This is a genomic window from Desulfovectis peckii (assembly GCF_055391705.1).
On the sequence record NZ_AP042409.1, the window covers coordinates 863255 to 919949 of the forward strand.

A 56695-nucleotide genomic window follows, 5' to 3' on the forward strand; every position below is an offset into this window, starting at 1 on the left:
CATAAAAGTTTTCATAACGGTATGCTTCGCTGAAATACTGCAGCGCCCGACAAACAAGAATGGCCAAATCAAGAACGCGGTGCAGCGGCAATTCTTCAGATTGTCTGGACCATCTATCCCCGGTGTGTCTCCATACTTTGGCTGAAATTTCTACTTTACCGCGGTCATTCCACTGGGCCAACCCCAGGGATAGCCCTTTGGCATCGGAATGATAAGCATACCTGCCGTCAACATTTTCGTAGTTTTCACAGACAATTACCGGTTTGTGCTTTAACGTAGTCGGTATTTTCATTTTTACCCCCCATATAACCTTTATGTAATTACTAAATTAGTAAATTACTAAATTACTAAGCACAATATATTTCATTCATATTAAAATGTCAAGCATTATGATACTGAGGCAGCCGAGAAAGCATACAAAAGCCTCCCATGATGGGATAGGGGGGCTTTTTTATTATAAAGTTGCAGCTGATTATATTACTTTAAAGTTTGATTTTTTTCGTTGATAGTAATAGAATTAATTTATTCGATGAAATAAACACAAAAAGAGGTAAAACTATGAAGGCAAAAAAACCAAATGAACAATTGATTGGCGTTGTTGCTGCCATCGCTGCATATTTATTATGGGGTTTTTTACCGATTTATTGGAAACTGATTGAACAAGTTCCGGCTTATGAAATACTGGCCCACCGATTTGTGTGGTCTTTTGTTTTTATGGTGCTTGTTTTACTGATCACGGCTAAAGTAAGTAACTTTTTTACAGAAGTACGGGAACTGCTGCGCCAACCCAAACAATTTTTATGTGTGGTTGTGGCGGCGTTAATTATTACCGTAAACTGGGGTACATACATTTGGGCGGTAAACAACGAACATATTGTTGAAGCCAGTCTAGGATATTACATAAATCCGTTAGTTAGCGTGTTATTAGGAATAATTGTGCTCAAAGAAAGACTTTCCTTCTGGCAAACGGTTTCTTTTATTTTGGCGGCAATAGGCGTATTAAACATGACGGTTAATTTTGGCTCTGTTCCCTGGATAGCTTTAACACTGGCTTTAAGCTTCGGTTTTTACGGATTGCTGAAAAAAACAGTCAACTTAGGAGCGATTTCCAGCATTACTTTAGAGACATTGTTGATTACACCCTTTGCCTTAAGCTATTTGGCTTTTATTCACCAAAAGGGCAGCGGTGCTTTTAGTTTAGCAGAACCAATTTTGGCACTGCTTTTAATGGGTGCAGGTGCAGCTACCGCAACTCCGCTGCTTTTGTTCTCTAGCGGAGCAAAAAGCCTACCCCTGTCAGTATTGGGCTTTATTCAGTATATTGCACCGACAATATCCCTGATTATCGGTGTATTTTTATATCACGAACCCTTTACATCGGTACATGCGGTATCATTTGCCTTTATCTGGACTGCACTGCTCATTTTTTCACTGGCCAAAACCAAATTGTTTGTCCGGGGAGAAGCGATAGTGCATAAAAAATTGCATCACCGGGTAAGCAATTTGACACTAAACAAACACAATTAATCAAGGGCTGAAGCACAACGAACTAAAGGTTTGTAGCGCTTCAGCTTTTTTGTGTACAGGGGCGGGTTTCATAGCTTCCGCCTGCGCCCTAGGGGCTTGCCGGAACCTAAGTTTTCTTAACGGAGCGTAAATACCTTGGCGGCTGCATCTATAAAAACGGGCCCATGCTTCTCGCCTCTACTTATTTAGAAAAAAATAACTTTCAAACCATAATAATCACAAGTGTCAGTCACATATAAAAGCACGAAAGAATCATAATAATAAAGTGCAAAGTTTGGAGGTTTAAAAGATGAAAAAGCTAATATGCTGTATTCTGTTATTGTGCTTTAGTGTGATGCTGCCTACGGATGTAACGGCACAAACCGATAGGGAAACTCCGGCGGAAATAACTGAAAATGATGATCAAAAGATATTTAAAAACAACTTTAAAGGCATGGAAAAAGCCTATCAAGGGCCATTGCCCTGGGAAAACAATGACCAGTTTCAGGCAGCCTTGGCAGAACTGCCCGGTGCCAAGTTAATGGCTGCTTATAAAGTGTTACTGCCTGAGCCGACCGAGGGGGAAGAGTCTAACATCGCTCTGGCTGTAAAAAAATTGGCCGGGACGGTAGTAAAGCCGGGTGAAACATTCTCTTATAATAATACCGTCGGTCCTTTCACTGAATACCATGGCTTTCAAAAAGGGTCAGGCTTTGTGGGAAACCGCATTGTAACTATGACCGGCGGTGGGGTTTGCAAAGTGGCTTCGGTGTTATACAACGCGGTTACCTTTTGCGACTTGCCGATCATTATGCACAGCACTCATTCTATGACGGTGCCGTATGTGCCGCCCGGGCAGGATGCCACTGTATGTTATGGCGCTAAAGATTTGCGCTTTTTAAATAACACCGAAAAACCGATTTTAATTTGGTCACAAAAAGTAGATAACGCCCTTTATGTTGGTTTATACGGCTATAAAGAACCGCCCGAAGTAATTTGGCATCATAAAATAATCAAAGAAATTGATTATTGGACAATAACCCGCATAAATCCTAATCTTAAAGCCGGAGAACAAAAGGTAGTAAGACCGGGTAGCAAAGGCTTGATTGTAAAATCCTGGGTAACGGTAAAAACAGCGGACGGAAAAGTAAAGATTAAAGATAAGGGTAAGAGTTGGTACAATGCCTGTCCGGAAATAATTGAAAAAGGGCAGTAACCTGATCATTCGGTAAGGCTAGAATGTTGGCATTGCTTGCAACATTGTAAGAAAAAGTCTTGACTGTTCCAAGACGGCACGGTCAAGACTAATTTAATCCTTACTAACCGCTAACTAACCAACTAATAGCTGATAATCGACTCCCATCCACTTTGTAGCAATTTTTGTTGACAAAATAAACCTATACTATATAATAGTCTATGTTGCATAAATAATATTCAACATAAATTTTGGAGGATTGTTATGAATGTTTCTGAATTTAAAGACAAAATTTGGGATTACACCAGACTAATCAGCGAAAACTCAAACCAGGTTTTTAGTCCAATAGTTGAGCAATATGGGCTGACTATGCTACAGGTAAGAATTTTGCTGGAACTACATCGAAATGACTGGCACAGCATTGGCAGTTTGGCTGACAGTATCAATATTGCCGGAGCAAATATATCTGCAATGTGCAAAAAGCTGGAAAACAAAGGACTGTTGGAACGAGTCAGAGATCAATCTGATGAAAGGGTAGTAAAGGTTACTATAACTCAAAAGGGTAGCCAAACAGTATCAGAGATAGAACAAAGACTAAACGAAAAATTTTTACAAATAATTAATAGCGAAACAGAAGAAAATCTACGCGATATTGTTATCGGGATGGAGAAATTAAACAACCTGCTGGTTAAGATTCAGTCGCTAGACAAGTCAAATTAAACCCAATTGAAAAGGAGACGTGAAATGAGAGAAGAAAACAATTCGAAAAAACCGCTGTTAAATTATCTGATAATTGCTATTGCAACTGTAATTCTATTAAATGCTTTTATTTTTCCGATTCTGTTTAGTAAGCAAATTACCCAAGTTGATTATGGAACTTTTTTAAAACAAATTGAAAACGGCCGAGTAGAAAAAGTTGAAATCCGAGAGAATAAAATTGGCTTTGTAGTTGGCAACCAGTTATATGTCACCGGCCGCATGGATGACCCGGATTTGGTCAATCGTTTATACAACGCCAATGTTAAATTTAATAAGGTTATTCCCAGAGAAACTTCGCCGCTTTTAAGCATTATATTAGCGTGGGTTTTTCCGCTGCTGCTGTTTTTTGCATTTTACAAGCTGTTTTTCAGCAAAATGCAAGGCGGCGGTGGCGGCTTAATGTCCTTTGGCAAAAGTAATGCCAAGGTATACGTTGAAGCGGAAACCGGCGTTACCTTTGATGATGTTGCCGGCCAGGAAGAAGCAAAAGAAGCCCTGCAAGAAATAGTGGAATTTCTGCATAACCCCAAAAAGTACAAGGAAATTGGGGCAACTATTCCCAAAGGGGCACTGTTAGTGGGCCCACCGGGTACAGGGAAAACACTGCTGGCCAGGGCGGTAGCAGGAGAATCAAAAGTTCCCTTCTTTTCCATTTCCGGATCAGAGTTTGTCGAGATGTTTGTCGGCATGGGAGCGGCAAGAGTGAGAGATTTATTTAAAAAAGCGCATGAAAAGGCTCCCTGTATTGTATTTATTGATGAAATCGATACTATCGGTAAAAATCGTAATTCATCGTTGAGCAGCAGCGATGAAAGAGAGCAAACGTTAAATCAATTGTTGACTGAAATGGACGGATTTCAACCGGACAAAGGAGTAGTGATTTTAGCCGCTACCAACCGGCCGGAAGTTTTAGATAAAGCACTGCTTCGCCCCGGAAGGTTCGACCGGAGAATCCCGGTGGAGCTGCCGGATTTAAGAGGGCGGGAAGCTATTTTAAAGGTACATGCGAAAAAAATTAAATTAAATTCAAACGTTGACTTAAATGCGATTGCCCGGGCAACACCGGGAGCCTCCGGTGCAGACTTAGCCAACATTATCAATGAAGCGGCGCTGCGGGCAGTAAAACTGGGCCGTCAAGAAGTAACTCAAAATGATTTAGAAGAGTCAGTAGAGGTTGTTATTGCCGGATACGAAAGAAAAAATGCGGTACTGACGCCGGAAGATAAAATGACTATTGCTTATCACGAGATAGGGCATGCTATAGTGGCGGCAAAGCAAAAGCATTCTGCGCCGGTGCATAAAATTTCCATTATCCCCCGTACTTCCGGAGCATTGGGTTACACCATGCAGGTGGAAGAAGATGAAAAAGTGCTTTTAACCAAAGAAGAGGCTTTGGATAAGATTACCACCTATATGGGCGGACGGGCTGCAGAGGAAATTGCATTAAATACCATTACCACCGGTGCATCTAATGATATTGAACAGGCAACCAAAATTGCCCGCGCGATGGTTACCAGATTTGGCATGAGCCAAAGGTTCGGCATGATGGCTTTAGAGACGGTGAACAATCCTTACTTAGGAGGAGATACTTCCCTTTTGGTAGCGGCCGAAACTGCCTCCCAAATTGATGAAGAAGTTTTGCAAATTATTAAGTCCGCTTACCGGCGAGCGGTGCAGATATTAGAAGAAAATATAGATAAACTGCACGAACTGGCTAAATATCTTTATGAGAAAGAAACAATTACCGGAGAAGAATTTATGACCATTTTAGCTGAACAGGCAGAATCAGCTAGCTAACTAATAATCTTATTAAAAAGTCAACCTTATAGGCTGCTGCAAAATCATTTGCAGCAGCCCTTTTGTTTAATCAGACCGATATTATTGCAGCTTGCTGTTAGGAGGCATTGGGCGGTCACCCCAAATATCAAACCGATTGTCAATCAGATGATTCATGCCACGAACCAAGGTATCGTCTTCTAACACACTGTAAAGATGGTAAGCTAAATCTTCCCTTTCTACGAGTACTTCTTCTAAAACTTGAACGGTACCATAATCTTGAAGTTCATGGGCGCGGGCTATTTGTTTGCGGATCATTTCCTGAATTTTTAATTCATGCTCCAGGTCGTTGCGCAGAAAGTCGCGCATTGTGTAGCGCCCTTCAGGTTCATGCTTAATGTAAGAAAGTTCATGCTGGGTTACCGGATGAGCGGTGGGCACCATTCCCAGACGGGCAACCCTTTCGCCAATCATGTCAATATGTTTTTTGGTTTTTTCAATGTGTTCATCAAGCAGGTGATGTAAACTAAGAAAAGATTCAGCACCCTCCGTTAACCAATGGTGCTTGGTATATTGATGCAGAGCCACATGTAAGGCGCACTGATGGTCATCTAACATTAAAGCCATCTCAAAGCGCACTTCTTTCGGCAGGCCGACACCCGCTCCAACATCCTTAACGGTTCGGGGCTGTTGCCTTAAAATCATTGAATGGTCGCTGGAATGACCGGGCATGCTCGGGTCAAATCCGGATTTGTTAAGATTAAATTCGCCCCTAAAATTGCTCATCTTACCCATAACATGGTTTATTTCTTGAGGCGGTTGGTTTATAGGCTGCATGTTTTCCATGGTATACCTCCTTTATAAAAACGCTTATAATTTAGGTTATTATTTCTAAATAATTCCCAAGGTATACATTTATCAGCAGCAATTGACGGATGCGGCTAAAGAAAACCGTTGACGGTTGATAGCAACTGCACTTATCCTTATAGAAAATCGGAGGTGTTTTCTATGCCCATGTCTGCGGAAGAGCTGAAAGCAGCCATTGAGAGTACTAAATTAGAAATACACCGACTTAAGGATAAACTTGAAAAAACTACAGATCCTCAAGAAGTACGCCGCTTAAAAAAAGAACTCAAAGCACTGCGCTACAAACAATTCTGGCATCTTAGTCAAGTAGGCTGAAGGGATTGCTAAACCGGCGTGCCCGGTGGCTGTAATAAAGCCTCTGGTAGCAATAGACCAACAGTTGCTACGGGAGCGAAAGACTGATTTATTTTTGGCATAAGCTTTTCTTTGATACCTATTCCCAGAAGTGATAAAAGAAGAATAACAAAGCTGGGGTAGAACGAATAGCTGTATCAATTAGCTATGAGGTAAAATGCTTAGGTTGAAAGCCAAACTGATATTTCAATAAATATATAATGTGACAAAAAATATATCAACCTTTATCTTCATCTGCCGAAAGCTGGGTTTTGTTTTATATGGTCCTGGTTATAGCTATTAGATTAAACGGGTTAAAACGATACATATTTTATTTGTTGGATAAAAAGTTAGAAAAATTACCATTCAACAAAAAACAAAAAACCTCCGGAAACCCGGAGGCCTTGTTATTATTGGCGGGAGTGTGTGAGAATCGAACTCACCAGGGACGGGATCGCCGCCCCACGACTGGTTTTGAAGACCAGGAGCACCACCAGGCACCATCCACTCCCATGGCAAATTTCATTATACCTTGTTAATTAGAATGAGTCAAGTGAGGGTGTTTGCTTTGCCATCATGGTTTTGCTCCGTGGAAATATGTGTTATTATATAGAAGATACTTTTTGATTTGCGGCCGGTATATATAAAATGAGGTGGTGCGAAAGTGGAAACAAAAACCAAGGGTCAAAAAAACCGAGATGGTGGCCAAAGGAAGCCGATATCTTTAACTACCAAAACAATTACCCGCGTGGGATTGATTGCGGCAGTATATATAGCAGTAACTTTTGCTTTAGCTCCCATTAGTTATGGGATGGTGCAGGTGCGGCTCAGTGAGGCTTTGACGGTTCTGCCTATTATCATGCCGGAGGCGATTCCGGCATTGTACATCGGCTGTCTTTTAGCTAACATTTTGGGCGGCATGGGCCCGTGGGATATTTTTTTAGGCAGTTTTATTACGCTGCTGGCGGCTTTGGCCACCTATGCTTTGCGCCGTTCATGGCTTGCTTATTTACCGCCGGTGCTGTTTAATGCTTTTGGGGTTGGCGCTTATATGGCGTCGCTTACCGGCATACCCTATTGGTACTGGGTTGCCGGTGTAGGTGCAGGTCAAACCGTTGCTGTGGCTGTCGGAGCGCTGCTTTTAGTCAGGTTTAAAAAGTTTATTAAAAATTAAATTAAGTTCGTTTAATAAAATGGACACAAGCCATGCGGTAAGGTGAACTTTGCAAAACCAAGTTTATTAACTGCCGGGAGCTAATGTATTTAAGGATTTCATAAATACTTATCTCCCGGCGTATTTTTTTATGCCTTTTGACATATTCCGGTATAGCTTTTACGCAAATGGTTTTGCTTTCTTTTTTGCCGATAACATTAACTAAAAAGATACAGTCTTGGCAGGTGTGCCGCACTCTTTCCTGCATTTCCGGCAGCATCATGGTGTGGCTGCGATATAAAAAGTTGTTACGATAATAGCGTTTTATTTTGTTTGTGCTCATAATATACACCCAAGTCTGTCAGTGAAACCGCTCTTTTAATGGCATTGTAGCCAAAGCGTTTTTTAATGCCGTCACAGGCTTTTTCCAGTTTTTCTTGTTTTAACATATTGTTAAATATATTCAATTGCTGCTGTCCGGCCGTAGTTAGGTTAGAAAGGCTTAACCCTACCAAACGCACTTTAATGTGCTCGTTCCAATGCTGTTTAAGCAGTTTTAGCGCCCCGCGGTAAACTTCATTAGTTATGTTTGTAGGCTGTTCCAGTGTTAGGGCATGGGTTTTGCTGGCGAAATCCGTGTTTTTTAAGGTCAGTGATACAGTTTTGCCGGCATAGTTTACATTTCGGGCGCGAAAACAAACTTGTTCGGCCAGCTCTAAAATAACCACCTTTATTTCGTTAAGTCCGACGTAGTCGCGGGGCAGGGTAATTTGATTGCCGATACTTTTAATATAATTTGCGTTTCCCGGTTCAACCGGGCTATAATCCAGACCATTGGCTGAGAGGTGAAAAATTTCACCCATTAACCCAAACTTAAGTTTTAAAACATCTGCGGGAAACTTGGCTAAATCACCAATAGTTTTAATATTTAACCGTTGAAAATGCTTTTCGTACCTGCTGCCCACGCCATACAGACGGCGTACCGGCAGCGGCCAGATTTTTTTTGGCACTTCTTCCATGGTAATGCTGCTTAAACCGTTTGGCTTTTCAAACTCGGAAGCCATTTTAGCCAGCAATTTGTTGGGGCCAATGCCTATGCTGCAGGTAATACCAAGCTCTTCTTTAATCCTCCTTTTCATTTTCAAAGCTATTTCTCTAGGCGAGCCAAATAAACCGATTGATCCGGTAATGTCTACAAAAGCTTCATCTATGCTGTAAGGCTCTACTAACGGGCTGAAGTCGCGCAGTATATTCATTGTCCGTGTGGAAAAATCAACGTAATGCTTAAAGCAGGGTGAAACAAAAATACCGTGCGGACATAACTTTTTTGCTTCGTTGACGGTCATGCCCGTTTTAATGCCGTATGGCCCTTTTGCTTCGTAAGATGCAGCCAGCACCACACCGTGTCTTTTTTGCGGATCGCCGCAGACAATTACCGGCTTGCCCCGAATGGCCGGATTTAAGGCTTGGTGCACCGAGGCAAAAAAGCTGTTCATATCAATTAACATAATTACTTTTTTCTCCATAACTGCATTATATACCAAACATATGTTCTGGAACAAGAGGGGGTAAAAAATAATAAAACCGGTAAAATTAACAAGCGGGTAATTAGAATTGGTTTATATTTTTAAACAACCGATTACTAAATTAAACCCATTATTTAAAAATGAAATTATTAGTTGACACTTGTAAAGTAATAGCATAAAATAAATGCAAACAATTATTAAATAAAGTCAAGAGTAAATTTTCAGACTATTATGGTTTATCAAACAGGGGGCGAAACGAAAAAAATGTCACTAGGAGAACGGATAAAGCAAATACGTGAAAATAACAGCCTCAGTGTCCGACAATTGGCTAAAAAAGTAGGCGTTACCGCTAGTTTTATTTACCAGTTGGAACAAGATAAAGTTTCGCCGTCGTTTTCCACTTTAAAAAGTATTGCTAATGCTTTGGAAACTAATATCAGCTTATTTATTGAAGATGAGCTTCCTGAAGAGTGGGTAATTATCCGGAAAAACAATCGCAAAAAAATTGCTACCGGCAGTGAAAATATAAAATTAGAAATGCTGACATTTTTAGGAACCAGAAATAAAAAGATGCAACCGTTGGTTTTTGAAATTCAACCGGGGGAAGAAAAACTGCAACTGCCTTCTTTTAGTGGTTCCCATGAAGACTTTATCTACATAATTCAAGGCGAAGTATTAGTTACAGCCAATAATCTTGTTTACACCATGAAGGAGGGTGATGCCGCCTATTTTATGTTTGACAGTCCTACTGTAATTAAAAATGTGGCGGATAAGAAAGCAGTAGGCTTATGGGTGGTCAGTCCGCCCGGAATATAAGGAAATCTTTATCTAAAAATAAAGGGGGATTAACAATGGGATCGCCGCAAAGAAAATTCCAAAAACTGCAAGAAATTATTGATCGTTATGAGGGGAAAACGGCTAACCTGATAGCTATTTTACAGGAAGTCCAGGATGAATATCGTTATTTGCCGGAAGAAGTGCTGACTTATATCGCTACCGCGATGAATATTCCGCCGGCAACGGTATTTGGGGTTGCTACCTTTTATGCCCAGTTTTCGCTGATTCCTAAAGGTAAGTATGTGATTAAGGTTTGTGACGGTACTGCCTGTCACGTTAGGGGATCAGAGCCAATTAACTTTGCTATTAGGAAAGAATTAAATTTAAAAGACGATCAGCAAACCACCGATGACATGCAGTTTACTTTAGAACGCGTGTCTTGTTTGGGGGCATGCGGTTTAGCTCCGGTAGTTACGGTGAATGATGATGAAGTATATGGGCAGATGACTCCGGAAGGTATTGTGGATGTAATTAACAAGATTAGAGAATCGGATAATCAATAGGCCAGGAAAAAGGGGGCTTTTAAAAATGCTAAAAGTTCTTGAGGATTTAAACAAACTGCAGGCGCAGGCCAAAGAGGCATTAAGTAAAGAAAAAATGCGCATCTTAATTTGCGCCGGTACCGGTTGTGTGGCTAACGGTTCTTTAAAAGTATATGAAACGTTAAAAGAAAAGCTTGTTGCTAAAGGTTTAAATATTAAAGTTGAACTAATGGAAGAAAAAGAAGGCGAGCAATGTGCCGTTAATATCAGCGGCTGTCACGGCTTTTGCCAAATGGGACCGCTGGTACGCATTGAGCCTGCCGGCATCCTTTATGTTCATGTAAAACAGTCAGATGTAGACGATATTGTTGAACAACATGTTTTAAATGGTCAGTTAGTTGAACGTTTATTATACCGGCACCCGATAACCGGTGAAACGGTAAAAACCCAGGATGAGGTTCCGTTTTATAAAAGTCAGGAACGGGTGGCACTGGAACACTGCGGCCGCATTAACCCCGATGACATATATGATTATATTGCCCATGACGGGTATCAGGCTATAGCTAAGGTTATTACTGAAATGAGCCCGCAAGATGTTATTAATGAAGTTTTAGAATCCGGCTTAAGAGGCCGCGGCGGCGGTGGTTTTCCTACCGCGCGGAAGTGGCAGTTTGCTGCAGCGGAAAAATCGGATAAGAAGTATATTATCTGTAACGGTGACGAGGGCGACCCCGGTGCCTTTATGGATCGCAGTTTAATGGAAGGTGATCCTCACCGGGTAATAGAAGGAATGATGATTGCCGGTTACGCCATTGGGGCGGATGAAGGTTATATCTACGTAAGAGCGGAATATCCGCTGGCAGTACAAAGACTGAAAAAAGCAATCGCTGATGCCGAAAAGCTGGGAATGCTCGGTGAAAATATTCTCGGTTCGGGCTTCTCGTTCAAATTGCATATCAAAGAGGGAGCCGGTGCCTTTGTTTGTGGTGAAGAAACGGCGTTAATCGCTTCTATTGAAGGTAAGCGAGGCATGCCTCGTCCGCGTCCGCCGTTTCCGGCAAGCAAAGGGTTATGGGGTTACCCGACTGTAATTAACAACGTCGAAACATTGGCTAACCTGCCGTCTATTTTGCTGCGGGGTGGCAGTTGGTTTAAAGATTTTGGCACAGAAAGCAGTCCGGGGACCAAAACTTTTGCCTTGGCCGGTCAAGTTGCCCACACCGGATTGGTGGAAGTTCCCATGGGGGCGACATTGCGGGAAGTTGTCTTTGACATTGGCGGCGGCTTAAAGGAAGGTAAAAAATTCAAGGCGGTACAAATTGGCGGCCCATCAGGGGGATGTTTAACTGCCGAACACTTAGATACCAAACTGGATTACGATGAATTGAGAAAATTAGGGGCCATGATTGGTTCCGGCGGTTTGGTGGTCATGGGTGAAGATACCTGCATGGTAGAGACGGCAAAATTCTTTATGGGCTTTGTGCAAAGTGAATCCTGCGGTAAATGTGTACCCTGCCGAGAAGGTACCAAGCGGATGTTAGAAATTCTTACCGCAATTACTAAGGGTCAGGCCACGGAAGAAGATTTGGCATTGCTGGAAGAATTGGCTTATGTTGTGCAGGACGGTTCACTTTGTGGGCTTGGCAAAACAGCATCTAATCCGGTATTAACCACACTCCGTTATTTCCGTGATGAGTATATTGCCCACGTGCGTGATAAAAAGTGCCCGGCCGGGGCCTGCAAAGACTTGCAGGATTATCATATCGATCCGGAAAAATGTAAGGGCTGCGGCTTGTGTGCCCGGGTTTGCCCTGCCGGTGCAATCAGCGGAGAAAAGAAACAACCTCATCAGATTAATCAGACTAAGTGTGCTAAGTGCGGAACCTGTATGGAAAAATGTAAGTTTGACGCCATCTATTTGGCTTAAATGTACATGATAAAGGAGTGTGAAACCATGAATACGGGAAAAGTGACAATAGACGGTAAAGTCGTAGAGATAAACAATGCTAAAAACCTTTTGGAAGTGGTGCGCAACGCAGGCATTGAACTGCCGACGTTTTGTTACCATTCGGAATTAAGTGTTTACGGTGCCTGCCGGTTATGTATGGTAGAAGTAGAAAAAATGGGTTTGGTAGCAGCCTGTTCAACAAAGCCGACAGACGGTATGGTAGTGCATACCAATACCGACCGGGTACGCCGTTTGCGCCGGATGATTATTGAGCTGTTATTGGCCAATCACGATCGCGAATGCCCAACTTGTGGTAAAAGTACCACTTGTAAGCTGCAAACACTGGCTAAGCAGTTTGGCGTGACAAAAGTACGCTTTGGCAGCCGCGATACAAAATTACCAATAGATGATTCAAGTACCAGTATTATTAAGGATCCTAACAAGTGCATTTTATGCGGCGACTGTGTTAGAATGTGTAAAGAGATACAAGGAATCGGCGTTTGGGATTTTGCCAACCGCGGCAGTAATACAGTAGTAACTACCGCATTTAATAAGAAATTGTCTGATGTAGCTTGTGTAAACTGCGGTCAATGTGTAGCTGTATGCCCAACAGGGGCGCTGACAGTAAAATCAGAAGTTGAAAAGGCTTGGCAGGCTATTTTTGACCCCGAAAAAACCGTTGTCGTGCAAATTGCTCCGGCAGTGCGGGTAGCATTAGGTGAAGAGTTTGGCATAACCGGTAAGAGTGAATTTGTTACCGGTAAAATGGTAGCGGCATTAAAGAAAATGGGTGTAGATAAAGTTTTTGACACCTTGTTTGCTGCCGATTTAACTACCATTGAAGAATCAATGGAATTTCTGAACCGACTTAAAAACGGTGAAAATCTCCCGTTGTTTACATCATGTTGCCCAGGCTGGATTAAATATTGTGAGCAAAACCATTCTGATTTATTAAACAATTTATCCAGCTGCCGTTCGCCACAGCAAATGTTTGGTTCAGTGGTGAAGAAACACTATGCTAAGAAAATCGGAAAAGATCCCAAAGATGTAGTTTGCATTTCCATTATGCCTTGTACAGCTAAAAAATATGAGGCTAAGAGGCCGGAATTTACCACAGACGGTGTTCCCGATGTTGACATTGTGCTCACTACAGTAGAACTGGCACAAATGATCAAAGAAGCCGGCATGCTGTTTGAAGAATTAGAACCGGTCGGGTTCGACAATCCGCTGGGAATGGGTTCAGGTAGTGCTTTAATATTTGGTGCTTCCGGCGGCGTTATGGAATCAGTAGTGCGCTTTGTAGCCGGATATACCGGCGGAGAAGATGTTGGCCGGGTGGATTTTGAACCCGTTCGTGGTATTGAAGGGATCAAAGAAACAGAATTAGAAGTTGCCGGAAACAAATTAAAACTTGCTGTTGCAAACGGTATCGGCAATGCAGAAAAACTTATCCAAAGGATCAAGAGCGGTGAAGTTACCTATCATGCCGTTGAAGTAATGTGCTGCCCAACCGGTTGCATTGGCGGCGGCGGTCAGCCTGAAGTCAATGATACTGCAGCCAGAATTCAGCGCATGAAGGAGATTTACCGCTTGGATGCTACTAACCAAGTGCATAAAGCGCAAGATAATATTTATGTAAATAAAATATTAAATGAATGGTTTGACGGGCCAGCCAGCCATAGCACACATTCTGATTTGCATACCGGCTACACACCACGCAGAAGAATTTCGGGTAAACCAATTGAAGTTAACGGAACTAAGGAGGAAGGCGCAGTGGAAGTTCAAGTGTGCGTAGGAACAGGTTGTTATCTGCGTGGTTCCTATGATATAATGAGCAAATTTAACGAACTAATAAAACAATTGGATTTAGAAGGGCAAGTACGACTAACCGGAACGTTCTGCTTAGAACATTGTGATAGAGGTGTATCCATTAAAGTCGGCGATGAGATAATCACCGGTGTTACCATGGAAAACGCTGAGCAGATCTTTAAATCGCAAGTGGCGATGAAAGTAAAGTTGGCTGAAGGCAACTAATTTGTAGCTTTCGACAAAGTAAATATGTTAAGATCGAATGGGTACTAACTAATTATCAGCCATTCGAAGGGAATGTATAAAAATGGATTTAATCACCACTGTTGAAGCCAAATGCAGAGACTGCTATAAATGTGTCCGTACATGTCCGGTGAAAGCAATTGCGGTAAATGACGTCAAGAACAAAGAATCAATGCATGTACAAATAATCAGTGAATTGTGTATTAAATGCGGTCATTGCATTTTAAGCTGTCCACAAAATGCTAAAAAGTTAATCACCTATGATTTTGAACAAGTGCAAAAGTTGTTAGAGGCTGGGGAGCCGCTGGCTTGTTCAGTGGCTCCTTCCTTCCCGGCCGCTGTACCGCTAGGCGATCCTTTAATGCTGCCTACCTTACTTCGGCGGTTGGGCTTTAAAATTGTCGAAGAAACATCTGTCGGCGCTGAGCTGGTATCCCGCCAACACCTAAAAATTGGGTTTGATAAACCAATAATCAGCAGTAGCTGTCCAACAATAGTTAATTTAATTGAGCGCTATTATAGTGAGCTGCTGCCGATGCTGGCACCGATTGTACCACCGGTAGTGGCTCACGCCAGGTTAATTAAAAGCAAACATCCGGGTTACAAAGTAGTTTTTATCGGTCCTTGTCTGGCTAAGAAAGACAAAGAACAATCTGAAGCCACCAAAGATGCCGTTGATTTCGCCCTGGGATTTGATGAATTGTGGGAACTGGCAAGGCTCATGGGTATCAGGCTGAATGATTTAACGCCGTCTAAATTTGACAATCCCCCTTCCGGTGTAGCCAGAATGTTTCCTTTGGAGGGCGGTATGCTGAAGTGTGTTAGCAGCGGTTTGGGAGACATTGAACGGGATTACTTTGCAGTCAGCGGTTTGGAAGAGTGCATCTCTTATTTAGAACGCTTGATCAGCGGTAAAGAAAAGTATATGCCAAAGCTAATTGAGCTTTTGGCCTGTAAGGGCGGATGTATTAACGGTCCGCTGATTTTGAGCCGCAAGGAAAGCATTTATTACCGGAAGTTAAAAGTTTTAGATTATCATCGGGCTTATCAGGATGCCCAAGAAGAATTCCGGGAAGAGCTGCCTGACGAATTAATGCAGTGCAAATACCGTTCGAAAGATATTTACCTGCCATATCCCTCTGAAGCGGAACTGCGAATGATATTGGAAAAAACAGGTAAATATTCACAGGAAGATGAGTTGAACTGTGGAGCCTGTGGTTATGACACCTGTCAAGAAAAAGCAATTGCCGTTTTTCATGGCAAGGCCGAACTGCAGATGTGCATTCCATACATGCGTAAGCGAGCTGAGTCTTTATCCTCTGTGGTTACTGCCTCTATGCCTAGCGGGTTAATTATTGTAGATCAGGACATGACGGTTTTAGAAATGAATCCGGCTGCAGAAAAGATGTTTAAATATCCGGCACGGCATTTGATAGGCAAAAAACTTGACAACTTAATTCCAGCTGATAACTTCATCAGGGTAATGAATAGCGGCGAATCACTGTCCATTTGCAGTGATTACCCGCATCGCGACCTTGTTACCCGTGAATATATTTTCCCTGTTGAAAATGAAAAAATAGTTGTAGGTATTTTTGTCGATATTACCGCCAACAAGCGGGAACGGGAGCAGTTTGAGTTAATTAAAAACCAAACCATTGCTAAGGCACAGGAAGTAATTGAAAAACAAATGACGGTAGCTCAGGAAATTGCCGGATTATTGGGCGAGGCAACTGCAGAAAGCAAAATCCATTTAACCAGATTGATTAATTTAATGAGAGCAGATCCTGCTCGAGAGGAGTAGGCTTTCATGAAATTATTTTACGATTTTGGCATTGCCCAATTAAAGAAATTCGGTGAAGAGCTATGCGGAGACAGCGTAGAGATTTTTAAAACAGATGAAGCAGATATTGTAGTTATGTCAGATGGCTTAGGTAGTGGTGTCAAGGCAAACATTTTGTCTACGATTACAGTGAAAACAGCCGGCACGATGCTGAAAATGGGTGGTCAAATTGATGAGGTAATTGAAACCATTGCTAGTACATTGCCGATTTGTAAAGAAAGAAAACTTGCTTACAGCACCTTTTCAGTGGCTCAACTGCGCAAAGACGGTCGCACCTATTTAGTGGAATACGATAATCCGGCTGCCTTTTTCGGCCATCGTCAAAGGCTGATTACCCCACACACTGTAACGCGTACCATTGGCGGTAAAAGAATCAATGAAACGTTTTACGGAATGCGTGACGGCGATTGGCTGGTCATTATCAGTGACGGTATACTGCATGCTGGTGTGGGCATGGTAATGAATATGGTGTGGGGCCGGGATCGCATCGGTAATTTTTTAGAACATACCGCTTCCCCTGAAAAAAGTGCATCGGAATGGGCCGAAGAAGTGGCTAATTTGTGTTATAATCTATACGGGGAAAAACCGGGAGACGATGCCACCGTTGTGGTAGTTAAAGCCCGTCAGCCCCGTTATGTGACAGTTATGATTGGCCCACCCCGGTTTAAAGAAGACGACCGTAAAGTAGTGGATATGCTGATGAACGGTCCGGGAGCCAAAGTGGTGTGCGGGGGAACAACCAGCAATATTGTGGGCCGTGTTTTAGGGCGCAAAGTTGCTATTGATTTATCCTCTAATGATAAAAATATACCGCCTTGCGGCATGCTGCCGGGGATTGATTTGGTAACCGAAGGTGCGGTTACGCTGGTATATGCTGTAGAACATTTAAAGTACGGCACTAAGATAAGCGAGTTGAAAAGCAAACGCGACGGAGCGAGTCGATTGGCTGTATTGCTGAAAGAGGCTGATAGTATTCATTTTATTATCGGTACAGCGGAAAATCCGGCGCTGCAAGGTATAGGCGTACCGGCAATTTATACCTATAAACAGCATGTTATACGGGATTTGATTTCAGTGTTAAAAGCACAGGGAAAAACAGTAAAGGAAACATATTATTAAGAGGCATGGCAGGGGATGATCTGAAGTCATGGTTAAATTTACAAAAGAACATAATTGCTGTTGCAAAACCGGAGCTGGTGATATCAGTAACAATGAGGATAAACCAATTAATGCTACCTCTAATGACTTAGACGGCGAACTGTCAGCCAAACATAAAATACAAGTATGTTTGGGCACATCTTGCTATTTAAGGGGTGCAAACGCGTTGCTAGATCGTTTAACGGCTGAACTGGGTGTCAACCCGGGGGAGGCAACCCCTGACGGCAACTTTGCACTGGAAGTAGTGCGCTGTTTTGGTGCTTGTGCTATCGGTCCGGTAATCGCCATAGATGAAGAACTGTATCCCAACTTAAGTCCGGATGATTTGTCGCAGTTAATTAACCGACTGCAAAAGCAGGACTGAAATTTTGCAGCTTTAGATGCATTTTTGATTAGTTTCTTCCTTGGGTTACCTATACCGCTTAACTGTCATCGTAGAACGGTACGTACACCGTTCTATTTGTTTTTAAAGAACAGGCAATAAGAGGTTTTACACTATTTTCGTTGTTTTGGGAGGATTTTTTCCATAAATAAGCGAATAATTAAATGTTACAGCAGAAAAGCTAGAATAGGTAAAGCAAGTAGGTGAATATTTACGTGCTGGGGATTTTTAAAGATATAGAGAAAGATTTGCAGTTGGTAGAAGAAAAACTACAGCAGGTTGTAAAACATGATAATCCTATATTAAATAAGAGTTCCATTCACTTGTTAAATGCCGGAGGAAAGAGATTGCGTCCGGCTTTTGCACTTTTGGCCGGTAGATTCTACAACTACAATATTGAAACGGTTTTGCCTTTGGCAGTTGCTTTGGAACTAATACACATGGCTTCATTAGTGCATGATGATGTTGTAGATGCAGCACTTATCCGGCGCGGAATACCGACAGTGAAAGCGAAATGGGGCAACCGCATTTCTATGCATACCGGTGACGTGCTGTTTGGCAAATCTCTGCAATTAATTGCCCAATACGAATCAAAACCTTTGGTAACCAAAGAGTTATCCCGGGTAGCCATAAAAATGAGCGAAGGAGAAATTCAACAAATTTCTACTGCTTACCAAAGTAAGCAAACAATAAAAGATTACTTTTATCGTATCGAACGTAAAACAGCACTTTTAATTGCCGTCAGCGGTCAATTAGGAGCAGTGGTTTGCGGTGCGCCGAAGGAAATTTATCTGCCGCTGCGCCGGTACGGTCATAAAATTGGTATGGCATTTCAAATAACTGATGACATTTTGGATATGGTTGCCGACGAGAAAAAATTAGGCAAACCGATTGGCGGGGATTTGCGTCAGGGTATTGTTACTTTACCGGTGATTTATGCATTGAATCATTCCGCTCAAAAAGAGCGTTTGGCAAAATTGGTGGAAAGCCGAGATAAAACTGATGCTGAAGTTAATGAAGCTATTAACATAATCATTGAATGCGGTGGCATTGACTACGCTAACAGAGTAGTTGATCGTTATATTAACCGTGCTAAGGACGAGCTTAAATATTTACCGGATATCCCCAGCAAGAAGGTGCTGCTGACAGTAGCGGATTTTGTCAAGCACCGTAAATTTTAAGGAGCGGATTTATCCATGAGCGTATTATATCCTTTGTTTTTGCGTTTAGAAGGCGAAAAATGTTTGGTGGTCGGAGGAGGAAATGTAGCGGAAAGAAAAGTGCTCAGCCTGTTGGAAAGCGGAGCTGAAGTCACGGTAGTCAGTCCGAAACTAAGTCCGGTTCTTTCCGAACTAAAAAAACAGCAAAAAATAACTCATTTAGAACAACAATACAGTGAAGAGGTCTTGGAAGACGTCTTTTTGGTTATTTGTGCCACCGATGTAGAAGAGGTTAACCGCGCTGTAGCACAAGATTGCTTTGCTCGCAAAATACTGGTCAATGTTGCCGATGATCCGCCGAAATGCAATTTTTTTGTGCCGTCTGTAGTACGCCAAGGTAATCTTTCGATAGCGATATCTACAAACGGGAAAAGCCCGCTTTTGGCCCGTACCATCAGAGAGCAACTGGAAAAAGTCTTTGGCCCGGAATATGGCGATTTTTTAGAGATTTTAGGGCAGGTGCGGATGGAACTCTTGCAAAATGAACCTGATCCCAAGCGGCGAAGGGCGGTACTGGAGCGGATTGTCCGCTCAGATATTTTGAAGTTATTGCGAGAAAAACGTTATGATGATATAAAGGAGCGGATTGAAAATGCTTATCGCGACAGTAGGGGTTAACCACCGTACCGCACCGGTAGAAGTGAGAGAAAAACTTTCCTTTCCTAATCATAATGTTTTAGAAAACTTAAGGCAATTATATGAACAACCCGGTATAGAGGGTTGTGTCATAATTTCTACCTGTAACCGAACAGAGATATATGTCACTGTTGCTGATTTAGACGAGGGCATTAACATTGTGTGGAATTATTTATGTAAGTATTCCGGCTTAGGCATTTCGGAAATAAAAAATTATACTTTTAGCTATACGCAAAATGATGCCATTATGCATTTGTTCCGCGTTTCGGCCGGTTTGGATTCCATGATTTTAGGAGAAACGCAAATTTTAGGACAAGTTCGTGAGGCTTATGAAAACTCGCTAAAAGCCAAAACCTCTAACACTATACTAAACACGCTCTTTAAGCAGGCTATCGTTGTGGGCAAAAGGGTGCGGACGGAAACAGGCATTGACAAAAATGCCGTTTCGGTAAGTTACGCTGCTGTTGAACTGGCCAAGCAAAAGTTTGGCGATTTGAACGGCAGATCGGTGCTGGTGGTGGGAGCAGGCAAAATGAGTGAACTTACCGCCAAGCACTTGGTAGCTAACGGTGTAACCGGGGTGATTGTTTCTAACCGCTCTTACGATCGGGCCGTCCAGTTGGCTGAAAAGTTTAACGGTCAGGCCGTTAACTTTGCCGAGCTGTATAAGCATATGAAATATGCCGACATTGTAATTAGTTCCACTGCCGCCCGCCATTATGTAATTAGGTATGTCGATATACTTGCTTTGCTGAATATCGTTCCCGGGAAAAAAATAATGCTGATCGATATTGCCGTACCCAGAGATATCGACCCGATGATTGGAAAACTGCCGGGAGTGTCACTGTATGATATTGACGATTTGCAGTCCGTTGTAGACAGCAACTTGGAAGAGCGCCGTAAAGCGGCAATCTTGGCAGAGGATATTATTGAAGAAGAACTGGAGGAATTCATGAAATGGTTATCCATCCAGTATGTGGTGCCCACAATTACGGCCTTTAGAGAGATGGCGGAAGAAATTAAACAAAAAGAGTTAACCCGTGCCTATAACCGCTTGGGTGAGTTGACTGATCGCGAACGCAAAGTAATCAGCTCAATGGCAAACTCTATTGTCAAACAGCTTACACACTTTCCTACAGTACGTTTAAAAGAGTATGCCCTCACCAACGAAGCACATATATACACCGAAGTGTTACAAAATTTATTTGCCCTGGAAGTGCCGCGGCAGCGAAAGAAAAATATAGTGCCGGTAGCTCTAAAAAAAGCGGAAGCGGTTGAAGTAAGGGAAAAAATCGGAGGGTGTCATCATTGAAACGAGAAATCATTGTAGGAACCAGAGAAAGTGCGCTGGCTATGTGGCAAACCAATTGGGTGGTTGAAAAGCTGCAAGCATTAAACCCAAACTTTGTGTTTAAAATTGTTAAAATGAAAACTAAAGGCGATAAAATATTAGATGTTGCCTTAGCTAAAATCGGTGACAAAGGTTTATTTACCAAAGAACTGGAAAAAGCAATGTTAAAGGGCGACATTGACATGGCGGTGCACAGCTTAAAAGATATGCCCACTAAATTACCGGCCGGTTTAAAAATCGGTGCGGTTTGTCAGCGCGAACACCCCGGTGATGTGCTGATAAGCCGAATGGGGCAGAAACTGGCGGAAATGCCTAAAGGAGCCCGGATTGGAACATCCAGCTTGCGGCGCTGCGCCCAATTGCTAAATTACCGGCCGGATTTACAGCTGGAATCTCTGCGGGGCAATTTAAATACCCGCATGGAAAAACTGCAAGCTCAGCAACTGGATGGAATTATCCTAGCTGCTGCCGGCGTCATCCGCATGGGTTGGGAAGGGCGCATTACCGAATATATTCCCTATGACGTTTGTCTGCCGGCGGTGGGTCAAGGTGCAATCTGCGTAGAAATTCGCGCTGACGATCGGGATATTGAAGACTTGGTGCGCACGATTAACCATCGGGACACCGAGCTGGCAACCACTGCCGAACGGGCACTGCTGCGCAAACTGGAGGGTGGTTGTCAAGTGCCGATTGGCGCCTTAGCTGAAGTGCATCAAGAGGAGTTGCACCTGGAAGCAGCGGTACTGAGTTTGGACGGTACGAATTCCGTTAGATTAAAGATGAGCGGCCACAAAGAGCAAGCTGAACAAATCGGTATAAAGCTTGCCGAAAGGTTGTTAGCTAACGGTGCGGATAAAATATTAGAACAAGTGCGCAAGGAGAATGAAGAATAATGATGGAAAAAGGGATTGTTTATCTGGTAGGTGCAGGTCCGGGTGACCCGGGCTTAATCACTGTTAAAGGGCGCGAATGTATAGAAAAAGCCGACGTAATAGTGTATGACCGTTTAGCCGGCCAGCGCTTGTTAAGCTATGCCCGGCCGGATGCGGAGTTAATTTATGTTGGTAAATCACCGCAGCGTCATGCCATGAAGCAGCAGGAAATTAATCAACTACTGGTAGATAAAGCAAAACAAGGGTTGACGGTGACCCGCTTAAAGGGAGGAGACCCCTTTGTATACGGGCGCGGCGGGGAAGAGGCGGAAGCACTGGTAGAAAACAATATTCGCTATGAAGTTGTACCCGGTATCACTTCCGCCGTAGCAGTACCGGCCTATGCCGGCATACCGGTAACCCACCGCAATGCCACCAGCAGCTTTGCCGTTATCACCGGCAATGAGGACCCCACTAAAGATAATTCCAACATTGCATGGGATAAAATTTCCACCGGCATCGGAACGCTGGTTTTTTTAATGGGTATGGGCAACTTGCCGCAGATTTGTCAAAAGCTAATCCAATACGGTCGTCATCCGGAAACCCCGGTAGCGTTAGTGCGCTGGGGAACCCGGCCGGAACAGCGTACACTGGTCGGCACACTAGGTGATATAGCCGAAAAAGCGGCACAAGCTAACTTTAAAAACCCGGCGGTCATTGTAGTTGGAGAAGTGGTTAACTTAAGGGAAAAATTAGCCTGGTTTGAAAATAAACCGCTGTTCGGCAAACGTGTGCTGGTAACCCGTTCCCGTGAACAAGCCAGTGTCTTATCTAAAAAGATTGAAGAGCTTGGCGGTGAGCCCTGGGAATTTCCTACCATTCAAATCGTGGAACCGGAAGATTACGCACCGTTAGACCGAGCTATCAGTCAGCTGTCTACATATCAATGGGTGATTTTCACCAGCGTTAACGGGGTAAAGTACTTTTTCCGCCGCCTGCGGGCACTGGAAAAAGATGTTCGCAGCTTGTACGGCGTTAAAATATGCGCTATCGGCCCGAAAACAAAAGAAGCCTTAGAAAAATGCGGGCTAATGGTGGATTATGTCCCCGGTGAATATCGGGCGGAGGAAATTGCTGCCGGTCTTACCGGCAAAGTAAAGCCAGGGGAGCGCATTTTGCTGCCCCGAGCGGATATTGCCCGTAAAGTTCTGCCCCAGGCATTGCGTGAAATGGGTGCTGTAGTGGATGATGTTGCCACTTACCGAACCGTTTTGGGAGCAGGAAATGCCCAGTTGCTTAGAGAAATGTTAGCACAGAAAAAAATACAGATTTTAACCTTTACCAGCTCTTCTACCGTGAAAAATTTTGTCAAAATGATTGGTTCAGAAAACTTAAACGAGCTGTTAGAAGGGGTAACGGTAGCCAGCATCGGGCCGATTACTTCTAATACCGCCCGTGAGCTGGGAATAAAAGTAACGGTGGAAGCGGAGGAATATACAATTGACGGTTTGGTACAGGCCATTATTAATAATTAGCTTTTCTTAAAAGAGAGGGGCACGCCGATTAATGATTAGTGTAAGTAAACTGCTTTATGATACAGAGAACTTTGGCGATAAATTGCGTTACGCCAAAGACTCGCACCGACAAAAACACGGTACCCATGGCGGTCACGGCCCGGTTGTGGTGTGGAATGTTACCCGCACCTGCAACCTAAAATGTAGACACTGTTATTCCAATTCTGATGCGCAAAAATATGCCAATGAAATGACCACTGCCGAAGGCAAGAAGTTTATCAACGACTTGGCTGAGTTTCGCGTACCGGTGTTGCTTTTTTCCGGCGGCGAGCCGCTGGTGAGGCCGGATTTTTTTGAGCTGGCCGCTTATGCCAGAGAACTGGGGCTGAGAGTGACGATATCTACCAACGGAACGCTGATAACTCCCGAAGTAGCACAAAAAATTAAAGACATTGGGGTTAGCTATGTGGGTATCAGCTTAGACGGCATTGGTGAAAACAATGATCACTTCCGCGGCAAAAAAGGAGCTTTTGAAGCTGCCTTAAAGGGTATCCGCAATTGTCTGGCTGTCGGTCAAAAAGTAGGGCTGCGCTTTACCATCAATCGACACAACATCAATGAACTAAACCGAATTTTTGATTTGTTGGAAACGGAAAATATTCCCCGGGCCTGTTTTTATCATTTGGTGTACTCCGGACGGGGCAGCGAAATGATCGACGAAGATATCAGCCATCAAGAAACCAGAGCTGTACTGGATTTAATTATCGAACGGACGGAAGATTTTCACCGCCGGGGATTAAACAAAGAAATCTTAACGGTAGATAACCATGCTGACGCCATCTACCTTTACCTAAAACTAAAAGAAAAAGATCCGCAGCGGGCGGCAAGAGCCTGGGAGCTTTTAAGCAGAAACGGCGGCAACCGCAGCGGTATTGCCATTGGGCAAGTAGATTGGGAAGGCAACGTGCATGCGGATCAGTTTACCCCAAACCATACCTTTGGCAACGTGAGAGAACGCAAATTTGGTGAAATATGGACCGATACCAGTCACCCGATTTTAGCCGGGCTGAAAAACCGCAAACCGTTATTAAAAGGGCGCTGTGCCAAATGCCGCTGGCTTGATGTATGTAACGGCAACTTCCGGGCACGGGCTGAAGCGGTGTATAATGATTTTTGGGCTCCTGACCCAGCTTGCTACCTTACCGATGAAGAAATAGCGGCAAATTAGCATTACTTTTGCCGCTTAAAACAGTACAAATTTGTTGACTGGAAAGTAGGTGAATTAACTTGGCTTTTCCTGATTTGCGCCTGCGCCGTTTGCGCTCCGGTGAAAACATGCGCCGCTTGGTGCGTGAGCATCATTTAAGAGTTGATGACTTGATCTATCCCCTGTTTGTCGTTCCCGGCATGGGTGTAAAAGAGCCGATTGCTTCCATGCCCGGCATTTATCGTTTTTCTATTGACCAACTGCTGCCGGCACTTTCAGAACCGATAGAACTGGGTATTCCCGGTATTTTGCTTTTCGGTGTACTGGACGATAGCCAAAAAGATGAAGTCGGTTCCGGTGCCTATGATGACAACGGCATCGTGCAGCTGGCAGTAAGGGCCATTAAAGAAAAATATCCGGAACTTTTGGTTATAACCGATGTCTGCATGTGTGAATTCACCAGCCACGGTCACTGCGGGATCATAAAAAATAATGATGTAGATAACGACCGGACACTGGAATTATTGGCTAAAACTGCGGTCAGCCATGCCAAAGCAGGGGCGGATATTGTTGCCCCGTCTGATATGATGGACGGCAGAGTGGCAGCCATTCGCCGGGCACTGGATGAAAACGGCTATCAAAACCTGCCGATTATGGCTTACTCCGCTAAATACGCCTCCGCTTATTACGGGCCTTTCAGGGAGGCGGCCTGTTCTGCGCCGCAGTTTGGCGACCGCAAAACTTATCAAATGGATCCGGCCAACAGCGATGAAGCACTGCGGGAAACGCTGCTGGACATCGAAGAAGGGGCAGATATCGTGATGGTTAAGCCCGGTTTGGCTTACATGGATATTCTGCGCCGAGTGAAAGACGAATTCCGCTACCCAACCGCGGTGTACAATGTGAGCGGCGAGTATGCGTTGGTGAAAGCCGCTGCGCAAATGGGCTGGATTGATGAAAAACGCGTGGTTTTAGAAACACTGACCGCTTTTAAACGGGCCGGGGCAGATATTATTATTAGCTACCATGCCGTGGATGCTGCCCGCTGGCTAAAGGAGAATGCTTAAAGCAATGATTATATCTTGGAATACAACTAATGCCTGCAACTTATACTGTGAGCATTGTTACCGCGATGCCGGAGTTAGGGCAGAAGAAGAACTAAATACCGCTGAGGCAAAATCGCTGTTGGATGAAATTGCCAAATCAGGATTTAAAATTATGATTTTCAGCGGCGGCGAGCCGCTGATGCGGGAAGATATTTTTGAGCTGGTGGCCTATGCCAAATCAATCGGTCTGCGCCCGGTATTTGGCAGTAACGGCACGTTGATTACTGCGGATGTAGCAAAACGGTTAAAAGACGCCGGTGCTATGTGTATTGGCATCAGCCTGGACAGTGTTGATCCAAGTAAGCATGATCGCTTTCGCGCAACTAAGGGTGCCTGGGATAGGGCAGTGCAGGGCATGCGCCACTGTCGGGCGGTCGGCCTGCCTTTTCAGGTTCATACCACGGTAGTTGATTGGAACTATAATGAGGTGGAACAACTAACCGATTTTGCGCTAAGTGAAGGCGCACGAGCCCACCATATTTTCTTTTTAGTGCCTACCGGCAGGGCAGCCAATATTGAACAGGAATCGCTGCGGGCGGAACAGTATGAAAAATTGTTGCACCGCATTATGAAAAAACAAAGAGAAGTGGATATTGAACTAAAACCGACCTGCGCGCCGCAGTTTATGCGCATAGCAAAACAAATGGGTTTGAACATGCGCTTTACCAAAGGATGCTTGGCGGGGACGGCTTACTGCATTATCAGCCCCAAAGGGGATGTACAGCCTTGTGCTTATTTAAACATACCGGTGGGCAATGTGCGGGAAAAACCTTTTAGCGAAATTTGGCGCGACAACGAAGTTTTCCGCCGCCTGCGCAGCGAAAAACTGCAGGGCGGATGCGGCAGTTGTAAATATAATGAAATCTGTGGCGGTTGTCGGGCCAGAGCTTACATTTATCACGGAGACTACATGGCAGAAGAACCATGGTGCCTGTACCATGGACGCAAGGGCTATTAAAAAATAACAATTTGAGGTAGAAAAATGAATCTGGATGCTATTGATCGCAAATTACTTAATCTGGTGCAAGTTTCCTTTCCAATCGTCGAAGAGCCTTATAAATATTTAGCAGATAGGTTGGATATCACTGAAGAAGAAGTAATCCGGCGCTTGAAACGTTTGCAGCAGCAAAAAATTATTCGCCGCTTGGGAGGAATATTTGACTCCCGGCGCTTGGGTTACAAAGGTACTTTGGTGGGGCTTAAGGTTCCTGAAAACCGGATAGATGAAGTGGCTGCTGTGGTTAACAGCTATGACGGCATTACTCATAATTATTTGCGTGACCATGAGTATAACATGTGGTTTACTGTTTTAGCGGATTCACCGAAAAAAGTAGAAAAAATATTGCAGGAAATTACTGGAAAAACCGGTATTACAGAAATATTAAATCTGCCGGCGGAGAAATATTTCAAATTAATGGTAAATTTTGAAATTAAAGAGGTGTAAAATGCTCACCAAACTGGAGAAAAATATTGTACGCGAATTACAGGCCGGGCTGCCTTTGGTATCCCGGCCCTTTGCAGAATTAGCGTCAAAATTAAACATTACTGAAGAAGAAATGATGGCCAAAGTTAAAGAATTAAAAGAAAAAGGCTATTTGCGACGCATTGGCGCGGTACTGTACCACCAAAGAGTGGGTTATACTGCCAATGCGATGGTAGTTTGGCGGGTACCGGAAGAAAGAGTTGAAGAAGTAGGCCATAAATTAGCGGCCAGACCTGAGGTAACGCACTGCTACCTGCGCAAAACCTACGACAATTGGCCCTACAATTTATATACCATGATTCACCGCCAAACCAAAGAGGCATGCCAGGCACTGGCCAAAGAATTGTCGGAAGCTGTTGGGGTAGAAGATTATCAGCTGCTTTTTAGCACTAAAGAACTTAAAAAAAGCAGCATGAAATACTTTAGCGACGAATAACCTTGCTAATTCTTTACTTTCCTAAAGGAGGTATGGGATAATGAAAAACGGTACGCGCAAATCTAAGCAACTGTATGCGGAAGCATTACAGTACATACCCGGCGGTGTAAACAGCCCGGTGCGGGCTTTTAAATCGGTTGGCGGTGATCCGCTGTTTATTGACCGCGGCGACGGCCCTTATGTTTGGGATGTTGACGGCAACCGCTATATTGATTATGTAGGCTCTTACGGGCCGTTAATCTTAGGCCATCGGCATCCGGCAGTTGTAAAAGCACTGCAAAAATGCTTAGAAAAAGGTACCAGTTACGGTGCACCGACAGAGCCGGAAAATATTCTTGCCCGCATGGTGGTGGAAGCCGTTCCGTCAGTAGATATGGTGCGCATGGTGAACTCCGGCACCGAGGCGACAATGAGTGCACTGCGCCTGGCACGCGGCTATACCGGCAGGGATAAAATTGTTAAATTTGAGGGCTGTTACCATGGACATGCCGACTTTTTGTTAATTAAAGCAGGTTCCGGGGCACTTACCTTCGGTGTGCCAAACAGCCCGGGAGTGCCGGAATCTATTGCCCAAAATACCATTACCGCATCTTATAACGATCTGGATACGCTGACAAAAATATTTGAACAAGAAGGGGAAAACATTGCTGCGGTAATTGTTGAACCGATTGCCGGCAATATGGGAGTTGTTCCGCCCCAGCCCGGTTTTTTAGAGGGACTGCGGGATTTAACCGCTAAATACGGCAGTCTGCTTATTTTTGACGAAGTGATGACCGGCTTTCGGGTAAGCTACAACTGTGCGCAGTCACTGTATAACATCAAACCGGATTTAACCTGTTTCGGCAAAATTATCGGCGGCGGCCTGCCGGTCGGTGCTTATGGCGGCAGAAGAGAAATTATGGAACATGTTTCTCCCGCCGGGCCGGTATATCAGGCCGGAACACTTTCCGGCAACCCTCTGGCTATGACAGCCGGTATTGCTACCTTAACTGAACTGGCAAAACCGGGTGTGTATGAAGAACTGGAAAGAAAATCTGCCAAACTGGCCGAAGGCTTAGCGCAAGCGGCCGCGGAAGCCGGTGTGGCGGTAAGTATGAACCGTGTTGGCACGATGATGTGCTGCTTCTTTACCGGCCGGCCGGTAGTGGATTATGCCTCTGCCTGCAGCTCAGATACTGAAAAATACGCTAAGTTTTTCTGCGCTATGCTGGAAGAAGGGGTTTACTTGGCACCGTCGCAATTTGAAGCGGCATTCGTGTCTACCGCCCATACAGATGAAGATATTGAATTTACCATCGAAGCGGCCAGAAAAGCATTTAAAAAGCTATAAAAAATTAATCTGGAGGGAAAGGGATATGATCGTTACCACAACCAATTCAATTGAAGGTCGTCCCGTTCGGGAATATTTGGGTATTGTTAACGGTGAGGCGATTATGGGGGCCAACGTGGTCCGAGACATTTTTGCCAGCATTACCGACATAGTCGGCGGCAGATCAGGTGCGTATGAAAGCAAGCTGTCTCAAGCCAGAGAGATCGCGCTAAAAGAAATGACTTCCAGGGCGCGCAGTATGGGAGCAAATGCCATTATCGGTGTTGACTTAGACTACGAAGTAATTCGCGACGGTATGCTGATGGTAACAGCCAGCGGCACGGCGGTTAAAATAGACTAATATTCTAAAGAAATAATCCTGGCTTTTTAGCCAGGATTTTAATTTTGCCGTTTACTGCAACACTCTTTCTAAATCAAGCAGCAGCCATAGTTGGTCACCTTTTTTAACCACACCCCTTAGGTAACTGTCATTGCCGGCAATGTTGCTTGGTGGTTCCAGTTCTGATTCTGAATAACGACCGACTTCCAGTACGGCATCCACAATCATGCCAACTTTGCTGCCGTTTTTTTCAACAACAATAATGCGGGTATCTTCATCAATTTCTTTCTCTGCCAGACCTAAACGCCGGTTTAAGTTAATGACCGGTAAAATTGTCCCCCGCAAGTTGATAATCCCTTCTAAGTAGTAACTGGCGTTGGGAATGCGGGTTACTTCGGTCATCAGAATAATTTCCTGGGTTTCTTGAATTGGCAGCGCATAGATTTGATCAGCCAATTGAAAAACTACGAGTTGTTCTTCACTAACTGCGGCCATAGCGTACCTCCTTTTTTACATATCCAGCGAGATATTTAACTATTATTCGACACAGCAATAATTAATCCTTTATCGGTGCTAAAATATACCAACGGCTATTTATTTACGCGGGCAGCGGGCAAGTAGATTTAATAAAATGTAAACAAAAATCCAAAATATTTTAAATACCGACCTTTTTCAGCCGCTTAATGTTGACTAACCACCGGGCGGAGGTTATAATGGCACTAACAACCTAATGTCTAAGGGGATACCTGCGACAAAGGGTTGACAATGTAGATTGTTCCCTGCGGGAAAGGTATAAGTCCGAAAGCCAAGGGGTGCATCATGAGCGTTTTTAACCTGCCATAAGTGCGCCTGTTTCCTAACGGGGAACGGGCGTTTTTTGTTTTTATTACTTTTAAGGAGTGAATGTAATGGGAAAACGCATTGGTGTTGTGGGAATTGTGATTGAAGATCGCAGCAAAGCGGCCCAAATCAACTCAATTTTGAGTGCACACAGCGACATCATCGTAGGACGGATGGGTATACCGCATCACTCCCGGGATCTCAGCGTCATTGCCTTAATTGTAGAAGGGACAACAGATCAGCTGGGTTCCTTAACCGGTCAGCTTGGCGGCATTAAAGGAGTACAAGTAAAATCGGCATTAAGCAGTAAAGTGATTAACTCTGATTAGGGGGATATAACCATGCTGGATACACCTAAAGGTAACCGGCTGCACATTGCCATATTCGGTCGCCGCAACGCCGGAAAATCCAGTTTAATTAATGCGTTAACCAATCAAGATATTGCCATTGTTTCGGAAGTAGCCGGTACAACGGCCGATCCGGTACATAAGGCGATGGAAATTCCGCCCATAGGCCCGGTAATGATTACTGACACTGCCGGGATAGATGATGTGGGCCCATTGGGACAGTTGCGGGTGGAAAAATCAAAAGAAGTGTTAAAAAAGACCGACCTGGTGTTATTGGTAATAGATGCTTTAGAAGGCTTAACGCAATATGAAACTGATTTGGCGGCCGAGTGCAGGCAACAAAACATCCCGCTGATTGCGGTAATTAACAAAGCGGATCTTCATACTGTGACAGCGGAGGAATTGCAAGGCTATCAAAGGCGGTTGGATTCACCGGCAGTGGCAGTCAGTGCGGTGACAAAACAGGGCATCAACGAGCTAAAAATGAGTATTATCAAAAACGCTTCCCGGGCGATAGACGATCAAGTGATTATCGGCGACTTGCTTGCACCTAAAGATGTAGTGGTGCTGGTGACGCCAATTGACCGCGCTGCTCCTAAAGGCAGGTTGATTTTGCCCCAGGTACAAACCATACGTGATATTTTAGATCACAATGGGGTGGCAGTGGTAGCGAAAGAGACAGAGCTAAAAGATACCTTGACTAAGCTAAATGCCAAACCTAAATTGGTAGTGACCGATTCTCAGGTTTTTGGCAAAGTTAATGCCGAGCTTCCTTTGGATTTAGCCCTTACCTCATTTTCCATTCTTTTTGCCCGTTATAAGGGAGATTTAGAAACGCTGGTAGCAGGGGCAAAAGCGATTAAAGATTTAAAACCGGGAGATAAAGTGTTAATTGCTGAAGCCTGTACCCACCACCGGGTGGAAGACGATATCGGCACGGTGAAAATCCCCAACTGGCTGAATAAGTTTGTTGGCGGAGAACTGCATTACGATCATGTCAGCGGCAATCAGTTTCCCAAAAACTTAGCCGAGTATAAACTTGTCCTGCACTGCGGCGCGTGTATGATTAACCGGCGGGCAATGCTTTCCCGCATTATGCAGGTACAAAATGCCGGCGTGCCAATAGTCAATTACGGCGTGGCTATTGCTTATCTGCACGGCATTTTGCCCCGGGCGCTGTCACCGTTCCCCGATTTAAAGGCCATGCTGGACTAAAGCTTACGGATAATAAGGAGGCAGGGAATGGGAAAGTTTCAAGCAGTTTTAGAAAAAGCGGCTTCTGAGCGGCAGCTGTCTAAAGAAGAAATAGCTGTTCTTTTAAACGCCAAGCCGGGAGAGCAGCAGCAACAACTGTTTGCCTTGGCGGATAAAGTTCGCGAGCATTATCATGGAAATGCCGTGCACTTAAGGGGGATCATCGAGTTTTCAAACTACTGTCGCAATGACTGCCATTACTGCGGTTTACGGCGCAGCAACAAAAATATCGCCCGTTACCGGATGACCGTTTCGCAAGTGGTGAGTGCCGCCGCCCATGCGATATCCTTAGGATTTAACACTATCGTGCTGCAGTCCGGTGAAGACCCCCAATATGATGTCGATATTTTATGTACGATGGTATCAGAAATCAAAAGCATAAAAAACGTGGCGATCACCTTGAGCATTGGTGAGCGCACGAAAGGGGAATACCAACGCTTGTATGATGCCGGAGCGGATCGTTTTCTGCTTAAGCACGAAACGGCCGACCGCGAATTGTTTGCACGTTTGCGTCCGGGTACGGATTTTGAAAGGCGTTTGCAGTGCTTAAACCGGTTGCGGGAAATCGGCTATCAGGTTGGCTCCGGTAACATGGTCGGCTTGCCGGGGCAATCAGTGGAAACATTGGCGGAAGATATTTTACTGTTAAAAGAGCTGGATGTAGAAATGGCCGGTATCGGTCCGTTTATTCCGCACGAACAAACGCCTTTAGCAAATTACCCGGCGGGGGATTTAATGCTTACGTTAAAAACTTTAGCGGTAACTCGCTTGCTGCTCCCCTTTGCGCATTTGCCGGCTACCACCGCTGCCGGGACGCTGCATCCGGAGGGCAGAAAAATGGCACTGAGCTGTGGTGCCAACGTAATTATGCCGAATGTAACACCCCTTGAATATCGTCAGCTTTATCAAATTTATCCCAACAAACAGGGTTTAACCGATACCCCGGAACAATCTTTGCGGCGGATTGTGCAGCTAATTAACGAAGCCGGCAGAACAGTAGCAGTGGGGCGCGGGGATTCACCGAAAGAAGCTTTTCAAAATTAAAGCAGCCGGATATGACAAAACAGGGGCCCAACCATTACCGGTCGAGCCCCTGTTTTTTATTTATTTGCTACATCATTTGCTTTAAACGGGCAACCCGCTCTTGGGTTGTGGGGTGAGTGCTGAACAGTCTGGCCAATGATGCGCCGGAAAGCGGATTAACGATAAACAAGTGTGATGCAGCCGGGTTTACCTGCATAGGTATGTTTTTGGCTGCCTGCTCTAATTTCATTAAAGCATTGGCTAAACCCCGTGGACTGCCGGCAATTTTTGCTCCGGTGGCATCGGCACCGTATTCCCGGGACCGGGAGATGGCAAACTGGATGATGGTAGCAGCCAATGGGGCCAAGATGGCCATTACCAAGGCAGCGGCACCGCTCATGCCGCCTTCCTCGTCATCGCCGCCAAAACCGCCAAATATTGCCGTCCACTGCAGCATGTTAGCAATCATGGTGATTGCACCGGCCATGCTGGCGGCAATGGTGCTTACCAGAATGTCGCGGTTTTTTATGTGGGCCAGCTCATGGGCCAGCACCCCTTCCAGCTCTTCGCGATTCATCATCCGGATTAAACCCTCCGTAACCGCAACGGCAGCGTTTTCCGGGTTGCGGCCGGTAGCAAAGGCGTTGGGCTGCTGTGAAGGTGTGAGATACAACCTTGGCATCGGTAAGCCGGCGCGCTTTGCTAAGCGGCGGACAATAGCGTACAGCTCCGGAGCTTGCTGTTCGGAAATCGGTTGAGAACGGGTCATTTTAATAGCTATCTTATCGCTCTTATAGTAACTAAAGAAGTTTAAGCCCAGAGATATCAAAAAGAAAATCAACGCACCTGCTTGTCCGTAAATGGCGTTACCAAGTAGCACTAAAATGACGGTTAAGGCAGCCATTAACGCAAATGCTTTGAGATTATTCATGGCAGTTTATCCCCCCCTTAAAAATAATTTTCAACAAATCTCAAATTATATTAAATATTACGCTTCATAGTTAATAATATGTCCAAATGCCTCAGATGAATTTTTACATTGAGTGCTTCTGATTGAAAATAGTGGTTGCTATATCATTGTATTATATCTAAAAATTATCAGCCGGTAAATAGAAATTATAATAAAAAGATACAATTGAACCGCTCTGAACCAGAGCGGTTATTCTATGTTCAGTATAGGCTTGTGCAGTTTGGTGAGTAGTGTGGAGATGAATCTTTAGCGGCATTGCGCACTGCTTGAATGTATTCTTCTTGGCTTTGAATATCCTCGCCGATTAAAAACTTTATTGTCACATCACAAATGTCAGCAATTTTTTTAATATGCTCAAAATCGGGATAATACTTACCGGATTCCAATACCGATATAACATGGGCTGTTTCTTCCATGGCATCTGCTAACATTTTGCGCGTATAACCAAACCCAACTTGGGCTGATTTATGCATCCTTGCTTTGCGGATATTTAAGCCGATTTTTGAGCTGTCGTAAAGAGGCAATAGATTCACTCCTTATTTAAAACCTACCCACATTAACATTAATAATACTCTATATAAATTCTGCCTAGATTATAGAAGATAGAAGGCTTTGTGTCAAACTGAAAATAGGTCGAAAAATATGTCGAAAAATGTATAATTCTGCAGAATACTAAAGCCGGGTTTCCTTTTCATACCACAGCAGTTTTTTTTATAATTTTATGTATATTAATAGGAATTGCGGTGTAAATTATTGATACTCCGCTTTGGTGAGTTCTATCTCTCCCCGTCCAGCTTTATGCTGGACTTTTTTTTACCATTCAGATTTTGTAAAAAGGGGCTTGCGTTATTGTAAACTTTCTGATACAATAAAACTTGCGTTTCGGGATTTAGCGCAGTTTGGTAGCGCGCCTGCCTTGGGAGCAGGAGGCCGGGGGTTCAAATCCCTCAATCCCGACCATTTTAAAAAAGATGCGCAAAAGTAATAATTTTTGTATTGCATCTTTTATTTTTTGTCTTGCTTTTGATTATATGACCCAGGCAAAATATGAAATGCCCTTGACACCAAACATTGATTTTTGGTAAAATACCAAACGTCACGCTGATAAGTATTTTAAGTGGCCCCTTGGTCAAGTGGTCTAAGACACCGCCCTTTCACGGCGGTAACACGGGTTCGAATCCCGTAGGGGTCACCATAAAACGGAGGAGTGCCCGAGTGGCCAAAGGGAGCAGACTGTAAATCTGCCGGCGGATGCCTTCGTAGGTTCGAATCCTACCTCCTCCACCATAAATTACTTTTTGGGGTGTAGCCAAGTGGTAAGGCAGCGGTCTTTGGAACCGCCATTCGTAGGTTCGAATCCTGCCACCCCAGCCACCTTAAAAACCCTCAAAGCCATGCTTTGAGGGTTTTTGTTTAGCGTTACACTAAGTATGGTTGATGGGCAAAGCCGTTTTTTAAATTTTATTCGCTGGGACGGTTAATTCCGGTTACCCTTTGCATGCGTTTTTTGTAGGCTGCCCTGCCGGTGTCCCAAGGATTGCGATAACCGTAATTAGCCGCTCCTAATCTGCCGGGATTTTTAAGTATGCCGCGTATTCGTTTGGCCATCAAACAAAACCTCCTTATTAATTTAAGTGATATTTTTAGTTTGTATTAAGGCGTGCAATAATATAATCACCAAATTAACATTGGTATTTTGTTTATGATTTGATATAATTTTCTAAACAAGTTTCTGGGAGGGTAACATGTCCGGGAAAAGCAGATTGATATTACTGGCGATAGCACTGCTGTTTCTTGCTGCCGGTATGTTGTTGAATGAAAGTCCCACATTGAGTAATATTTTGGTCGGTGTGGGGATAATTTCTTTAATCCTGCTGATGATAAAAGGCGGGGGCTGCTGAGGTAATCGTTAATGGACAGGCCTGGTAGGCTTGCAATAAAAATGTTATTGTTTGATACAAATCGTTATGATATAATAACATTTGCTGATGACCAATACAGGTTAATTTAAATTATTATTGACAATAAAATCCTGCTGTGTTAACATAATCTTTGTCATTGGCTAATAGTGCGGTGGTGGCGGAATTGGCAGACGCGCTAGATTCAGGTTCTAGTGGGCATTACGCCCGTGGAGGTTCAAGTCCTCTTCACCGCACCAAATAAATTAAATATATAATCGTCATCTAAAGTCATGCGGTGGTGGCGGAATTGGCAGACGCGCTAGATTCAGGTTCTAGTGGGCATTGCGCCCGTGGAGGTTCAAGTCCTCTTCACCGCACCAAATTAAGGGCTGAAGTACTTTGCCGGTACTTCAGCCCTTTTTTGTGTGGCTTAAGAGAGTTTTTAATATGTATTTTTTATTTCCTCAACAAAATTTTTATAGTTTTCATTCCAATGAGCAACCAAGCGGTAGATAAACTCCTCCCATAAATTTTCCTGCGGGGCAACTATTTCATATAATACCTGATACATAATGGTTAAAGCTTTAAAGTAATATTCATCCCGTACTTTCTTGGCAATGTTAACATGGCGAATGGTATTGACGCACTGCATCATTTCCGCTTTGGTGCCTTCATCCATGCACTGATATAAAAATTGCTGATCAATACAGGGGAGTATTTCTTCAAACAGCTCGCTGCTTTGACAAATTAAATTCATCGTCACCCGGTTTGGCAGGCTCTGTAAGGATAAAAACCCGCCTTTGCCCATGCAAACTAAAACCAGTGAGCGGTCAAAGTCGCTTTCATCCGGAAAACTGTCCCTGATCTCTAATAGCAAGGTACGTAAACATTTAGCCTTTTTTAGCAGCTCATCCAAGGCTAAGATCATACTGCTTCCCTCCTTAAACAGAGTAACATTCCACAAATTGGATAAATTTTCCTTTATTTTTTATTACGATATTTTGTCATAATGTGTAGCAAGCTTTTCGGAAAAATGTGGAAACAATTACTCATAATGAGGACAACTCTCCATATATTTAAATAGAACCATTATCCGGGGGGTAGTTTATTCATGGCACGCATGCAAGGGCCCTTTGTTAAGCTGCTGGTGACGTTGATAATATCTGTAGCACTTGCCTTTCCTGCCTGTGCTGAACCGCAAGAAAATTCCGCAAGCGGCGAGGAACAAGAAAAAGCCACTAAAGTAATTTACTTCATTATTGTCGACGGTTTGCAGGCGGATATATTAAAAAAAGTGCAAGCACCCAACATCAAAGGAGTGGGTTCTGCCGGTTTAACTGTGGAGCGTGTTACTTCAGTATACCCTGACGACACTTATAACGTCATTGCCGGTATCCTTACCGGTTCCCTTTCTAACCGCACAGCTGCACTAAGTAATCCCGGCATTTTGAAACTGTTGCAGGACAGTGGCATCAAAAGCTCATTATTTGACGGAACGGAGAAAATGGCGGCGTTTAAAGAGGGGGTTGTCCATGCCTGTAACGGGCCCTTTAACGGCAAAGACAGCTTGGTAATTGACAATGTGCTCAGAGAAACAGAAGAATTTAACACCTACTTTAATGTGGTTATTCTGCCTGAATTAAGAAGGGTTGCGGAAAAGTACGGGGTAGACAGCAGCGAATACCGCAGTCAGGTTACCGCTACCGATAATCAAATTGGCCGGCTGCTGCATCACTTGCACACTAAAGATTTATATGAGCAAAGCTTAATTGTCATTACCGGAACATACGGTCAGCCGCCGCTGATTATGAAAGGTCCGCAGTTAAAAGTAGGTGCGGTGCTACCGCCGGCTAATTTAACGGACATTGCTCCTACCATTGCTTATCTGATGGGACAGCAAATGAAGCAGTGTGACGGAATGGTACTGTATAATGCGATTAAACCCCGTGCGGATCGCAGTGAAAGTTATCTGTTAGCCCAAAGAGTGGCCGATTTAAGCACTGCCTATGCCACGGCCCTCGATGAGATGCATCGGTTAGAAGAGGAAAAGTCAAATGTTAAGCAGCAGCAAGAAAAAATTACAGAAGAAAAAAAGGCCGTGCAACAACAAATAGCGGAGAGGGATGAAAAAATTAAACAGCTGTCTAATGAAATTACTTTGCTCAAGCAGCTAGGAATCATCATCTTTGTTGTAATGCTGATTGGCTATTTTATCGAATATAAATTATTAAAGAAAAGGTTTTTGATGTTCTAGCCGGAGTTAACTTCGGCTTTTTTTGCTGTTATAATATATTAATTAGTCCAAAAGTAATGGGGGGAGTCAGTGGTGGCTGTAAAACTATCACGACAAGTGGCGGATGATACCTGCCAGTTAACCGGTTGTTGTTACGGCTGTATGAAATGCACTGCCGGGTGTCCGGTATCCTTTGCTGCTGACTTAAAAGCCCATGAAGTAATTAGGTTAGTTAACTTAGGTCAATTGGAAAAGCTGTTAAAAAGTAATGCCATTTGGCTTTGTGTATTTTGCAAAACCTGTCAAAAGCGGTGTCCAAATGATATAGATACTTCATTGGTTAAAAGTTGGCTGAGAGAAAAAGCCGCTGCCTTGGGGATAGAGACGCCAAAGCTGCCAAAATATGAGCAGATGCTGGCCAAAAACAACAGGACTTTATAATTAAAGGAAAGGTTGATATTATTGAGTAAAGTTGCCGGTGTTAACACGAAGCAATTAAATATCGCCCAAGAAACAGTGGGAGCGGTGTTGGTGGTTGGCGGCGGCATTGCCGGTATGCAAGCGGCGGCAGATTTAGCGGAAGGCGGGTTTGCCGTTTATTTAATTACCCGTGATGAATCCTTGGGCGGGCGGATGGCCCGGCTGGATAAAACTTTTCCCACCAACGAATGCTCAATGTGTCTGTTGGGTCCGAAAATGACGGGCAGTTCAAGCCATGCCAACATTAAACTGCTTACCAGGGCCGAACTGTTAGAGCTAAAGGGAGAAGCCGGAAATTTTACTGCCCTTGTCAATCGTCAACCGCGTTTTGTTGACGAAAGTCGCTGTACCGGCTGTGGGCAGTGTGCCGAGGTTTGTCCGGTACAGGTTTTAAATGAGTTTAACGACGGTTTAAATAAGCGCAAAGCGGTTTATAAACAGTTTCCGCAGGCGGTGCCCAACAAATATGCCATTGACATTGAACACTGTATTAAATGTATGAAATGTGTGCGCGCCTGCAATGCGCAGGCCATTGATCATAATCAGCAGCCGGAAATTTTAGAAATTTCCGTGGGAGCGGTGATTTTGGCCCCCGGGTTTGAAACTTTTGATGTCAGCAGGTTGGCGCAATACGGTTGGGGCAGTTACCCAAATGTTGTTACCAACATTCAGTTTGAGCGCATTTTATCGCCTTCCGGCCCCAGCGGCGGCCGGGTATTGCGCCCATCGGATCACACCGTTCCCAAAAGATTGGCTTTTATTCAATGCGTTGGCTCCCGGGATTGCCGGCCGGAGCAAGGCATTGAGTACTGCTCGGCCGTTTGCTGTATGGCTGCGGTTAAAGAGGCGTTAATTGCCAAGGAATATCATCCGGAAATGCAAGGGAAAATTTTTTATTTAGATATGCGCGCATATGGCAAAAACTTTGATCGTTACGTAAAGCAGGCACGAAATTTAGGCATTGTAATGCAGCGCTCGCTGGTTTCAGCGGTGCAGCAGGATGAGGCCAGCGGCAATTTAAAGCTAAACTATTTTGACGGCAAAAAAGTAGTTGTTGAAGAGTTTGATATGGTGGTATTGGGGGTGGGTGTCAGGCCGCCGGAAACGGCGCGCCGGCTTGCCCAGGCCGCCGGTATTCAGTTGAATCGCTACGGCTTTGCCTTAGTTGATAGGGAAAATCCGGTTAAAACTACAAGAACGGGGGTTTTTGCCGCCGGCGGATTTCTTGGCCCGCGGGATATACCCGAAACGGTGGTAAACGGCAGTGCCGCTGCCGCCGCTGCCGCCGAGCTGTTAGCTGCTGCCCGCGGCCGGCTTGTGCAGCCGGCAAAATATTCGGAAGAAACAGCTAGCGGTGATCAGCCGCCTCGGGTAGGGGTATTTGTTTGTCGTTGCGGTACAAACATAGCCGGGGTGGTGGACGTGCCGGCAGTGGTTGATTATGCCGCTGCCCTGCCCAATGTGGTGCATGCGCAAGAGTTTACCTACACCTGTTCTCAAGAGTCGCAGCAAAAAATTAAACAGCAGATTGCTGAAAAGCAATTAAATCGGGTGGTGGTAGCCGCCTGTTCCATTCGTACCCACCAATCCTTGTTTCGTCAAACTTTACAAGAAGCGGGTTTAAACCAATATTACTTGGAAATGGCCAACATTCGTGATCAATGTTCTTGGGTCCACCGCGACCGGCCGGCGGCAGCTACCGCTAAGGCCAAAGACTTAACGGCAATGGCGGCGGCTAAAGCAGCCGCTAACCTTCCCCTGCACTTAAGTAAGGCTAAGGTTGTGCCAAGAGCGCTGGTGGTAGGCGGCGGCATTGCCGGTTTAACCGCTGCGTTAACGCTGGCTAATCAAGGATATGGCGTGTATTTGCTCGAACGGGAAAAAGAACTGGGCGGTATGTTGCGGCATTTGTTTTTGCCGCAAAAGGAAATCGCCCCCCAAGAACTGCTGGCTCAAAAAGTGTCCGCGGTAAAAGAGCATCCTAACATTACTGTTTATCAAGATGCCGAGCTTGTAGACATAAGCGGTCGGGTAGGTGAATTTGTCTCGGTTGTGCGGGTAGCGGATACTGAACTGAAGCTAAAGCATGGGGTGGTAATTGTGGCTACCGGAACCCGGCCGGCAGCGATAAAGGGATTTTTATACGGCAGGGATGAGCGGGTAATCACGCTGCTGGATATGGAAAAACGGCTGAGTGAACGCCCTTTAACCGGTGTGAAAGGGGTGGCCTTTATTCTTTGTGCCGACTCCCGTCGGCCGGGCAGGGAATACTGTAGCCGAACCTGCTGTCGGCAGTCGGTGCGCCAGGCATACCTGTTGAAAAAGTGCAAGCCGGATACCGATGTTTATGTACTCTACCGGGATATGCGCACTTATGGCTTTAGTGAGCGGGATTACTTTTTAGCCCGCAAGGCCGGTGTAATTTTTATTAACTATGCCTTGGAGCGGCAGCCGGTAATAAACGAAAACGGCGGCTGTTTAACCGTGGACATTTATGACCCCTTGAGTAGTCAGAATTTAAACTTAACGGTTGACTTGGTTGTTTTGGCCGGAGCCGCTGAACCCGCCGCCGGGGTGGAAAAGTTAGCCGGACTGTTAAAACTGCCCTTTAATGAAGACCGCTTTTTTATGGAAGCCCACGTTAAGCTGGCCCCGCTGGATACTTCTACCGCCGGTGTATTTATATGCGGCGGCGCTCACTCGCCCCAAAATATCTGTGAAGCCATAGCCCAAGCCCAAGGGGCGGCAGCGCGGGCAGCTACTGTGCTGTCTAAAGAGTACTTGCTGGCCGGCGGGGTGGTGGCTAAAGTTAACCCGGAAAAATGTGCGGCTTGCTTGACTTGTGTGCGCGTATGCCCCTTTGGCGTTCCCCGCTTAATTGATGAGCGGGCGGAAATCAGTGCGCTACAGTGCCAAGGTTGCGGTATTTGTGCCAGTGCTTGTCCAAACCGTGCCATTGAATTGGAGCATTACCGTACGGAACAGTTAACTGTAAAAATAAAAGGGATGCTGAGTAAAGGAGGGGCCGGCCGTGAATAATTCCGAATTTACCCCAAAAATTGTAGCTTTTTGCTGTTATTACTGTGCCTATGCCGCTGCAGATACAGCCGGCTCAATGCGCTTACAATATGCTCCGGAAGTGCGGGTTGTGGAAGTGCCTTGTTCCGGACGGGTAGACCCGCTGGTAATTTTGCAGGCTTTTGAAGCCGGAGCGGACGGTGTTTATGTAGCCGGCTGCATGGAAGGTGACTGCCACTTTCTCAAAGGAAACATTTATGCCCGCAAACGGGTGGAGTATTTGCAAAAAAAGCTGGCCGCATTAGGAATTGAACCGGAACGGTTGGCGATGTACAACTTAAGCGGTGCGCAGGGCAATTGGTTTGCCGAAATCGCCAATGAATTTACCGAAAGGATTAAAAAGTTAGGACCTAGCCCGATTAAGGAGGTGCAGCGATGATTGTAGCACAGCCGAAACCAATTGCCGAAGTAGCTTCTTTTATTCAGGAATTTAACAAAGTACTGATTGTTGGGTGTGGCGGCTGCACCAGCGTTTGTTTAGCCGGCGGAGAAACCGAGGCGGAAATGCTGGCGGCTGAGCTGCGCATTTGGCGCAAAAAAAACGGCGGTCGGCTGGAAACCTTCGTTACTACCGTGACCAGACAATGTGAACCGGAATTTATCGAGGCAATTGCCGCGCAAGCATCAGAGGCAGAAGTGCTGGTCTCATTAGGCTGCGGCGTGGGTGTGCAGTTTTTAGCGGAGCGGTATGCTGATAAATGGGTAGTGCCGGCGTTGAACACTTCTTTTGCCGGCGGCACCCTTCAGCCCGGTTTATGGGAGGAACGCTGTGGTTTGTGCGGTGACTGCATGCTGCATTTAACCGGCGGCATCTGTCCGGTGGCCCGGTGCGCCAAAAGCATGCTCAACGGCCCCTGCGGCGGTTCACAAGACGGCAAATGCGAATTAGGTGCGGATATACCCTGTGCTTGGCAGTTAATTTATCAAAAACTTTCTGCCTTAGGCAGATTGGATTTAATGCTGGAATATCGCCCGCCCAAAGATTGGTCTACAGAGCGCTCCGGCGGGCTGCGCCGAGCTGTAAGGGAGGATGTCAAAATATGAAAAGCGGCAGCAGACTGGAACAGGTTCTTTCCCAAGGTAAATTTGCCGTTACCGCAGAAATCGGCCCGCCGCGAAATGCTTCCGCAGAAAGCATTAAAAAATTTGCCCACATACTACGGGGCTGGGTAGATGCCGTTAACATTACGGACAATCAAACCGCTATTGCCCGCTTATCCAGCATTGCGGCCGGGGTGCACCTGTTAAACAACGGTGTGGAACCGGTAATTCAAATAACCTGCCGGGACCGCAATCGCATTGCCATCCAAAGTGACCTGCTGGGAGCTTACAGTTTAGGAATACGCAACGTTTTATGCCTTTCCGGCGACCACCAAAAATTCGGCAATCATCCCCAGGCCAAAAATGTGTATGACCTGGATTCTATCCAGCTGATTGACATAGTGAGAAAAATGCGCGATGAAAAAAAGTTTCAGTGCGGTGACGAAATAAAGGGGCAAGAACCGCGTTATTTTATCGGTGCGGTGGCCAATCCCTTTGCCGATCCCTTTGAATTTAGGGTTTTAAGGCTGAAAAAGAAAATCAATGCCGGGGCGGATTTTGTTCAAACGCAATCGATATTTGACATGAATCGCTTTGAAAAGTTTATGGCCATGGTACGTGAACAGGGGTTGGACAAACAGGTGCATATTATTGCCGGAGTAACGCCGTTAAAATCCGCCCGTACCGCCCGGTTTATTAAAAACAATGTTGCCGGGATGATTGTCCCTGAGCAATTAATTAAACGGTTGGAAAAGGCCAAAGACCAAAAGGCGGAAGGAGTTAAAATTTGTGTTGAGCAAATCCGGTATTTAAAAACAATTCCCGGTGTTGCCGGCGTGCATCTCATGGCTATTGCCTGGGAAGATATTGTGCCGGAAATAGTGGAAAGGGCAGGACTGAAAAGAGAAGAATAGGTGACAGGTGACAGAAAACCCTCCCTGTCACCTAATACAGGCTTAGTCTCTGATGTTTTTGCCGATTAAATATCCCATGTAACCGATACCTAAGATGCCCAGAGTGTGGGTCAGCCAAAAGCCGGCTTGCGGATATGCCCAGGTAGTTCCTTCCAACGGATAGTGCTCCTCATGTTTGCGCAGCATGTTTTATCACCTCTTTTTATCATATCTTTTGAAGCAAACAAGAAAAGTAAACCTGTCAATATAAAACAAAAGCGGCAGCAAATATGCTGCCGCTTTTTAACGCCATAAAACTATAGCTGTTTAGTCATCGGGCAAACTTCATTTTCTAAAAAACAATAAGGGGATTTTTTAAAATTTAAATGCTCCCAAAAGGATATTATTTCTTCCTTTTCCGTAACGGCATTTACCGATATTTCCTGGCAGCCAAGTTTTTTTAGTTGGCTTTCCAGCCGGAGATAAATTTTGGTAGCCAGCCCAATGTGACGCAAATGCCGGGGAATTTGAAAATATTTAATTTCTGCAGCTTTTTTACCATAATAATTCACTCTAAAATCAAAAATTAAAATGAATTTTTCGGGATGAATGTCTGTGTATACAAGGTCGGTTATATAAACGCTGTTAGGAAATAAAATGTTAGGTTTAATGGCTAATTTCATGCCGACGGTTTGCTGACAAAAATCTAAGATGTTTTGCTGAACAGACAGAGGGATTGGCAAACGCTGCACTTTAAAGAACCTTCTTTCTTTAAGCTAAGTATATTACTTAGAAATTAATTTATGCCCGGGATACTGTCAAGTGCATCTATTTATTTCTTAAAAAATTGTATTTTCTCCTAATAAAATATGGAAAATAAGTAAATTGCTGTCACATTTGGTTTGTAATTCCCATATTATGTAAAAAACTGAAGGAGGGAATACCATGCGTAAAGAGAACTACAACCGCCTAATGAAAATGTTAAATGAAGTATGTCAATATCATCAAATGCTCAAGGAAAAAGAAAGAAAAGAAAAGGAAGAGCAGAAGCAGAAAGAACCGAAAAAGGACAAAGAGGCTAAAAAAGACAAAAAAGAAGAAAAGAGAAAAACGTTGCCATGCCAAGATTATGTAGATAAGTATGGCCAGTATCCTCCCTGCGGCGGTTACAAGGAAGAGGAGCCGGAAAAGGAAAAAGAAAAAGATAATAAAAAGAAAGACAACGCTAAAAAGCCGGCTAAAAAAGTTAAACGTGATGCATTATATTACCGCGGTAAAATGCTGTACTGTAAGGAAAAATTTGATCAATGTGGCTTGTACGGCGATGAAGCCGAAAAGTGCCGCGAACACTACCGGCAAATGTTTAAATATTACAAGCAAAAGTATTTGGAGTGTCAACAATAAAAGCCAGGGTGCCAATAGGGCACCCTTAAACTTTTTAATGTCTTCCGGATTTAAATATCTACCAGATTATGTTTGATGGAAAACAGTGCCGCCTGTGTACGGTCATTAACTCCTAATTTTTGAAAAATACTGGTGAGATGGTTTTTTACCGTTTTTTCACTTATGTACAACACATCGGCAATTTCTTTATTGGAAAGCCCACGGGCCACCTGTTTTAACACATCCAGTTCACGGTTAGTTAAGCCGTAATTGGGGCGTTCTTTAAGTTTAATCAGCCGGTTAAACTCTTCAAAAACCTTGGTTGTTAAGGATGGGGGAATAAAAGATTTTCCGGCAGCTACTCCTAAAATGGTATTCACTAAATCATCCGGGTTGACATCTTTTAATACGTAGCCGGAAATACCGGCACGAATTAATTCAAATAAGTAATCCTCATCATCGTGAATGGTGAGCGCAATGATATAGATGTCCGGCCGCTCCGCTTTAATGACTTTAGTGGCTTCAATGCCGTTTACTTCCGGCATGTTAATGTCCATTAAAATGACGTCTATATCGACGGTGCGGGCAAGTTTAATTGCTTCTGCCCCGTTCTTTGCCTCACCTACCACTTCAATGTAAGGCTCAATGCTGAGTATTTTTATCAATCCTTCGCGCAGCAAGGCATGGTCATCAGCGATCAGTACTTTTACGGTCCGTTGGTTGGGGTTCATTTACTCACTCCTCCCTGAAAGGTCAAATATCTGAGACCGGCACAAAGAATATTAATTCAGTGCCTCTGCCCGGCGCTGTCTTTACCGTAAGTTCTCCTTTAATTAACTGCAGCCTTTCTTTGATGCCTAATAAGCCATAGCCGTTGTTATGTTTTTCTTTGCTCACTTGCTCGTAGTCAAAACCAATGCCGTCATCTTTTACCGAAAGATTGATTTTGTTTTCTAAAAATTCAACTATGATTGCTACATGCTTTGCCTGGGCATGCTTTTTGACATTGGTTAAACATTCTTGGACGATGCGAAAAAGAGCTATTTCTAAAGAACTGTCAAAACGACGTTCCTTTCCTAGTACAGTCATTTCGACTAAGATGTTACAGTCCTTTTGGTATTGTTCGATGTACCTTTTTAATGCGGGCACCAGTCCCAAATCATCCAGCTGCATGGGCCTTAATTCAAAAATAATCTTGCGCACGTCTTTTAAACACTGTTTTGCGAGATCAATTAAACTAACCAGTTCCGATCTAAGCATTTTCGGTTGTGTTTCCAGCAGTTTGATGCAAAATTCCGCGCGCATAACAATATTGGCCATGCTTTGTGCCGGGCCGTCGTGAATTTCTCTGGCTAAGCGCTTGCGCTCTTCTTCCCGGGCAAGGATGATTGATAGACCTAATTTTTGAATTTGCTGAAGTTCACTGATTTTGGTGCGGATTTCTCCCAAATCGTTGCGAATAAAGCACAGCGCAATGTTCATGTTAGAGATTAGTTCTGCCGAAAGCTGCAAGGTTTCTTCTAGGTTTTTTAAATAGCGCTCCACATGATCGCGCTGCAAGCGCAACAGTTTTTCTTGTTCTTTTAGGGCCATTAATTCCAACTGCTTTTTATAAGCGGTATCGTAAACGGCTTTAACCTGCTCTTCGCTGTACTTGTTAAAATTGCGGTTTACTTCCATCAGTCTGTAGCGAGCAGCGGCAAATTCTTTCTCCAGTTGGTCCACTTTTTTGATTACTGCTTTGATTTGCTCTTTTATATCAACTAACTCCCGTTGCAGGCGCCCATATTCCTGTCTGACATTTTCGCTGAATTGATAGATTTCTTCTTGGCTTTTTTCGACCGATTCAATTGTTTTTTGCAGTACCAGATCTAAATAACTCTTATCAATCAGCAAGATGTTATTCATTCCTTTGCATATTTACGTATTTTTAGCTATTTTTCTTTGGGTATTTACATATTGTTAGCTATTCTATTGTCGGCTGCCAAAATCCTGCATAGCCATATTTTACAAGCGGTTTATTAACGGTATATTAACAGATGTTTAACCAGATATTTACTGGCAAACAATTTATATTTAATGCTCAAGCTGTAAGATAGGCTTAAGTGGATAAGTAAAGGAGGATTTCGGCGTTGTTTAACAAAAGGTGCAAAGTTGTCAGTTTGTGGCTTTTAACCCTACTGTTAGCATTGGTGGCCGGTTGTGGCGGAAATGCGCAGCAAGACAAGGCGCAAACCGACGGGTTCGCGGGAAGCATTACTGCGGTTGGCTCCAGTGCACTGCAACCCCTCGTTGAAGAAGCAGCCAATCTATATATGGCTAAAAACGGCAAGGCCCAAATCGTAGTGCAGGGCGGCGGTAGCGGTACCGGTTTAACCCAGGTATCTTCCGGTGCTGCTGACATCGGCAACTCAGATATTTTTGCCGAAGAGAAAGAAGGAATTGATGCGGACCAACTGGTGGATCACAAAGTGGCGGTAGTGGGCATGGCGGTAGTAGCTAACCCAAAAGCCGGTGTTGATAACATAACTAAAGCACAGTTGAAGGATATTTTTAGCGGTAAAATTACCAACTGGAAGGAACTGAACGGCAATGACCAAGAGATTGTGATCATTCACCGGGCAAAGGGTTCGGGAACCCGCTCTACTTTCGAAAAATATGCTTTAGAGGGCATGGAAGTAACGGCATCAGGTATGGAACAAGACTCCAGCGGTACAGTGGGCAAAATGGTAGCCGAAACTCCCGGAGCGATATCTTACTTGGCATTTCCTTATATTAACCCAAATATAACCGCTTTAAAAATAGATGGCGTTGAAGCTACCGTGGAAAACGTGATCAACGGCACCTACCCGGTGTGGTCTTATGAACATATGTATACTAAAGGAGAACCGGAAGGTGTGACCAAAGACTTTTTAGATTTCATGCTCAGTGATGAAGTGCAGAGCCAATTGGTAGAGCAATTAGGTTATATCCCGGTAACCAAAATGAAAGTTGAACGGGACTTTGCAGGCAATATTACCGAGAAATAGAAAAACCGCTAATTGTATAAACCCGCATTAAAGGGCGCCAAATTACGCCCTTTAAGCGCTGCTTTCAAGTAAAGACTTTTTTCTTAGTGCGTGAGGAGTGTTTACAACAATTGGCAGATAGCAATCAGGTTAAAATCGTCAGAAGGTTTTGGGAAACAGGAGGCAAAGCACTGGCCTTTTTGGCCGCTGCTTTGGTCATTGTACTGACAATTGTAATTATACTTTTTATCGGCAGCAAAGGAATTGCCACTTTTACGCAAAACGGTGTCAGTGTTGGACAATTTCTTTTTGACACCGCTTGGATGCCGGATCGATCGCCGGAACAAGGGGGACCGTTGGTTGGTGCCCTGCCGTTTATTATCGGCAGCATATTAGTGTCAATTTTGGCTGTGATGGTAAGTGCTCCGTTAAGTGTGATTGTTGCGGTTTTTATGGTGGAAATTGCACCTGCCTGGGGGCAAAAAATCCTTCAGCCGGCAGTGGAAATTTTAGCCGGAATTCCTTCCGTTGTTTATGGATATGTGGGCTTAAGTTTGTTAGTGCCCTTTATTCGCAACTACTTTGGCGGCGGCGGCTTTAGTCTTCTGGCCGGTTTTATCGTGCTCTCGATTATGATTTTGCCCACGATTGTCAGTGTTTCGGCAGACAGTTTAAGGGCTTTGCCGTCCCACTTAAAGGAAGCGGCTTATGCCTTGGGTTCTACCAGATGGCAAACCGTTCGCTTGGTATTGCTTCCGGCAGCCCGCTCAGGGATTATTACCGGTGTAGTGCTTGGTTTGGCCCGGGCTTTTGGCGAAGCATTGGCAGTGCAAATGGTAATTGGCAATATGCGGCAAATTCCCGGCTCAATATTAGAGCCCATGATGACCTTGACCAGTGCCATTACCATGGATATGGGCAATACCGTTATGGGGTCGGCCTGGAATAATGCCTTGTGGTCAATGGGGCTATTGCTGATGATCATTTCATTTTTATTTATAGTAGTAATTCGGCTGGTAACGCGAGGTGAGAGGGTACGATGAATTCCCGGTTAGCGGATCGGATAGCAACATCCGTGTTTTGGTTGGGAGCGCTTTTAGTGCTGGCAATATTAGCGGTGCTTTTAGGTTATGTGTTGTGGCACGGCATTAAGGTAATTGATTGGCAGTTTCTCACTTCCCCGCCAAAGGCGGTGGCAGCGGGCGGCGGTATTGGGCCGCAAATTTTTAATTCCTTTTATCTGCTGATTTTAACCATGGCCATTACTGCACCAATTGCTTTGTTGGCCGGTATTTATCTGGCAGAGTATGCCGGCAGTGGCAAAATGATCAATTGGATTTGTCTTTCTATTGAAACTTTAAGTTCACTGCCCTCTATTGTGGTTGGTTTGTTTGGCTTGTTGTTTTTTGTCAATATGACCGGTTGGGGTTACAGTTTGCTATCCGGCGCATTGGCCTTGGCAGTGATTAATTTGCCCTTAATGGTAAGGGTGGCGGAAGAATCAATCCGCAGCGTGCCCAATGAACTGCGTGAAGGCAGTATTGCTTTGGGCGCTACGCACTGGGAAACAATATGGCGCATCACCGTACCGTCAGCCTTTCCCGGTTTATTAACCGGCGCCATTATATCCGCCGGTCGGATTTTTGGCGAAGCAGCGGCATTGTTATATACCGCCGGAATGAGCAGCCCGATTTTAAATTTCTCCAACTGGAACCCCTTTGATGCCACATCCCCGCTGAATATTTTCCGCCCGGCAGAAACTTTAGCGGTGCATATTTGGAAAGTGAATTCTGAAGGGATCATCCCCGATGCACGGGTAGTGGCCGACGGTTCGGCAGCCGTGTTAATATTAGTGGTACTGATCTTTAATATAGGGGCTCGCTGGTTGGGGCGGGTGATTTATCGCCGCATGACGGCGGCATAAATTGAGAAAAAGCACCCACAATAATTGTGAGTGCTTTTTTGCTTTTAACAAGCGGAAGAAGACAGTTTAGCCATAATTTCCGGAACATTTTTAAATGCATCGGTTTCGTATTCTTCAATACGCCCTTGGTCACAGAGCTCACTTAGTTTAGGATCAATCGGCAGTACTGCCAGCATGGGTAGGTTCATTTTTTTGGCGGTTTCGCCGTGACCTTTGCCAAAGATGTGGGATTCTTCACCGCAGTGGGGGCAGACATAATAACTCATATTTTCCACCAAACCTAAAATCGGTACCGGCGGGGTCATCATCTTACACATATTTACTGCCTTGCGTACCACCATGGCCGCTAAATCCTGTGGAGAGGTGACAATTACCAATCCGGTCAGCGGGATTTGCTGCATTACCGTCAGCGGTACATCACCGGTGCCGGGAGGCAGGTCTAAAAGCAGATAATCTAATTTACCCCACTCCACGTCAGTCCAAAATTGTTTTACCGCACCGGCAATAATCGGCCCACGCCAAATAACCGGGTCATCTTCATTATCTAACATCAGGTTTAGAGATATAATTTTAATGCCTAAATCATATGATTGGGGGGGTGTAAATCCAATACCGGTTCCCGGGCCGGGGCGATCGACAACGCCAAACATTCTGGGAATACTGGGGCCGGTGATATCGGCATCCAAAATACCCACTTTATAACCTTGTTTGGCAAGACTTACTGCCATTAGTGCCGTAACCGAGGATTTACCCACGCCACCTTTACCGCTCATAATGGCAATAATATTTTTTACATCTGTGGCATCGTTGGCTGCAATTTTTTCCGGACCAGGACAGCTACCCTCCGTACTGCAGCTGCCGTTTTGTCCGGATTGGCAGCTGGAGCATTTTCCGTCGCTCATGTTATGTACCTCCTATCTAAAATGAACATTGTCTCATAACCATGATATTACTGCTTATCCACAAAGTCAATATATTTTACTGCTTATTTACCTGCCAACGCAATCTTAAGAAAGCTGGCTTTTATCTTTTAATATTATACCCCTTAGTGTTTTAACATGAGAGTAGGCAAGAATTTTAAACGAAAATCCTTTGCAAATCTTAATTTTAAGCATAACTATTTGCCGCCGCAGCATGACAACCCTAACCTAATAAACGGCTTTTCTTGGTATTTTTATGGTGTGGACAAATTCGCCTTCAATGCCATAAAATATAAATTGTAACTATCGGAAGGTGGGGGTATTTCCTAAATGATTGGCATAAAAAATAAAGCAGTAAAAAAATATCGCGGTGGCAATATTACGGCAGCTTTTGGTTCAGATTTATTGGTAACAGGTTCAACGAGTATTCCTAACCTTCTGTTAAAATACTACGTTAAATTAGATATCAGTGACAGCGAAATGATGCTGTTAATTCAAATTTTTCGCCTGCGCACCGAAGAAAAATTGCTTTTCCCCAATTTAGATGAATTAAATCAATATATTAACGGAGATGCCCAACAGGCTTTAACTAACTTATTAAATAAAGAAATTTTAAGTATTACCGAGTATTACGATTTTGAGCAACAGCAGGTAGTTGAAGGTTTGGATTTTGAACCCCTTTATGAAAAATTATCGGAGCTGTGGGCTTGCGATAAAGTTAAAGAAATCGAACAGACTGAGAATATCCTTAAAAGAACTACCGGGGCCAAGTTAGCGTTTGCCGCTGACTGTAACCGAGCCGCCGTAGAAGAGCATGATGAAGCGGGGCAGCTTACCGGTCAGGTGTTAAATGTCTGTTCGGTGTTTGAAAGAGAACTCGGCCGCCCGCTGTCGCCGATGGAAGTAGCTCGTATTCGGCACTGGTGCGAAGAAATGGACACCATCCTGATCATTGAGGCACTGCACCGGGCGGTAATGATTGGCAAACCTAATTTCCGCTATATAGATGCAATTTTGCTGGAATGGCGTAAAAACAATCTACAGACCTTGCCGGAAGTAGCCAAGTATGAACGGGACTTTAAACAGCGGCGGGCGAAAAGCCGAGCCTCGAAGCAAAAAATTCCTACAGAGCAAGGGGACGATCAGGAGCGGAAGAAGTTGTACGATGCACTATTAATGAGTTAGTGGAGTGGGACAGATGAGTGAATGTAAATTGTGCGGCGGTAGCGGTTTAATTATGAAAGGCAACACTGCTGTACAGTGTTCATGTATACAAAAACAAAAACTAAAAAGCAGCTATACAAAAGCAGGGCTGACCTCGCTAATGCGGCAGTATACCTTTGATAAATTTGATTTTCGCTATTATGCCGCTGATAAATTTGATCAAGTTAAAGGCATCAGTTATGCCCAAACCGCAAAAATTACTTATCAGGCAGCTAAAGATTTTACAAAAAATTTTTTCAAGAACCGGCATACCGAAGGGCTGCTGTTTACCGGTCCGGTAGGCAGCGGCAAAACTTTTTTAGCCTGCTGTATTGCCAATGAAGTAATCCAGCGGGGTGAGCGGCTGCTGTTTGTAGTGGTTCCCGATTGGTTGGATCAAATTCGGGCGACATATGATACGGCAAATACCGATGTAACCGAGCAGGATCTGCTTAGTGCGGCCAGAGAAGTGCCGCTGCTAATATTGGATGATTTGGGTGTTCACAACTATACCGACTGGACAAAAAATAAACTGTACTCAATTATTAATTATCGGCTGAATAACCAATTGCCGACAATTATTACTACCAACTTATCATTGCCGGAGCTTTCACAGCATTTGGGTGAGCGTACCGCATCGCGAATATTCCAAATGTGTCGTATTTACCGCTTGCTGGTGGACCGTAACATACGTTACGCTAAAATAATCGGCACAAAAGAGTAATCAACGATTATAAAAACCTCTGCTTTATAGAGCAGGGGTTTTTTGTATATTTATTAGCCTTTAGCGTTTTATTTATTCGCTGTTTTTAATTTGGTTAAAATTTCATGAATAGGGTTAAACTTATGTTGATAAAATATAGCTCGAGCCGGAAAGGAGGAAAAAATGTACAAAAAAATCCGTATGCTCGCCGTAATGTTAGCTTTGTTTATCACGGCAGCTGTGACGCTGACTGATGAAGCTATCGCCGGTGAGGGTTCGGATGTACAGTCTAATTTATTGACCTATCATGTTGTCCGGGAGGGAGATACACTTTACGGCATTAGCAAAAAGTATGACATAACCTTATACGATTTAATGAGCTACAACGGATTGACAGACACTAAAATTTTGGTTGGGCAGAGAATATATTTGCCGCCCAAAAATCAGCAGCTTAGTTCTGAATTATCACCTAGTGTTAAGAATATAAGCTGGGAAGAAGTGGAACTATTGGCTCGTTTAATTCACGCCGAAGCACGCGGCGAAAGTTTTGAAGGAAAAGTGGCAGTAGGCGCAGTGATATTAAACCGACTAAACAGTCCATACTTCCCGAAAACAATTACCGATATTATTTTGCAAAAAAACCACAATGTTTATCAATTTAGCCCGGTGGGTGACGGATCAATTAACTTGGAACCTGATGAAAGCTCCTATCAGGCTGCTCTGCAGGCCTTAAGGGGCGATGATCCGACCAACGGAGCATTGTTTTTCTACAATCCCGACGTAAGTACAGATCCCTGGATCCGTACCCTGCCGGTAATAACAAAAATCGGTAATCACATATTTGCATCTGTTAAAGCATAGTAAGGCTCGTATTTAAATACTGTGCTTGACAATTATAAGAAGGGGGCGGCTTTCCGCTCCCTTAAAATTACTTTAAGGCGGGTTAGTGTTGAAACACAAATGGCCTTTGCTCTCGATAATAATTGCATTAGTGCTTTTAACCGCGGTGGGCTGTTCTTTAACCGGCGGTCTGCCCACACCTAATGTGCCGGTAGCCTCCCGGGTACTGGATGCTTCCGGAAACTTGATCACCACTATTGGCGAGCACAACCGCGTTCCGGTGGAACCGGAAGAAATATCGCCGTATATGGCAAAGGCAATAGTGGCGGTGGAGGATGCTCGCTTTGAAAAACATTACGGTGTCGACCCGATTGGGCTGGCACGCGCTTTATACCGCAACGTGCGTGCCGGTAAAGTGGTGGAAGGAGGCAGTACCCTTACCCAACAGTTGGCAAAAAATTTATACCTGACCAATGAACGCACCCTTACGCGTAAAATAAAAGAGCTTTATTATGCTCTTCAACTGGAACGGCATTATACCAAGGAAGAAATTTTAAACATGTATTTAAACACCGTTTACTTCGGTCAGGGGGCTTATGGCATAGAATCCGCATCCCGAGTATTTTTTCAAAAGCATGCCACCGATTTAACTTTGGCTGAATGTGCAATGCTGGCCGGCATGGTTAATGCACCAAGCTATTATTCCGAGCGGAAAAATTTTGCCGCCGCTAAAAAGCGGCAGCAAATAGTGCTGCAGGAAATGGTAAAACAGGGCTATATTACTGAAAAAGAGATGGAAAGTGCCCTTAAAGAAAAGCTAAATATGAATCCTACCCCGCCGCCTGTGGGCAGGGCAGGATACTTTGTCGCAGAGTTAATTAAAGAACTGGACAAAATTTTACCGGACGGCAAAGATCAACTGTATACTGCCGGGCTGCAAATAGAAACCACGCTGGACCTGAAAGTTCAACAAGCGGCGGAAGAAGCGGTAAAGGCCGGACTGGCAAACAAAGATGAAGATTTACAGGCTGCATTGGTTGCCGTCAATCCGCAAAACGGCCATATTGTGGCTATGGTGGGCGGAAAGGATTATGCCGCCAGCCAATATAATCGCGCTCTGGCTAAACGACAGCCCGGCTCGGCGTTTAAGCCCATTGTTTATGCAGCGGCATTAGAAAAGGGCTATACTGCCGCCAGTACATTTTTCTGTCAGCCGGTAAAATACCCGCAGGCGAAGGGTGAATACCAGCCTACAGATTACGGCGATAGCTACCACTACCGCCCCTTTACATTAAAAGAAGCCTTGAAAATCTCGGACAATGTGGTGTCAGTGCAGCTAATTGAGCAAATTGGGCCGGAAACTGCCGTGAACATGGCTAGGCGTTTAGGAATCAGCGGCAATTTATCGCCCTACTTATCGCTGGTTTTAGGGTCTTCGCCGGTGAGTCCGCTGGAAATGGCCATGGCTTACGGGGTTTTTGCCAACGGCGGTATAGCCAATAAACCGATTTACTTTACCAGAATACTGGACCAAAAGGGCCGCGAGCTCTACAGCAACCGCAGCCAATTAAGAAAAGCAATGGATAAAAACCATGCCTATATCATTACTGACATGCTGAAAAGTACTTTTGAACAAGGCGGTACCGCCGCCAATGTTGCCCATATTATTGATCGCCCGGCTGCAGGAAAAACCGGTACCACTGACAATTACTTAGATGCCTGGTTTGTCGGCTATACTCCTGAATTATCGGCGGCGGTTTATGTCGGCTACGACCGGTCCGATAAAAGCAAGCCGGTAGGGACCGGGGGAGTGGTTGCCGCCCCGATTTGGGCTCAATTTATGAAAGGGGCTTTAGCGGGCAAACCGAAAAAAGAATTTGCTGTACCGGCAGACATTGTATTTAAAAATGTCTGTAGTCGGGACGGATTACTGGCATCGCCGGCCAGCACGGGAACGATTAGAGTGGCTTTTGTCAAAGGCAGCGAACCGATTGCCTATTGCACCGGGGACAGGTGGTGGGAAAAGTTAGCTTTGCCGGAAGATGAGGATGAACTGCGGTAAAGTTTTGCCAACTAACAAAATAATCTGGGCATTGGCAGAAAGCCCGCCAAACAATAGCCTGAGTTTATCCTGCTTTAATGGTATAATTACTTTTATGCAGACTAATGAAGGGAAATTAAAATTATGCTTCTATCACAGGGAATAATCATTTTGTTGACCGGTATACTGGCGGGATTTTTAAATACCGTTGGTGGCGGGGGCTCGATGATCACCATGCCAATGCTTATTTTTTTGGGGCTGCCTTCAGCGGTGGCTAACGGAACCAACCGGGTTGCCTTAATGGTGGAAGAGCTGGTAGCCATTATCAACTTTCGGCATAAAGGCTTTTTTTACCCTAAGCTAAGCATATTGCTCAGTGTACCGGCAGTATTGGGTTCCGTTGTCGGTGCTAAATTTGCCATTGATTTATCAGATGATTTGTTTAACAAAATATTGGCGGCGGTAATGCTGATGGCGTTAATTTTAATTACCCTGCGTCCGGAAAAATATTTTTTAAAGTCGGCAAAAGAGCAAGAGGAAGAAGATTTAGGTATCGGCCGTTCAATTGCCGCAGTGATAGTCTTTTTCCTAGTGGGTTTTTACGGCGGCTTTATTCAGGTAGGTGTTGGCTTTGTAGTCATTGGGCTACTGGCTTTAATTACCGGTATGTCTTTAGTGAAAATTAACAGTTTAAAAGTTTTTATTATGGGCATGTACCTGCTGGCGTCACTGCTGGTTTTTATTGTCAACGGCAAAATTAATTGGTTAATCGGCTTGACATTGGCAGTAGGCAACGGTATCGGTGCTTACCTGGGAAGTAACTTTGCCGTGGCCAAAGGCGATAAATGGATTCGGGCAGTTTTAGTGCTGGTGGTGCTGCTTATGTCCGCTAAGTTATTGGGCATACATAAAATTTTGCTTTGAAAAAAATGAAGTGCCACCCCCGCTGTTATAAGCGAGGGTGGGTTAAAAACGATTATGCCGGCGAGCGCTGTGCCTTTCTTTGCTCGGCCAGTACTTGTTCCACCATGTTTAACGGATTGTTGTCGCCGAGATAGCGCAATGTGCCGTTATCTTGAAACTTAACCAATGAACGATAGCGCCCGTCAAAAAACTCTAAGATACCCGATGCCGCATCCCACTTGATCGCTTTTAATTCCAAGGGGTTGCCTTCCCAATCCTTGCCAAAGGGTGAATCTTCAATATACCCTAAGGCTTCTTCCGCTGATAGATTACTGTACCAGTATTGCTTCCCTTCTACGGACATACTGATGCACTCCTATCTCTTTTTATAATTGCTGCTAGTTTTACCGCATATATACTGC

Annotated in this window: 59 protein-coding genes and 7 tRNA genes (1 of these 66 only partly in view); 50 read left to right on the forward strand and 16 right to left on the reverse strand. The window is 44.4% G+C overall.

The window, feature by feature from the left end:
* A protein-coding gene (locus ACZ5NG_RS04340) for a DUF6530 family protein (RefSeq protein WP_464252773.1) crosses the window boundary here: on the reverse strand, window positions 1–292 show its 5' portion. The gene continues 188 nt to the left of window position 1, outside the view; only the first 292 of its 480 coding nucleotides appear in the window; the start codon lies at window positions 290–292; its stop codon lies off the left edge, out of view.
* Window positions 293–558: 266 nt separating this feature from the next.
* On the opposite strand from ACZ5NG_RS04340, the gene rarD reads away from it, so the two are divergent.
* From rarD to ftsH, 4 genes are all read left to right on the forward strand, one after another.
* On the forward strand, window positions 559–1527 hold the full coding sequence (gene rarD, locus ACZ5NG_RS04345) for an EamA family transporter RarD (protein WP_464252774.1): 969 nt from the start codon (window positions 559–561) through the stop codon (window positions 1525–1527).
* Window positions 1528–1816: 289 nt separating this feature from the next.
* The gene (locus ACZ5NG_RS04350) at window positions 1817–2722 is read left to right on the forward strand and encodes a VanW family protein (protein ID WP_464252775.1); all 906 of its coding nucleotides are present in this window, start codon (window positions 1817–1819) and stop codon (window positions 2720–2722) included.
* A gap of 243 nt (window positions 2723–2965) precedes the next feature.
* Window positions 2966–3421, forward strand: a complete 456-nt coding sequence (locus ACZ5NG_RS04355; protein WP_464252776.1) for a MarR family winged helix-turn-helix transcriptional regulator — start codon at window positions 2966–2968, stop codon at window positions 3419–3421.
* A 24-nt stretch (window positions 3422–3445) separates the two neighbouring features.
* Window positions 3446–5257, forward strand: a complete 1812-nt coding sequence (gene ftsH / locus ACZ5NG_RS04360; RefSeq protein ID WP_464252777.1) for an ATP-dependent zinc metalloprotease FtsH — start codon at window positions 3446–3448, stop codon at window positions 5255–5257.
* Between the two features lie 81 nt (window positions 5258–5338).
* On the opposite strand, the gene ACZ5NG_RS04365 is transcribed toward ftsH, so the two are convergent.
* Complete coding sequence (locus tag ACZ5NG_RS04365; RefSeq protein ID WP_464252778.1) at window positions 5339–6082, reverse strand: Dps family protein; 744 nt, start codon at window positions 6080–6082, stop codon at window positions 5339–5341.
* Between the two features lie 162 nt (window positions 6083–6244).
* Here ACZ5NG_RS04365 and ACZ5NG_RS04370 point away from each other — a divergent pair, with 162 nt between their 5' ends.
* Entirely contained in the window at window positions 6245–6418 is a 174-nt protein-coding gene (locus ACZ5NG_RS04370; protein ID WP_464252779.1) for a hypothetical protein, read from the forward strand.
* A 432-nt stretch (window positions 6419–6850) separates the two neighbouring features.
* On the opposite strand, the gene ACZ5NG_RS04375 is transcribed toward ACZ5NG_RS04370, so the two are convergent.
* Window positions 6851–6948, reverse strand: a tRNA-Sec gene (locus tag ACZ5NG_RS04375).
* A 152-nt stretch (window positions 6949–7100) separates the two neighbouring features.
* On the opposite strand from ACZ5NG_RS04375, the gene ACZ5NG_RS04380 reads away from it, so the two are divergent.
* Entirely contained in the window at window positions 7101–7610 is a 510-nt protein-coding gene (locus ACZ5NG_RS04380) for a QueT transporter family protein (protein WP_464252780.1), read from the forward strand.
* A gap of 1 nt (window position 7611) precedes the next feature.
* On the opposite strand, the gene ACZ5NG_RS04385 is transcribed toward ACZ5NG_RS04380, so the two are convergent.
* A complete protein-coding gene (locus ACZ5NG_RS04385) occupies window positions 7612–7932 on the reverse strand; it encodes a hypothetical protein (RefSeq protein ID WP_464252781.1) in 321 nt (106 codons plus the stop codon).
* Complete coding sequence (dinB, locus tag ACZ5NG_RS04390) at window positions 7898–9097, reverse strand: DNA polymerase IV (RefSeq protein WP_464252782.1); 1200 nt, start codon at window positions 9095–9097, stop codon at window positions 7898–7900. Before dinB ends, ACZ5NG_RS04385 begins: the two co-directional genes overlap by 35 nt.
* 282 nt (window positions 9098–9379) lie before the next feature.
* Between dinB and ACZ5NG_RS04395 the strand changes: the two genes are divergently transcribed.
* From ACZ5NG_RS04395 to ACZ5NG_RS04485, 19 genes are all read left to right on the forward strand, one after another.
* Entirely contained in the window at window positions 9380–9931 is a 552-nt protein-coding gene (locus ACZ5NG_RS04395; protein WP_464252783.1) for a helix-turn-helix domain-containing protein, read from the forward strand.
* Between the two features lie 35 nt (window positions 9932–9966).
* Window positions 9967–10455, forward strand: a complete 489-nt coding sequence (nuoE, locus tag ACZ5NG_RS04400) for an NADH-quinone oxidoreductase subunit NuoE (protein ID WP_464252784.1) — start codon at window positions 9967–9969, stop codon at window positions 10453–10455.
* 25 nt (window positions 10456–10480) lie between these two features.
* Window positions 10481–12361, forward strand: a complete 1881-nt coding sequence (locus ACZ5NG_RS04405) for an NADH-ubiquinone oxidoreductase-F iron-sulfur binding region domain-containing protein (RefSeq protein ID WP_464252785.1) — start codon at window positions 10481–10483, stop codon at window positions 12359–12361.
* 27 nt (window positions 12362–12388) lie between these two features.
* Window positions 12389–14416: an NADH-dependent [FeFe] hydrogenase, group A6 gene (locus ACZ5NG_RS04410; RefSeq protein ID WP_464252786.1), complete on the forward strand. Its 2028-nt coding sequence runs from the start codon at window positions 12389–12391 to the stop codon at window positions 14414–14416.
* Window positions 14417–14498: 82 nt separating this feature from the next.
* A complete protein-coding gene (locus tag ACZ5NG_RS04415; RefSeq protein WP_464252787.1) occupies window positions 14499–16235 on the forward strand; it encodes a [Fe-Fe] hydrogenase large subunit C-terminal domain-containing protein in 1737 nt (578 codons plus the stop codon).
* 6 nt (window positions 16236–16241) lie between these two features.
* Window positions 16242–17393: a SpoIIE family protein phosphatase gene (locus tag ACZ5NG_RS04420; protein ID WP_464252788.1), complete on the forward strand. Its 1152-nt coding sequence runs from the start codon at window positions 16242–16244 to the stop codon at window positions 17391–17393.
* 28 nt (window positions 17394–17421) lie between these two features.
* Window positions 17422–17796: an NADH-quinone oxidoreductase subunit NuoE family protein gene (locus ACZ5NG_RS04425; protein WP_464252789.1), complete on the forward strand. Its 375-nt coding sequence runs from the start codon at window positions 17422–17424 to the stop codon at window positions 17794–17796.
* Between the two features lie 233 nt (window positions 17797–18029).
* Window positions 18030–18995 carry a polyprenyl synthetase family protein gene (locus ACZ5NG_RS04430; RefSeq protein ID WP_464252790.1) on the forward strand — a complete coding sequence of 322 codons (966 nt, stop codon included), beginning with the start codon at window positions 18030–18032 and terminating at the stop codon, window positions 18993–18995.
* Between the two features lie 15 nt (window positions 18996–19010).
* Complete coding sequence (locus ACZ5NG_RS04435) at window positions 19011–19652, forward strand: precorrin-2 dehydrogenase/sirohydrochlorin ferrochelatase family protein (RefSeq protein WP_464252791.1); 642 nt, start codon at window positions 19011–19013, stop codon at window positions 19650–19652.
* Window positions 19627–20982, forward strand: coding sequence for a glutamyl-tRNA reductase (gene hemA, locus ACZ5NG_RS04440; protein ID WP_464252792.1), 1356 nt, complete (start codon window positions 19627–19629; stop codon window positions 20980–20982). The genes ACZ5NG_RS04435 and hemA overlap by 26 nt, the downstream gene beginning before the upstream one ends.
* On the forward strand, window positions 20979–21914 hold the full coding sequence (hemC, locus tag ACZ5NG_RS04445) for a hydroxymethylbilane synthase (RefSeq protein WP_464252793.1): 936 nt from the start codon (window positions 20979–20981) through the stop codon (window positions 21912–21914). The genes hemA and hemC overlap by 4 nt, the downstream gene beginning before the upstream one ends.
* 2 nt (window positions 21915–21916) lie before the next feature.
* A complete protein-coding gene (gene cobA, locus ACZ5NG_RS04450) occupies window positions 21917–23428 on the forward strand; it encodes a uroporphyrinogen-III C-methyltransferase (RefSeq protein ID WP_464253106.1) in 1512 nt (503 codons plus the stop codon).
* 31 nt (window positions 23429–23459) lie between these two features.
* Entirely contained in the window at window positions 23460–24635 is a 1176-nt protein-coding gene (gene nirJ1 / locus ACZ5NG_RS04455; RefSeq protein ID WP_464252794.1) for a putative heme d1 biosynthesis radical SAM protein NirJ1, read from the forward strand.
* Between the two features lie 59 nt (window positions 24636–24694).
* Window positions 24695–25681 carry a porphobilinogen synthase gene (gene hemB, locus ACZ5NG_RS04460; protein ID WP_464252795.1) on the forward strand — a complete coding sequence of 329 codons (987 nt, stop codon included), beginning with the start codon at window positions 24695–24697 and terminating at the stop codon, window positions 25679–25681.
* A gap of 4 nt (window positions 25682–25685) precedes the next feature.
* Complete coding sequence (gene nirJ2, locus ACZ5NG_RS04465; RefSeq protein WP_464253107.1) at window positions 25686–26678, forward strand: putative heme d1 biosynthesis radical SAM protein NirJ2; 993 nt, start codon at window positions 25686–25688, stop codon at window positions 26676–26678.
* 24 nt (window positions 26679–26702) lie between these two features.
* Window positions 26703–27164, forward strand: a complete 462-nt coding sequence (gene ahbA, locus ACZ5NG_RS04470; protein WP_464252796.1) for a siroheme decarboxylase subunit alpha — start codon at window positions 26703–26705, stop codon at window positions 27162–27164.
* Between the two features lies 1 nt (window position 27165).
* Entirely contained in the window at window positions 27166–27639 is a 474-nt protein-coding gene (ahbB, locus tag ACZ5NG_RS04475; protein ID WP_464252797.1) for a siroheme decarboxylase subunit beta, read from the forward strand.
* A gap of 40 nt (window positions 27640–27679) precedes the next feature.
* Entirely contained in the window at window positions 27680–28969 is a 1290-nt protein-coding gene (gene hemL / locus ACZ5NG_RS04480; protein ID WP_464252798.1) for a glutamate-1-semialdehyde 2,1-aminomutase, read from the forward strand.
* A 25-nt stretch (window positions 28970–28994) separates the two neighbouring features.
* Entirely contained in the window at window positions 28995–29309 is a 315-nt protein-coding gene (locus ACZ5NG_RS04485) for a YbjQ family protein (protein WP_464252799.1), read from the forward strand.
* Between the two features lie 51 nt (window positions 29310–29360).
* Here the strand turns inward: ACZ5NG_RS04485 and ACZ5NG_RS04490 are convergent, their stop codons facing one another.
* Window positions 29361–29783, reverse strand: coding sequence for a chemotaxis protein CheW (locus tag ACZ5NG_RS04490; RefSeq protein ID WP_464252800.1), 423 nt, complete (start codon window positions 29781–29783; stop codon window positions 29361–29363).
* Between the two features lie 413 nt (window positions 29784–30196).
* Between ACZ5NG_RS04490 and ACZ5NG_RS04495 the strand changes: the two genes are divergently transcribed.
* From ACZ5NG_RS04495 to hydE, 3 genes are read left to right on the forward strand one after another with little or no spacing between them, the layout of a single operon-like run.
* On the forward strand, window positions 30197–30457 hold the full coding sequence (locus tag ACZ5NG_RS04495; RefSeq protein WP_464252801.1) for a TM1266 family iron-only hydrogenase system putative regulator: 261 nt from the start codon (window positions 30197–30199) through the stop codon (window positions 30455–30457).
* A gap of 12 nt (window positions 30458–30469) precedes the next feature.
* Window positions 30470–31690 (forward strand): [FeFe] hydrogenase H-cluster maturation GTPase HydF, encoded by a 1221-nt coding sequence (hydF, locus tag ACZ5NG_RS04500; protein WP_464252802.1) that lies wholly within the window; start codon window positions 30470–30472, stop codon window positions 31688–31690.
* A 27-nt stretch (window positions 31691–31717) separates the two neighbouring features.
* The gene (gene hydE / locus ACZ5NG_RS04505; protein WP_464252803.1) at window positions 31718–32773 is read left to right on the forward strand and encodes a [FeFe] hydrogenase H-cluster radical SAM maturase HydE; all 1056 of its coding nucleotides are present in this window, start codon (window positions 31718–31720) and stop codon (window positions 32771–32773) included.
* Window positions 32774–32840: 67 nt separating this feature from the next.
* On the opposite strand, the gene htpX is transcribed toward hydE, so the two are convergent.
* A complete protein-coding gene (gene htpX / locus ACZ5NG_RS04510; RefSeq protein ID WP_464252804.1) occupies window positions 32841–33683 on the reverse strand; it encodes a zinc metalloprotease HtpX in 843 nt (280 codons plus the stop codon).
* Window positions 33684–33922: 239 nt separating this feature from the next.
* A complete protein-coding gene (locus ACZ5NG_RS04515; protein ID WP_464252805.1) occupies window positions 33923–34246 on the reverse strand; it encodes a helix-turn-helix domain-containing protein in 324 nt (107 codons plus the stop codon).
* 359 nt (window positions 34247–34605) lie between these two features.
* On the opposite strand from ACZ5NG_RS04515, the gene ACZ5NG_RS04520 reads away from it, so the two are divergent.
* The 4 genes from ACZ5NG_RS04520 (at window position 34606) to ACZ5NG_RS04535 (ending at window position 35096) form a co-directional block, all read left to right on the forward strand.
* Window positions 34606–34682 (forward strand) — tRNA-Pro (locus ACZ5NG_RS04520).
* 159 nt (window positions 34683–34841) lie between these two features.
* Window positions 34842–34917 (forward strand) — tRNA-Glu (locus ACZ5NG_RS04525).
* Between the two features lie 6 nt (window positions 34918–34923).
* Window positions 34924–35009, forward strand: a tRNA-Tyr gene (locus tag ACZ5NG_RS04530).
* Window positions 35010–35021: 12 nt separating this feature from the next.
* A tRNA-Gln gene (locus ACZ5NG_RS04535) sits at window positions 35022–35096 on the forward strand.
* Window positions 35097–35183: 87 nt separating this feature from the next.
* On the opposite strand, the gene ACZ5NG_RS04540 is transcribed toward ACZ5NG_RS04535, so the two are convergent.
* Window positions 35184–35330 carry a hypothetical protein gene (locus tag ACZ5NG_RS04540; protein ID WP_464252806.1) on the reverse strand — a complete coding sequence of 49 codons (147 nt, stop codon included), beginning with the start codon at window positions 35328–35330 and terminating at the stop codon, window positions 35184–35186.
* A gap of 137 nt (window positions 35331–35467) precedes the next feature.
* On the opposite strand from ACZ5NG_RS04540, the gene ACZ5NG_RS04545 reads away from it, so the two are divergent.
* From ACZ5NG_RS04545 to ACZ5NG_RS04555, 3 genes are all read left to right on the forward strand, one after another.
* Window positions 35468–35623 (forward strand): hypothetical protein, encoded by a 156-nt coding sequence (locus ACZ5NG_RS04545; protein ID WP_464252807.1) that lies wholly within the window; start codon window positions 35468–35470, stop codon window positions 35621–35623.
* A 169-nt stretch (window positions 35624–35792) separates the two neighbouring features.
* Window positions 35793–35880, forward strand: a tRNA-Leu gene (locus ACZ5NG_RS04550).
* Window positions 35881–35915: 35 nt separating this feature from the next.
* Window positions 35916–36003 (forward strand) — tRNA-Leu (locus ACZ5NG_RS04555).
* Window positions 36004–36065: 62 nt separating this feature from the next.
* On the opposite strand, the gene ACZ5NG_RS04560 is transcribed toward ACZ5NG_RS04555, so the two are convergent.
* Window positions 36066–36551: a hypothetical protein gene (locus tag ACZ5NG_RS04560; RefSeq protein ID WP_464252808.1), complete on the reverse strand. Its 486-nt coding sequence runs from the start codon at window positions 36549–36551 to the stop codon at window positions 36066–36068.
* 183 nt (window positions 36552–36734) lie between these two features.
* On the opposite strand from ACZ5NG_RS04560, the gene ACZ5NG_RS04565 reads away from it, so the two are divergent.
* The 6 genes from ACZ5NG_RS04565 (at window position 36735) to ACZ5NG_RS04590 (ending at window position 43369) form a co-directional block, all read left to right on the forward strand.
* Complete coding sequence (locus tag ACZ5NG_RS04565) at window positions 36735–37877, forward strand: alkaline phosphatase family protein (RefSeq protein WP_464252809.1); 1143 nt, start codon at window positions 36735–36737, stop codon at window positions 37875–37877.
* A 72-nt stretch (window positions 37878–37949) separates the two neighbouring features.
* Window positions 37950–38297, forward strand: a complete 348-nt coding sequence (locus ACZ5NG_RS04570; RefSeq protein ID WP_464252810.1) for a 4Fe-4S dicluster domain-containing protein — start codon at window positions 37950–37952, stop codon at window positions 38295–38297.
* Window positions 38298–38318: 21 nt separating this feature from the next.
* Window positions 38319–41375, forward strand: coding sequence for an FAD-dependent oxidoreductase (locus tag ACZ5NG_RS04575; RefSeq protein WP_464252811.1), 3057 nt, complete (start codon window positions 38319–38321; stop codon window positions 41373–41375).
* The gene (locus tag ACZ5NG_RS04580) at window positions 41368–41793 is read left to right on the forward strand and encodes a hydrogenase iron-sulfur subunit (RefSeq protein ID WP_464252812.1); all 426 of its coding nucleotides are present in this window, start codon (window positions 41368–41370) and stop codon (window positions 41791–41793) included. Before ACZ5NG_RS04575 ends, ACZ5NG_RS04580 begins: the two co-directional genes overlap by 8 nt.
* A complete protein-coding gene (locus ACZ5NG_RS04585) occupies window positions 41790–42458 on the forward strand; it encodes a methylenetetrahydrofolate reductase C-terminal domain-containing protein (protein WP_464252813.1) in 669 nt (222 codons plus the stop codon). Before ACZ5NG_RS04580 ends, ACZ5NG_RS04585 begins: the two co-directional genes overlap by 4 nt.
* Window positions 42455–43369: a methylenetetrahydrofolate reductase gene (locus tag ACZ5NG_RS04590; protein ID WP_464252814.1), complete on the forward strand. Its 915-nt coding sequence runs from the start codon at window positions 42455–42457 to the stop codon at window positions 43367–43369. Before ACZ5NG_RS04585 ends, ACZ5NG_RS04590 begins: the two co-directional genes overlap by 4 nt.
* A 42-nt stretch (window positions 43370–43411) precedes the next feature.
* On the opposite strand, the gene ACZ5NG_RS04595 is transcribed toward ACZ5NG_RS04590, so the two are convergent.
* A complete protein-coding gene (locus tag ACZ5NG_RS04595; protein ID WP_464252815.1) occupies window positions 43412–43555 on the reverse strand; it encodes a hypothetical protein in 144 nt (47 codons plus the stop codon).
* A gap of 110 nt (window positions 43556–43665) precedes the next feature.
* Window positions 43666–44100: a GNAT family N-acetyltransferase gene (locus ACZ5NG_RS04600; protein WP_464252816.1), complete on the reverse strand. Its 435-nt coding sequence runs from the start codon at window positions 44098–44100 to the stop codon at window positions 43666–43668.
* Between the two features lie 193 nt (window positions 44101–44293).
* Between ACZ5NG_RS04600 and ACZ5NG_RS04605 the strand changes: the two genes are divergently transcribed.
* Window positions 44294–44752 carry a hypothetical protein gene (locus ACZ5NG_RS04605; RefSeq protein WP_464252817.1) on the forward strand — a complete coding sequence of 153 codons (459 nt, stop codon included), beginning with the start codon at window positions 44294–44296 and terminating at the stop codon, window positions 44750–44752.
* A gap of 50 nt (window positions 44753–44802) precedes the next feature.
* On the opposite strand, the gene ACZ5NG_RS04610 is transcribed toward ACZ5NG_RS04605, so the two are convergent.
* Both ACZ5NG_RS04610 and ACZ5NG_RS04615 read right to left on the reverse strand, forming a co-directional pair.
* On the reverse strand, window positions 44803–45462 hold the full coding sequence (locus ACZ5NG_RS04610) for a response regulator (RefSeq protein ID WP_464252818.1): 660 nt from the start codon (window positions 45460–45462) through the stop codon (window positions 44803–44805).
* Between the two features lie 22 nt (window positions 45463–45484).
* The gene (locus ACZ5NG_RS04615; RefSeq protein ID WP_464252819.1) at window positions 45485–46627 is read right to left on the reverse strand and encodes a sensor histidine kinase; all 1143 of its coding nucleotides are present in this window, start codon (window positions 46625–46627) and stop codon (window positions 45485–45487) included.
* 236 nt (window positions 46628–46863) lie between these two features.
* On the opposite strand from ACZ5NG_RS04615, the gene ACZ5NG_RS04620 reads away from it, so the two are divergent.
* The 3 genes from ACZ5NG_RS04620 to pstA all read left to right on the forward strand — a co-directional run bounded on the left by ACZ5NG_RS04620 (window position 46864) and on the right by pstA (window position 49663).
* Complete coding sequence (locus tag ACZ5NG_RS04620) at window positions 46864–47760, forward strand: phosphate ABC transporter substrate-binding protein (protein ID WP_464252820.1); 897 nt, start codon at window positions 46864–46866, stop codon at window positions 47758–47760.
* Window positions 47761–47870: 110 nt separating this feature from the next.
* On the forward strand, window positions 47871–48782 hold the full coding sequence (pstC, locus tag ACZ5NG_RS04625; protein WP_464252821.1) for a phosphate ABC transporter permease subunit PstC: 912 nt from the start codon (window positions 47871–47873) through the stop codon (window positions 48780–48782).
* Window positions 48779–49663 carry a phosphate ABC transporter permease PstA gene (gene pstA / locus ACZ5NG_RS04630; RefSeq protein ID WP_464252822.1) on the forward strand — a complete coding sequence of 295 codons (885 nt, stop codon included), beginning with the start codon at window positions 48779–48781 and terminating at the stop codon, window positions 49661–49663. Before pstC ends, pstA begins: the two co-directional genes overlap by 4 nt.
* Before the next feature lie 44 nt (window positions 49664–49707).
* Here pstA and ACZ5NG_RS04635 read toward each other — a convergent pair whose 3' ends face one another.
* On the reverse strand, window positions 49708–50565 hold the full coding sequence (locus ACZ5NG_RS04635; RefSeq protein WP_464252823.1) for an Mrp/NBP35 family ATP-binding protein: 858 nt from the start codon (window positions 50563–50565) through the stop codon (window positions 49708–49710).
* A gap of 348 nt (window positions 50566–50913) precedes the next feature.
* Between ACZ5NG_RS04635 and ACZ5NG_RS04640 the strand changes: the two genes are divergently transcribed.
* The 5 genes from ACZ5NG_RS04640 (at window position 50914) to ACZ5NG_RS04660 (ending at window position 56294) form a co-directional block, all read left to right on the forward strand.
* On the forward strand, window positions 50914–51768 hold the full coding sequence (locus tag ACZ5NG_RS04640) for a DnaD domain-containing protein (RefSeq protein WP_464252824.1): 855 nt from the start codon (window positions 50914–50916) through the stop codon (window positions 51766–51768).
* Between the two features lie 13 nt (window positions 51769–51781).
* Entirely contained in the window at window positions 51782–52510 is a 729-nt protein-coding gene (locus ACZ5NG_RS04645; protein WP_464252825.1) for an ATP-binding protein, read from the forward strand.
* A 162-nt stretch (window positions 52511–52672) separates the two neighbouring features.
* On the forward strand, window positions 52673–53350 hold the full coding sequence (locus tag ACZ5NG_RS04650) for a cell wall hydrolase (protein WP_464252826.1): 678 nt from the start codon (window positions 52673–52675) through the stop codon (window positions 53348–53350).
* A gap of 88 nt (window positions 53351–53438) precedes the next feature.
* Entirely contained in the window at window positions 53439–55391 is a 1953-nt protein-coding gene (locus ACZ5NG_RS04655; RefSeq protein WP_464252827.1) for a transglycosylase domain-containing protein, read from the forward strand.
* A gap of 123 nt (window positions 55392–55514) precedes the next feature.
* Window positions 55515–56294: a sulfite exporter TauE/SafE family protein gene (locus ACZ5NG_RS04660; RefSeq protein ID WP_464252828.1), complete on the forward strand. Its 780-nt coding sequence runs from the start codon at window positions 55515–55517 to the stop codon at window positions 56292–56294.
* A gap of 52 nt (window positions 56295–56346) precedes the next feature.
* Here the strand turns inward: ACZ5NG_RS04660 and ACZ5NG_RS04665 are convergent, their stop codons facing one another.
* Window positions 56347–56637, reverse strand: a complete 291-nt coding sequence (locus ACZ5NG_RS04665; RefSeq protein ID WP_464252829.1) for a hypothetical protein — start codon at window positions 56635–56637, stop codon at window positions 56347–56349.
* Window positions 56638–56695: the final 58 nt, after the last annotated feature.

Coding starts and splice junctions, on each gene's coding strand:
- rarD (WP_464252774.1), top strand. CDS start 559: ATGAAGGCAAAAAAACCAAATGAACAATTGATTGGCGTTGTTGCTGCC.
- ACZ5NG_RS04350 (WP_464252775.1), top strand. CDS start 1,817: ATGAAAAAGCTAATATGCTGTATTCTGTTATTGTGCTTTAGTGTGATG.
- ACZ5NG_RS04355 (WP_464252776.1), top strand. CDS start 2,966: ATGAATGTTTCTGAATTTAAAGACAAAATTTGGGATTACACCAGACTA.
- ftsH (WP_464252777.1), top strand. CDS start 3,446: ATGAGAGAAGAAAACAATTCGAAAAAACCGCTGTTAAATTATCTGATA.
- ACZ5NG_RS04365 (WP_464252778.1), bottom strand. CDS start 6,082: ATGGAAAACATGCAGCCTATAAACCAACCGCCTCAAGAAATAAACCAT.
- ACZ5NG_RS04370 (WP_464252779.1), top strand. CDS start 6,245: ATGCCCATGTCTGCGGAAGAGCTGAAAGCAGCCATTGAGAGTACTAAA.
- ACZ5NG_RS04385 (WP_464252781.1), bottom strand. CDS start 7,932: ATGAGCACAAACAAAATAAAACGCTATTATCGTAACAACTTTTTATAT.
- dinB (WP_464252782.1), bottom strand. CDS start 9,097: ATGTTAATTGATATGAACAGCTTTTTTGCCTCGGTGCACCAAGCCTTA.
- ACZ5NG_RS04395 (WP_464252783.1), top strand. CDS start 9,380: ATGTCACTAGGAGAACGGATAAAGCAAATACGTGAAAATAACAGCCTC.
- nuoE (WP_464252784.1), top strand. CDS start 9,967: ATGGGATCGCCGCAAAGAAAATTCCAAAAACTGCAAGAAATTATTGAT.
- ACZ5NG_RS04405 (WP_464252785.1), top strand. CDS start 10,481: ATGCTAAAAGTTCTTGAGGATTTAAACAAACTGCAGGCGCAGGCCAAA.
- ACZ5NG_RS04410 (WP_464252786.1), top strand. CDS start 12,389: ATGAATACGGGAAAAGTGACAATAGACGGTAAAGTCGTAGAGATAAAC.
- ACZ5NG_RS04415 (WP_464252787.1), top strand. CDS start 14,499: ATGGATTTAATCACCACTGTTGAAGCCAAATGCAGAGACTGCTATAAA.
- ACZ5NG_RS04420 (WP_464252788.1), top strand. CDS start 16,242: ATGAAATTATTTTACGATTTTGGCATTGCCCAATTAAAGAAATTCGGT.
- ACZ5NG_RS04425 (WP_464252789.1), top strand. CDS start 17,422: ATGGTTAAATTTACAAAAGAACATAATTGCTGTTGCAAAACCGGAGCT.
- ACZ5NG_RS04435 (WP_464252791.1), top strand. CDS start 19,011: ATGAGCGTATTATATCCTTTGTTTTTGCGTTTAGAAGGCGAAAAATGT.
- hemA (WP_464252792.1), top strand. CDS start 19,627: ATGCTTATCGCGACAGTAGGGGTTAACCACCGTACCGCACCGGTAGAA.
- cobA (WP_464253106.1), top strand. CDS start 21,917: ATGGAAAAAGGGATTGTTTATCTGGTAGGTGCAGGTCCGGGTGACCCG.
- nirJ1 (WP_464252794.1), top strand. CDS start 23,460: ATGATTAGTGTAAGTAAACTGCTTTATGATACAGAGAACTTTGGCGAT.
- nirJ2 (WP_464253107.1), top strand. CDS start 25,686: ATGATTATATCTTGGAATACAACTAATGCCTGCAACTTATACTGTGAG.
- ahbA (WP_464252796.1), top strand. CDS start 26,703: ATGAATCTGGATGCTATTGATCGCAAATTACTTAATCTGGTGCAAGTT.
- ahbB (WP_464252797.1), top strand. CDS start 27,166: ATGCTCACCAAACTGGAGAAAAATATTGTACGCGAATTACAGGCCGGG.
- hemL (WP_464252798.1), top strand. CDS start 27,680: ATGAAAAACGGTACGCGCAAATCTAAGCAACTGTATGCGGAAGCATTA.
- ACZ5NG_RS04485 (WP_464252799.1), top strand. CDS start 28,995: ATGATCGTTACCACAACCAATTCAATTGAAGGTCGTCCCGTTCGGGAA.
- ACZ5NG_RS04490 (WP_464252800.1), bottom strand. CDS start 29,783: ATGGCCGCAGTTAGTGAAGAACAACTCGTAGTTTTTCAATTGGCTGAT.
- ACZ5NG_RS04495 (WP_464252801.1), top strand. CDS start 30,197: ATGGGAAAACGCATTGGTGTTGTGGGAATTGTGATTGAAGATCGCAGC.
- hydF (WP_464252802.1), top strand. CDS start 30,470: ATGCTGGATACACCTAAAGGTAACCGGCTGCACATTGCCATATTCGGT.
- hydE (WP_464252803.1), top strand. CDS start 31,718: ATGGGAAAGTTTCAAGCAGTTTTAGAAAAAGCGGCTTCTGAGCGGCAG.
- htpX (WP_464252804.1), bottom strand. CDS start 33,683: ATGAATAATCTCAAAGCATTTGCGTTAATGGCTGCCTTAACCGTCATT.
- ACZ5NG_RS04540 (WP_464252806.1), bottom strand. CDS start 35,330: ATGGCCAAACGAATACGCGGCATACTTAAAAATCCCGGCAGATTAGGA.
- ACZ5NG_RS04545 (WP_464252807.1), top strand. CDS start 35,468: ATGTCCGGGAAAAGCAGATTGATATTACTGGCGATAGCACTGCTGTTT.
- ACZ5NG_RS04560 (WP_464252808.1), bottom strand. CDS start 36,551: ATGATCTTAGCCTTGGATGAGCTGCTAAAAAAGGCTAAATGTTTACGT.
- ACZ5NG_RS04565 (WP_464252809.1), top strand. CDS start 36,735: ATGGCACGCATGCAAGGGCCCTTTGTTAAGCTGCTGGTGACGTTGATA.
- ACZ5NG_RS04585 (WP_464252813.1), top strand. CDS start 41,790: ATGATTGTAGCACAGCCGAAACCAATTGCCGAAGTAGCTTCTTTTATT.
- ACZ5NG_RS04590 (WP_464252814.1), top strand. CDS start 42,455: ATGAAAAGCGGCAGCAGACTGGAACAGGTTCTTTCCCAAGGTAAATTT.
- ACZ5NG_RS04595 (WP_464252815.1), bottom strand. CDS start 43,555: ATGCTGCGCAAACATGAGGAGCACTATCCGTTGGAAGGAACTACCTGG.
- ACZ5NG_RS04605 (WP_464252817.1), top strand. CDS start 44,294: ATGCGTAAAGAGAACTACAACCGCCTAATGAAAATGTTAAATGAAGTA.
- ACZ5NG_RS04610 (WP_464252818.1), bottom strand. CDS start 45,462: ATGAACCCCAACCAACGGACCGTAAAAGTACTGATCGCTGATGACCAT.
- pstA (WP_464252822.1), top strand. CDS start 48,779: ATGAATTCCCGGTTAGCGGATCGGATAGCAACATCCGTGTTTTGGTTG.
- ACZ5NG_RS04635 (WP_464252823.1), bottom strand. CDS start 50,565: ATGAGCGACGGAAAATGCTCCAGCTGCCAATCCGGACAAAACGGCAGC.
- ACZ5NG_RS04640 (WP_464252824.1), top strand. CDS start 50,914: ATGATTGGCATAAAAAATAAAGCAGTAAAAAAATATCGCGGTGGCAAT.
- ACZ5NG_RS04645 (WP_464252825.1), top strand. CDS start 51,782: ATGAGTGAATGTAAATTGTGCGGCGGTAGCGGTTTAATTATGAAAGGC.
- ACZ5NG_RS04650 (WP_464252826.1), top strand. CDS start 52,673: ATGTACAAAAAAATCCGTATGCTCGCCGTAATGTTAGCTTTGTTTATC.
- ACZ5NG_RS04660 (WP_464252828.1), top strand. CDS start 55,515: ATGCTTCTATCACAGGGAATAATCATTTTGTTGACCGGTATACTGGCG.
- ACZ5NG_RS04665 (WP_464252829.1), bottom strand. CDS start 56,637: ATGTCCGTAGAAGGGAAGCAATACTGGTACAGTAATCTATCAGCGGAA.